This is a genomic window from Leptolyngbya sp. KIOST-1, assembly GCF_000763385.1.
Classification (GTDB): Bacteria; Cyanobacteriota; Cyanobacteriia; order Phormidesmidales; family Phormidesmidaceae; genus Nodosilinea.
The window spans coordinates 1,139,542-1,196,052 of record NZ_JQFA01000004.1; the positions used below are offsets into that span (position 1 = coordinate 1,139,542).

Below are 56,511 nucleotides of genomic sequence, written 5' to 3' on the forward strand. Positions count from 1 at the left end.
CTGAATCAAATTCAAATAGATTGCAAATAAAATAGAAATATCTGGAGATACAAATACAAGCAATTTAGTTGCAAACCTCCCCAACCTGCGGGCTGCCCTTAGAGCGCGCTGCCTCCAGAACACCCCCCACCCCTACCCCATCACGCCAGTCCCTCAGTAAAGACCGACCAGCAACTCCTCCGTAGCGGCCCGCAGGGCAGTGGCGGCTCCGGCACTCATGTCGCGGGGGGCGCAGATGCGGTTGCGCAGGTAGGCATAGGTCATGGCTCCGATCGCGGCGATCGCCACCGCCTGGGGCGTCGATGTCTCTGCCCCCCCGGTGGCACCGCCGATGACGGGTTCATCCCCTCGCAGCAAGTGGGCGGCCAGGTGGCGCAGGTGGGTATCGACAATGTCGCCCAGGGCCAGATCGGTGATGGCCAGGGCCTGTACCCCAGAATTTTTGAGGATGTCGGCGATCGCCGCCTCGCGGTTGTCGGCCAGTCGCTCCGCCGCCTCCGCCCGGTAGGCCAAGTCGGCGCTGTCTTCGGGGTGGAGGGGCAGGGGTTGCCCCGTGGGTTCCAGGCCAAAGCGACGGCGCAGCAGCAGCACATTAGTGGTGTCGTCGGAGCGCACCCGGTGGTAGGCAGGGCGGCGGCGCAGGGCCGTAAACCAGGCATTGAGGCGCGGGTAGCGGGGGTTGCCCCTGAGGCTGTAGCCCCGGTAGACTGGCCCGCACGCCGCCAGCGCCCGCCGTGCGGGTCTGGCCCTGGGCACCGTAGGGGGTTGACCAGTAGTCGCCGCCGCTGGGGGCGGTGACGCCGATGAGGATAATGCGATCGCGCAGCCGCTCCAGATTCACCTGCCCATTCAAAAGCTGCTGGAGAGTAACCGTCGCCGCGATCTGGTCGGGAGCCGCCAGGGCGCGGTAGTTGAGCAATAGCTGGTTGCCGCCGTTGTCGATCCGTTGCAGCCCACCCGTACGCTGGTTGAGCCGGGGAAACACCACATCGCCAATGTGCAAATTGCCCTGGGCTGTGAAGCCGGGCGATAGTCCAGCCTGGTTGAGGTAGTGAATGGCCACCAAGGCTGCAAACCCATAGGACGACTGACAGGGCGAAACCGGATCGGGGGTCAGCGTTAGCAGCTGCCGCCTGACCAGGCCGTCAGATTCTTCAACAAAGTCGCTGAAGCCGACCTGGGCGAGGGGTAGCTCTGGCGGCGGACTGATGCCGACCGAGCCTGCGATCGCATCCCGGCTTTTGCACAGCCCCACCAGATTGGGCTGCTCCAGCGCTGCCACCAGGGCCGGGTCGCTGGCCGGAAAGTCACGGTACAGGTCAAGGCCAACGATTCGGGGCTCACTGTTGGCCAGGATGGTCAGAGCCTGGTGCAGGGTCGCATCGGCCACCGAACCCCGTCGATTTGGGGCGGTTTGAGATTGAATGTCGTTTTCATCCACCGTCACCACCACCAGGCGAGGGTCAGGGGTCTCGGCTGGGCGCGATCGCATTAAGGCGTCGTAGGCCCACAGTTCGGCAGGTTGCAGAAGGCCGACCCAGCGCAGGGCTAAAACCGTGGCGGTGAGGGCCAGGGTTCTCCATACAGTTCGACGCTGGGCGGGTTTTAGTGGAGGCCGCGTCATCGGAGCGGGCTTCACGGGCTGACCCGCTAGCTGGGGCCAGGTGGGGGGCACCTCCGCCGGATTTTGCACAATCACCGGCAGCCAGGCGGCGCAGCTGCCCAGCTCACTCAGCCCATGGAGCTTTTCGCGGGCTTCGCGCACGGCGCTGTAGAGCGGTGTGCCCTGGGCGAATGCGGCTAGAAACCCTTTGAGGAATTGGTGGGCGATCGCATCGGGTACCGGCTCCCGCATCACAATGGTTTGGGGCAGGTGCAGATCGGCCAGATCCCAGGCCAGCCCCAGCCCGTCGCAGGAGTTCAAAATCGCTAGCTGTAAGCCATTAGTGATGGTGCGTTGCAGGGCGTATTTGAGCTGCTCAATGGTCAGTGATTCAGTGGGGTTGACCTGGATTTGTAATTACCTCCGCAAGCATCGCCACCGCATTGTCAATTATGACTATTATCAACGCGAGCAAATCTGCTCGATTGGCTCAGGGGCGGTTGAATCGGCTATCAAGCAAATCAGCCGCAGAGTCAAAATCTCAGGGGCCCAGTGGAATGAGGACAATGTTCCCCAGGTGCTGGCCCATCGTTGTGCTTATCTCAATGGAGCCATTGGGTTACAAAGGTGACATGCTCCCAACATAAGCTCTCATCCCTATGATTTTCTGAGAGGAAAGGATGAAGCGAGATTAGTTATTAATACATCACTATACGTTCTTGAACGAGTCGAAAAAACTAGGATTTTCTCCGAATGAAATATGTCGGCATTGATGGCGATGACGTAGGGGCAAGGCTTGAGCTTGGATTTCTGAAAAATAGAGAAGAAGATGTTAGACTGCTTAGCAAAGAAGTAGATAAGTCTATTTTGATTATGAGTGAAAATCTTCAGTCTTTAGGCATGGAAGTCATTTTCTTCTCGGGAGATAGTCTTTTGTGCAAAGGAGAAGACTTGGACACGAATATGTTGGTTGAATTGATTGAGTCTCAGTCAATTACATTCAATTTTTCGGCGGGCATTGGAAACACGTTAAGAGACACCTATCTTGCTTTAAAGTATGCAAAGACATCTGGGAAAAGCAGAGTCGTGATATTTGAAGATTCAGAATACAAAGTCTTGAAAATTAATTGAGTTTATTGATATTTTCGGAAGTATTGATGCGGTTTTCAGCCTGAATAAGATTTTTTCAATTCTCTATTTTCCCTCTCACCCACTGCCGAAATGATCGCATCGCCCGATTCCGCCCCTCCACCTGGCTCTGGGCCACATAGGTAGGAATTGCCGCTTGCAGCGACCAACCCGGAAACGTAGGGCTGTTGTCTACCTCCACATACTGGCCATCCAAAAGCTGATAAATCCGAATGGTTTTTCCGACCCGCCGCCAAAGCTCAGGTACGCCCAAAGCCGCATAGGTATCTGGATGCGTGCGGGAGGTAATATCCACCTCCAGAACCAGATCCGGCGGTGGGTCTACAGTCAAATCTAGCCGGTTTTTGCCGCGCACCGCTGCTTCATTTTGAATGTAAAAGCACTGATCAGGCTCAATACCCTTCAACATGGTGGCGTTCTTAAAGGTCGTTGAGCCTAGACTGCGAAACTCAATGTCGAGCTCTTCTAGCAACGCTTTTATCAAATCGCCAATGATTTCCTTGTCCGACTCATGTTCCGGCAATGGGGCCATAATCTCTAGCAAACCGTTGGCATAGGCAATGCGAGAGCCGCGCTGTTCCCCCAGTTCGGCCAAAATCGCCTCAAACTCATCCCAGCTCACATCGTGGAGCAGCAATCGCTGCCCTGGGGGCACATCTAGCTGGCGTAGCTGTAGAGTAACCATGGGCAGACATCACAAGAGTGAAAAAGGAAAAATGAAAAAAGTAGGGCATAGCCCGTGCGAAGCAGAACGACCTTCGAACTTACCTTAATCTTATCTCCCCCACTTCCCCTCACTCCCCTTCCCAAGGCAAACCCAGCTCAGTAGCTAGAGCCATCGCCCGCTCAAACGCCGCTCCCGCCTTTTCTCGATCGCCCATCGCCTCATACAGCAACCCCAAATATTTATAGGCCGATGCCTCCAGCGATCGCGCCCCTTGCTCTTGGAGGATGCTGATCCCAGCTTGCAGATTGGCCAGGGCAGCATCGTATTGACCCACCTTCGTCAAGGTTTCGCCCAGGTTCGCCAGGGTCAACCCCTCGCTTAACGGAGCGCCAATCTGCTGCGCAATCGCCAGGGTCTGCCCGTAGTGCTCTACCGCCTGCTCATACTGGCCCAGCTCACTCTCAGCATTGGCCAGGTTCAGGTTGCCCAGGGCGGCAGCTTCAGCTCGCTTTTCGCCAATCTGACGCGCGATCGCCAGATCCTGCCGGTGGTAAATCGCGGCCTGACTGTAGTCGTGTAACTCGTCGTAGACGTTGCCGATACTGCCCAGGGCTGCACCTTCCCCAGCGATATCGCCCATGGCTCTGACCAGAGCTAAGTTTTGCTCGTGATATTCCAGGGCCAGCTCGTAGTTGCCCATCTGCATGTAGGTATTGCCTAACCCCTGCAGGGCGCGGCTAACCCCTGGCCGATCGCCCAGGACTTTGGCTAGCTCCAAATGCTGCTGATGGTAATCGAGCGCGGCCTGAAACTGTCCCTGTCCGTGGTGAAGGTTACCCAGGTAGCCCAGTGCGTTGGCCTCACCCTGGCGATCGCCCACCTGTTGCGCGATCGCGATCGCTGCTTCGTAGCACTGCACCGCCTGAGAATTGTTACCCACAGCGCTGTAGGTGTTGCCCAAGTTGCTCAGCGTCTGCCCCTCGCGGGTGCGATCGCCCATCTCTCGCACAATCGCTAACTGCTGCTGCAACGCCTCAAATGCCTCGCCGTAGTCACCCAATGCGTGGGCCACCACCCCTAAATTGCCGAGGGCTAATCCCATTCCTAGCTGGTCACCAATGGCTTTGGCAAGCGTCATCTGCTGCCGGTAGCAGTCCGCTGCCTGGGGATATTGGCCAGTAACGCTGTAGACATTGCCCAGGTTCCCCAAAGCGTGCAAAGTGCTCTGGGAATGCGCCAGGCTTTGGGCGATCGCTAGATGCTGACGGTGGTAGGCCAGTGCCTGCTCAAAGTCGCCGGTAGCGAAACAGACGTTGCCCAGACCGCCAAAGGCATTGCCTTCGCCCATGCGATCGCCGATCTCCCGGGCAATTTGTCGCTGCTGATCAAAATAGTGGGTTGCCAGGTCATACTCCCCCAGGCTATAGCAGGCGCTGCCCAGTCCGCCCAGGGCGTTGCTCTCCCCCTGGCGATGGCCAATTTTCTGCGCTAGGGCCAGGTGTTGCTGGTGACAGGTCTTAGCCTGGACGTACTGGCTCAGGGCGTGGTAGCAACTGCCCATATTGCCCAGGGCCGATCCCTCCAGCTCCAGATCGCCCTCCGCACGGGCCAGGGCCAGATGTTGCCGATGGTACTCCAGTGCAGTCGCGTAGTCGCCCTGGGACTCGTAGATATTGCCCAGGCTGCCCAGGGCAATGCCCTCGCCACTGCGTAGGCCAGCTTCACGGGCAATGGTGAGCCATTGCTGTTGGTAGTCAATGGCGGCGGCGTAGTCGCCCTGGGCGTAACGAATTTCGCCCAGGTGGCTCAGCACCATACCTCGATCTACGGGGCCGCCGACGGTTTGGAAAATGGCCAGGCTGCGATCGCAATACTCCTGGGCCTGCCCATAGTTACCCTGGGCCTGGTGCACCGCCGCCAAAAATTGCAGCAAGCGCCCTTGCCACACCGGCTCTACACAGTCCACCAGCGCCTCATACAGCTCCCTTTGCTCTGGCAGGTAGCCCCATAGCTTGAGCTGGTAGTGCAGCTGCGCCTGGGTGGGGGTATCCAGTTCGTGCAGCATCAGGCTCAGCGCCCGCTGCCATTCTTCAATTTCGCAGAGGTGATGAAAGGCTTCCAGGTAGCCCTGCACCTGTTCTAGGTTTGAGCCCGTCGCGGGGGGTTGGTAGCGGGTCAGCCAGTTGACAATCGCCTGCCAGTGGGTGCGGCGGGTGCGGGGTTGCACGTGGCGAATGCGGGCCGGGTCAATGCCGAGGGCGGAGAGCACGTAGAAAGAGGGAAAAACGAAGAACGAAAATAAGATTAAGCTTTGGCGCGGTTGGAGAGAGTGACGAAAATAGCGATTAGTTCGTTGGCCTCATCTGTTAAGCTAGTCAACTTCTGAGGTGCTACGAGATTAGCATCGGCAAGCAGTTCTAGCCAGTACACAGACTCTTCTAGCTCTTGGAGTCCGCCACCTACTTTGCTGATGTACTCAGCTTTGGAGCGCGATCGCACAGCTTCTCGGTAATGTGCCCCTACGGAGGTACCACTCCGTAGAAGCTGTTTACCCAAAATCTGAGCCTCGGTGCTTTTCGGCAATGAGCCATAAAGCTTGATGATCCGTAGGGCAAATGTCTTCGTTCGCTGCCGCAAGTCTTCCGGTTGAGGATTTTGGCTAACGGGCATTTCTAACAGGTAGTTCAGCTTGCCTAGAGTACCCAGAGGGGAGAAAGAGAGAAAAAGGAAGAACGAATAACGAAAAGGTTTGGCCAACATGCTTGAAGTTGACAGAGGGTTTTCTCTTTTCGTTTTTCCCTCTTCGTTTTTTTTAGTTCCGTTTCCGTCCCCTTGCGGGGTAATGAGATTTGAACGCGCCAATCAGACTGGCCTAAACTTTGGCTTTTTTGGCAAGGTTTCCGTCCCCTTGCGGGGTAATGAGATTTGAACCTTCGACCCTCGCCGCTACCATCCTGCTGTTTGGCGTGTTTCCGTCCCCTTGCGGGGTAATGAGATTTGAACCTTCATCGACCAACAACACAGTGGTCGCAAAATTTACATTGTTTCCGTCCCCTTGCGGGGTAATGAGATTTGAACCTTCAGAAGGTATGAGCTGGAACGACGTCATGTTGTACGTTTCCGTCCCCTTGCGGGGTAATGAGATTTGAACCGCAGTAACCAACGCTCCCGAGCCTACTCCTGCTCGTTTCCGTCCCCTTGCGGGGTAATGAGATTTGAACACTACCACGACTACTGTGTTTGGCCTTGTTTCTGTGTTTCCGTCCCCTTGCGGGGTAATGAGATTTGAACGAGTGCTATTCGTGTGGGTGGCCTGCAGCAGAGGAGGGTTTCCGTCCCCTTGCGGGGTAATGAGATTTGAACTTGCCCTTGGGCATACCCGGTACCCAACCCAGGGGTTTCCGTCCCCTTGCGGGGTAATGAGATTTGAACCTGGGTCTACTTTCGGCAATATCTCGGGCTTTGCGTTTCCGTCCCCTTGCGGGGTAATGAGATTTGAACCCTACGGGTCAGACCACGCGCACGTGACAGGCTTGAAAATGTTTCCGTCCCCTTGCGGGGTAATGAGATTTGAACTGGAGTATATCCGGAATTACAATAAGGTTTGGACCCTGTTTCCGTCCCCTTGCGGGGTAATGAGATTTGAACAAGATGAAATCCCCGTAAATTTTGATGTAACCTCCTCGTTTCCGTCCCCTTGCGGGGTAATGAGATTTGAACCAATATAACACAGTGGTTATCGGAAACGAGCAGTATGAAGTTTCCGTCCCCTTGCGGGGTAATGAGATTTGAACGCTTTTAAATAAGCGTTATCAGGGAGCTCAATACCAGTTTCCGTCCCCTTGCGGGGTAATGAGATTTGAACACACAAATGTTGGTGAATTCACATCAGCTGTGATGGTTTCCGTCCCCTTGCGGGGTAATGAGATTTGAACGGGACAAAGACCAAAGCGTCCCCTGCCCCAACGGGTTTCCGTCCCCTTGCGGGGTAATGAGATTTGAACCACAATTCGGTATACCTTCAACGGTCAGCCAATTAGTTTCCGTCCCCTTGCGGGGTAATGAGATTTGAACAAAAGGTCAGGCCCAGTTTCAAACGCTCCTGGAAGTTTCCGTCCCCTTGCGGGGTAATGAGATTTGAACAGCACGTCAAGAACTGCAAGAAGCTCGCCAACAAGTTTCCGTCCCCTTGCGGGGTAATGAGATTTGAACGAGACACATGGATGATGCGACATGAGATTAGCTGGTTTCCGTCCCCTTGCGGGGTAATGAGATTTGAACAGGTGGTCCGGGCTACTGCCCGACCATCGGAACCTGTTTCCGTCCCCTTGCGGGGTAATGAGATTTGAACATTCGACGGTGAAGTATCCTCTTTTGAGGAACTGCAGAGCGTTTCCGTCCCCTTGCGGGGTAATGAGATTTGAACCTCAGAGGAGCTCGCAGAGAACGAGGTTGAGACTGAGGGTTTCCGTCCCCTTGCGGGGTAATGAGATTTGAACCCCCGGCCTCTAGAACCCTTACGGGACAAGGGTTCTAGATAGCCATTTTCGTGGGGGTCTAACGGAAGGTGAAATTATTGCGAATTGCTGTCAACAGACACCCTGAGAAATAGGCTGAAAGCCTTACAGGGTAAGTGATTCGCGGGGGTCAACGAAATAATGCGGTTTTCAAGGTTCGGCAGACCCTAACGAAAGAGTCAGCTATACAGCGATATTAGCCAAATAATTTGCCATTGCCAACAGAAACCAATCATTTCTCAATATTTTGACGATTGACGTGCATCAAAATGTCGCGGAGAACACCGCTTTTGCCGTGGCAGTTCAGCAACACGACCTCTCCGTTAAGCGCTCCTGAGGCTTGCAGGCTATAAATGGCGCGGGTTAGAGGGTGGCTCATGTAATCGGCAATGATGACGATCAGGGTGCAGCAGCTAAGCTTTTTCTTGAGTTTGCCCTTGCGGATGCTGGCCTCTCGCAGCGGCGGAATCGTGACCCAGTGTTTGAGCCCGTAATGGGTGGTGAGTTCTTTGATCACGCTCCGCCGGGTGGCGGGGTGCCCACCCACCAGACCTAGGACGATTAGAGATAAATCTGGCGTCGGGGCTTCTGGGGCGGCATGGAGCGCTGGACAGGGCACCACGCTTTGGAGTTGGACGGGGTTGCCATGGGCTTGAGCCAGGTAGCCCATGAGTTCTTGAAGCTGCTGTTCAAGTTCCCAGACCTGCAGTTGCAGGTCGTCGCGTTCGTCTTCGGCCTGCTTCTTGAGCGCTGCTAGGCCCCGTATTTCTAGATTGGCCAGTCGTTGATTTTCTGCGGACTCTTGCTGCATAAGGTTTTGCTCGGCTTGTAGGGTCGAGAGGTGTTTCATCAGTCGTCGTTTGTCTCGGCGGTCTTTGCCCGACACTCCGTCAATTAAGGGCTGCAGCCTGGCCTGCGACGCTAGATAGCCTTGCCCAAGCCAGTTGAGGATGAGGTTTAGCATAGGCTTACTCCAGAGGTTTGACCCAAACAGAAGCGTTGTCGGCTAACCGCTCCAGGGCGGCAAAAATGGTTCGATAGTGGCCAAATAGCTCTTGTCCGGCTTCAGTGTCTAAATACCCGCACCGAATAGCGACCTGCACCCAGGTCTGCATCTCTGCCGCCTCCGCTTGGGCATCGCTGAGCTTAGCCACAAAAGCCTTACGGTAGCGACGCTTGCCCCAGGCCTCGGCAATGCTGGCACACACCGATCGCGATGCCGTCAGCGACTGCCGGGTCAGCAGGTCTTTCTCTTCCTCCGGAAACCCTCGCGAGAGGCGGTAAATATCCATCGAGCAGTTGAATGCCAGTTGATAAACCTGAAGCTCTTGGTAGCTGTGAATGAAGTCGTGCATGGTGGTTGTCCCTTTAAAAGTGAAGATAGAAAAGGGAAAAACGAAAAGGAAAGAGAGGAAAATTCATCCTGCTGTTTACGAATTACGCCTTTCGTTCTTCGTTTTTCGTTTTTCCCTCTTTCCCATCAGGCCGTCGCCCGCCAAATCGCCCCCCGGCTCCCCTGCCGCCGCTTGGCCGTCGCCATCGCGCTCGCCATCAGCTGATCGAGGGCCACATAAATGCAGCGATAGCGGTCATACAAGCCTTGCCCCACGTCAGCCGTGAGATACCCAGCACCAGTAGCCGCTTCAATCCAAATTTGCATCTCGGCTGCCTCCAGCTGAGCCGTGCTGAGATGGCCGATCAAGGCTTCCAAATTGCGTCGTTTACCCCAGGCCGCAGCAATATTGGCGCGCACCGCCCGAGATGTCGATAGGAGCTTTGCCGCCAGGTACGTATCGAAACCCTGAGGAAATTGTTGGATCAGGCGATATAAATCAACCGAGCCTTCAAAGGCCAACTGATAGACCTGAAGGTCTCGAAAGCTGTGAACAAAGTTCTGCATGATGATTTCTCCGGTCAGACAATAAAGGCCACGTCGTCAACTTCTCGCTGGGGCTGTAGCCCCAGAACGAGCACTTTTTTGCGATAGCGAGGTGAAAGTGGATAAAAGCGCACCTGGTCTTCTTCGGGCTTGATGTAGCGGCTGAGCTTGCGTTGCAACATCTCCCGCTGATCGGGGGTCAGCACACACTCAAACACCGACTTCTGCACCCGCATGCCGTAGCCTTCGAGGATGTGCGCTACCTTGTTGCGGCGGCGATCGAGCACGATGTCGTAGGTGACGAGGTAGAACATTACTTCTCCATCCTCATGGGTCGATACACCGGCTGCTCACCCATCAAACAGGCCACATATTCCCAGACCTGCAACTCTAAACAGCGCCGATAGCTGACCTTGTAGCCCGTATGGGGATGGGTTACGCTCTGCTGCAGCTTCTCCTCCCAATGCTTGAGAAAGCGCTTCATCGCATCGGGGTGTAGGTAAACTCCGCCGCGTTCATCGGGGGGCGTAAAGTCGTCCGGCTTGAAAATGTTGGAGTTGATCAGGTAGGCCACCAAAGAATCCACCGCAATGGCGCGAAACTCTTCCACCAGGTCGCACACCAGGGAGGGCCGGTTGGCCTGGGGCTTGTGTAGATTGCCAAAATGGGTGTGCAAGCCCACCCCCTCGACCATGGCATGCACGTTCTGCGATAGCAGCGTGTAGCCCAGGCTCAGCAGGCTGTTGACTGGGTCGGTGGGCGGGCGGCGGGTGCGCTTCTCAAACTCAAATTTGCCCTTCAGCAGCGAGGCATAGGCCTGAAAATACTGGTTGGCCCCAGTGCCTTCGTAGCCCAGCATGGCCTCCACCGAATCGGCGGTGGGCACCGTTTCCATTAGCTCCGCCAGGGTGGCTATGGCCTGGGTCGCCCTCTCGGTCTTGCGCCGTCGGTTCAACCGCAGCAGCAAAATCCGCGAGTTGTGCAGCTTGCCGACAATGGTGCTGGCCGCCTGGGTGCGAATAAAGTCTGGGTCTTGAGACTTGTAAACCTGCTGGGTCAGATACTCCAGCTTGGCCTGCCCGGTGGTCTGCAAACGGCCAAAATAGCGGCCCTTATTCGACAGGTATAGCAGCGGAATGCGCCGTTGTAGAGCCAGCCGCACCGCCCCGTGCGACACGGTGCAGGCTCCAAATAACACCACATGGCTAATCTGGCTGGCAGGTACTGAGCAGCGCAGCTCCTGCTGATGAAATACTTGAAACTGCTGCTGCTTGACCCGTAAATAGGCTCCCTGGTCGGTCACGTACAGAGTGGTCATGCCGTCCCTCCAATATTCGTCAGTGGATGATTTCGCTATGGGCTGGGGACTTTTCACGATGCTGCACACCTTCGGCGGCCCCCACACCGCCTTGGCCGTTTTCTGCTTTTTGCTTGCTACCTTTTGCCTTTCTGGCGGTTCCACATCACCCCCTTGAAACCGATGCCCCAAAAACACAAACTCCTGATCAGGCGGAATGATCTGGGTCTTCTCGGGATGCAGGGTGAGGTAGAGGTCTTCAATCCAGTCCTGCATAAGGGCCAGGGATCGGCTGGCTTCGAGGTAGCTCTGGCACACGGCCACGCAGTCGTCGCCGTAGCGCACCAGGGTGATATCGGCCTCTAGGCAGCGGCAGTCAAAGTCGTTCAAATACAGGTTGGCCAGCGCCCCAGACAAAATGCTGCCCTGCAATACTCCCTGGTTGGGGCGATAGAAATGGCCATTGATCACCATCCCCGCCTTGAGCTGATGCTCAATCCACCGCACCCACAGGGGCGGCAAGCCTAGCTGATCGAGCTGGTGCAGCAGCACCGGCCAAGATAGAGTGTCAAAAAACTGCTGAATATCAACCTTAATCACCCAGGCCGGGGAGTGACGATAGCGCTCCATCACCCGATCGACAGCGGTATAGATCGAGAGGCCGGGGCGATAGGCAAAAGCCGCATCGCTAAAGGCATCCTCCAGCTTGGGATAGATGCTTTGCAGCAGATAGCGCTGCACAATCCGATCCTTCACCGTAGGGATGCCAATCAGGCGATTTCCCCCACTCTTTTTGGGCAGGTAAAAGCCCTTGGCTGGGCTGGCGACATAGCGCTCCTGCCGCATCTGCTGATGCAGCAGCCGAATTTGCTCCTGGGCAATGCCCCTAAACAAATCCACCGTCATGCCATCTACCCCAGCGGCCTGGCTGCCCCGTTCGACCAGGTGCCAGGCGGTGGCGAGTTGTTCTCGATAGAGGTTCATAGGAAGAAAGAAGAATGAAAAACGAAGAACGAAGAAGGTGATTGGGTTGGGCCAGTGGCCTCCTCTGGTTCACAGGGTCATCCTCGCAAGGGGGTATCTGAACTCAGCCCTGAGTTGGGACTGAGTTTGGGACTGAGTTCATGCCTGAAGAACGAAGAACGAAAAAAGAAGAACGGAGATTGGTGGGTTGCCGATTCCACAGAGCTAATAGCCAACAGGTCTGCCTATTGAGAGCACAGCCAAAAGGAAAGATAAAATTGAGCCACATCCGCCTTTTCCCTTTTCGTTCTTCGTTCTTCCCTTTTCCCTCTTTCCCCCATGCCCCGCTCCGTTGCTGTTCACCCCCATCACAGGCAAGCTGTGGCGATCGCCCTAGAGCGCAACGGCTTTCTCACCCAGGGCGATCTGGCGGCTCATTTGGAAATTGCGCTTTCTACGGTGAGCAACTTTTGCCGGGGGGTAAAGGTATCGATCGCCAAGTTTGAGGAGATTGCTGAAGCCCTGGGCTTGGAACCGAGAGAGCTGATTTTGGCTCCAGGAGAGACTCAGGCAGCTGCGTTGGCGAAGCCTCTCGGGACGAGAATCGCTGAGGGGTCAGCATCACCGATGACCTTCTATGCCTATGACAAGGGCTGGGTAGGTCGAGAGGCGCTGATAGCGGAGTTGACGGCTCAGGTGCAGGATCGCTGTCGTCTGCTGATGATCACAGGCATTGTTGGGGTGGGCAAAACGTCTCTGGCCGAGCGGCTTTCGCTGGAATTATCGGCATTCGGAGTGCCCCTGAGAGAGACCGTGGAGGCCCAGGAGCAGGTGCCCGACTTTGGCAGCTTTGCGGCGCGGATGCTGGAAAAGCTGGGGGAGGCCGTCACCCCAAGCGATCGCACCGACCGACCCCAGCTTTTGGCCCGCCTGGTGCAGGCGCTCCAGACCCGTCGCCAGCTACTGCTAATCGACTCTTTGGAAGAATGGCTCCAGGGCAACGAGCAGGAGGGCTGGAGCGAATTTAAGGATGAGGGGTTTTTGCAGTTTTTTCAGCAGGTGCTAGCCGCTGACAGCTTCCAGAGCCGCATCATTCTCACCTCGCAGGAGTTGCCGAGCCAGTTGCTGGCCCTTGGCACTCGCTACCGCAACCACTGGGCTACCCAACTACTCACGGGGCTATCAGCCTCCGAACAACTGGCCCTATTCGACAAGACCGGGCTAGCCGCATCCCTTGATGCTGAGGGATACACCTACCTGGCGCGCATGGGCCATGCCTACGAAGGACACCCCCTGGCCCTGCGGGTGATCGCTGGCGAGATCGGCAGTCGGCCCTACTTTGGCAATGTGGTGGCCTACTGGCAGCGCTACGGTCGAGAGATTGAGGCGGTGGAGGGTGCGATCGCCGCTGCTACCGCTGGCCAAGCCGTTGGTGCCGATGACCGCTGGCAGCTCGATCGCTTTACCCAAACCCTACGCCGCAACGTGCGCCAGCGCCTAGAACACACCTTTCAGCGCCTCCGCCAAGAGGCCAAATTTGCCTACATTTTGCTCTGCGAGGCAGCGGTCTACCGCTGTGCCGTACCCGAAGACTGGTGGCTCAGCCATCTAGACTACTGGGACTGCGCCCCAGAAAAAGCGTCACTGGCCTTGGATGCCCTGCGCGATCGCTTTTTGGTCGAAGATGCGATTGAGTCAGAGCGCTACACCCTGCGACAGCACAGCCTGATTCGCAGCGTTGCCCTGGAGCATTTCAAGCACCTGGATGAACTGGTCTAAAACTTTCCTTTTCGTTCTTTGCTTTTCGTTCTTCGCTCTTCCTCCATCCTGCTATATCCTGAGTCAGCCCTCAAAACGCCATTCCCATGAGTACAGTGTCTCTGGTTGACTTTGCTCTGCCGCTACTGGCCCAAGCTCCAACCCCCTCACCTACCGCTGAGGTCGAGCTGCTGAAAAGCCAGCTAGAGTTTGTCTTACAGTTGAACACCGTTTTCCTGGGCTTTTTGGCGCTGCTGGGTGGGTTGCTCACCTGGTTCTTCAAGAGCAATCTAGACGATGCCCGAGAAATGGCCACCCGTATGGTGCGCCAGGAGCTATCTGACCACATCGAACCGCTGATTCAAGCTGAGGCGCGCAACATTCAGCGCACCTTCCGCACCGAGCAAATTATCAGCAACACCGTGGTGGACTACTACGTCCCTGCCCCACCCAGTAAAGAGCCCTTGGAATACGCCCTGCTGACTGGACGGGGTTTCTCGGATGTGCGCCTGTGGCACCCAAATCAAAAACCTCAGGGGCGATTGGGCAGCGTTCTAGTGATTGATTTTGTCAACTGCGAAATTTTAGCAGTCCCCGAGATTGCTTCCCCCGACGCGGCGGTACGAGAGGACGGCTATAAAAAACGCGATGCTCTGGTTAACGAGTTAATCCAGGGGCTGATCGAGCTTAGGATTGGTCGCCCAATTTTAGTTGTCTATGTGCGCCCCGGCCAGGGACGCATTGGGGCAATCGACCTGCTTAGCCAAACCTTCCCAGAGGATGTGAAATACTACTCCTCAGCAAATACCCCAGTAGCCCTGATGGGGGCCGTGGTGGATTCAGCTTATGTGGCTTATAGCGATCGCCAAGTGGTCCCTTAAGCATGCCATCCAACAAATACAGTCACCTGTGTTGATAGGACAAAATAGTGGGCCACTACATCTCCACTTCGGTGGCCTTGTTGTTCACTGGGGACACCCTACCTCCTAGATCTCGCTGCATAGCTGCGATCGCCTTCTCCGAAAGCGGCTGTCCTTTCGCTACTTCCTTTTCTCCGAAAGCGGCTGTCCTTTCGCTACTTCCTTCGCCACCTCCGTTATCCGCCCCAAATACCCCTCTGGTCTTCCCAGCGCCACGGCTGTCCATGCCATCCCCAGAGTTGCCCCAACTCCGGGCGGCTCTGCTGCCACCCATTGCCGCCGCCCTCCGGATTGACCAGCATCTCATTCCAGTCCTTCCCCTGGTTCGGTGTCAGCCGCTCAATCCCCGGCACCTGCTGCGCCACCCGTCAGGCCATAGTCTCCCCCGCCCCATCCGCATCAAACCCCGCCGCCACCACCCCCCCACTCCGCAGCACCGTCTTCAGTGCCTCAACCGGCACCCCTCCAGAACCATCCGTTGAAAGGTAAATCGACACCCCCTCCGGCCCCCGCTGCGCCCGATCCAGCACCGCCAGCGACATCGCATCAATTGGCGACTCCACCAGCAGCACCCGGTTCACCGGCCCCTGCCCCGTGCCAATCCAAAACTATCCCTGGTCACGGGCCGAGCCTGGCGCTAACCCATGAAAGTGGTTGCTCTCTCCCCAGGTACCGCGCAAGCTGGCCCCCAAAACCTTCCCCCGCTGCCAGGATTGCGCTTGCAGGCTGTGGCGCACAAACGCAGCATTCTGGTACGCGCATCACCAGGGCGATCGCGCCCCACCCCCCAGCATCCGCTAACCAATCCATAAACAGCGGCCCGCTGATGCTATCGCTTATCCTCCGGTTCTTGCGGGGACACTTCGGGCTCTGCCTGGGCCTGAAGCTGAGCTTGGGCGGCTTCCGCGAACCCTTGCTGAACAATGTTTTTGGAGAAGATCTCAGCAAAACGCGATGGCCCTTTGGGCCGGTCCTGTGACCATCGGGCAGCCGCGACTCCCCACCCCGCGCAATCTGCACCGCCGTCTCCTTAAACTCGATGTGCCCCTCCCCCCGCACCCGAAATACCATCTCCGAGTCGATGAACATATCGCCGTTCTGGGTCAGGTAGTGGGTCAGGTACAGCTCATCCCCCTGCCGCTCCACCACCAGCGGTATAAACGACTCATTCTCGATCCGTAGATGAAACTCCTAGGAGGTCTTGACCTCCTGCTCAATTCCGGCATTCCTCAAAAACCGCAGAATCCACTTTTTAAGTTGGCCCATTGGGGGCACCAAGCCCTGCGCGACGAGGTCAAAATCGGCATCGAAGCTGCCGAAGGACTAAAGACAAACAACAAGACCATGGCGTCCTTGGCCTGGGTGGTGGATAGGCAATATATCCCACTCATCTGAGCTGTATATCAACCCGTAGCATCACGGGTTTTCCATCTAATCGAGTTAGGAAATATGGTCTATAAGCGATTTGAATGAAGCCAGAAAAAAGAATGATGAGTTAAGCCGCTGTATAAACCAGGATGTATCTCGGTTTACAGTCTCTATCTAAGGTTGATGAATAAATGAGCCTCAGATGAGTTGATGCAGGAAAAATATGCGCTACTTTCTAGGTTGGTCTCGAAAAAAAATTGCGTCGGGTTTGTTGGTAACCTCGGTTCTTTTTGTGGGAGCTTGCTCATCAGGTGAAGTGGGTTCTAACGGAGGTAGTTCGGGGTCAGGAAGCAATTCAGGGCAAGTCATTCGAATTGCCATTGGCACCCAAGATCAGGTCATTAATACAGCGGTTGGTGGGGCAACGGTGCGTGAGCTAGAACTGCTAGAGAAACATTTGCCCACCGATGGTAAATACGAAGGCGTTAGGTACGAAATTGAGTGGTCAAGCTACACCTCTGGTCCCCCAATTACCAACAAAATGCTGGCCAATCAGCTCGATATCGGTTTGATGGGCGACTTCCCAGCGGTAATTAATTTAATTAAGTTTCAGCAAGAAGCTAAAGATGCAAATTCAGTTTTTGTGGGTACTTTAGCCTACAGTCCTACGGGTGCTGGTAATGCGGTGGTAGTTCCTAAGGACAGCACTGCTACATCCCTGGCCGATCTCAAGGGCGGCACCGTTTCAGTTCCCTTTGGCTCAGCCGCCCATGGCATGTTGCTCAATGCACTGGCCGATGCTGGTCTTGATCCAGAAACCGATGTGGAGCTCATTAGTCAGGCTCCAGAGGTCGGTGGTGCGAGTTTGCGCACGGGTCAAATTGATGCCCATGCTGATTTTGTTCCCTTTGGTGAATTGTTCCCCTTTCGCGGTTTTGCGAGGAAGATTTTTGACGGAGCCCAAACTGGTGTGCCAACTCTCCACGGAATTGTGGTGCGAACAGATTTCGCCGAAGAACACCCTGAAATTGTGGTGGCTTATCTGAAAGCAATTTTAGAAGCGAACCAGATGTTTCGCGAAGATCCTGAAGGTATTTCGGCACAGATTCAAGAGTGGTCTGGGGTCGATAAAGAGGTAGTCTATATGTTTCTAGGTCCCTCTGGTCTTCAGCCCCTTAACCCTACCATTGGCGAGGTGCAAGTTAACTCGCTCAAAAACAGCATCGCCACATTGACCAAATTGGGCCGCCTCGACAATCCCGTAGACCCGGCAGAGGTGACTAACTGGATTGATGAAAGCTACTTGCTCCAGGCGATGGAGGAAATGGGATTAGACTACGATGAGGTGGTTGCTACAGCAGAGGGTTACCAAATTAGCGGCGAAGATGCCCTCACTGGCGAGGCCATAACTGATCCCAAACAAGCAGCCCAGTTTTGGGTCCAGGGAGAAGAGACGGTCAGAAGCTTTGCCTCTATTGGCAACATGGTCAAGGCCCTGGTTGAGCTTCAGGCCGAGGGGCAGGCGGCCAATGTGATGTTTGTCCATGACCACAACAACGGCTGGAAACTGTTTGCAGAAAACTCTTACTTTGTCAGCAATGGGGATCAGGTGGCCGCCTTTTTAATTGAGGCCGATGCTCAAACCTATGCCGCGTCTAACGGAGGACAGATTACTGCATTCAGAGGACTGCAAGATCTCTATGCAGCCCGCCTTCCCCTGTTGGCGGGTGCCCAGCGCTAACCACCTAGGGCTTAGCACTGGGCCGCTACAACAGCTATAGGGGCAGTAGATTCCTGGCGCCAATGACCTGTAAAGAGATTAGACACCTTTGGACGGCGTCACATAGTGGGGCGGCAATGTAGACGACAGCCGCCTCCATACCTCTTTTCAAGCTGGCTTAACCCATGGGTGCTCGCTAAATACATGCTTAAACAGCAGGTAGCGTGATGGGTAAAACAGGTTGCGCTACTGCATCTGAGGGGGTTTTGTGCAGGTCGTAGGGAACAGAATGGTTCGATCGCTTGCTCTACCGTAGCTTTCAACTTACACACTTTGCTGTCATTAAGAGGCAAACCATGACGGTTTCGGTTTCACGGGTAGGCTATCCGCACTGGCTTGGGCAGATAATCAATGTTCTAAATGTTTTGTTTCTGGCCAAGCGACCGGTACGAAGACTGCTGGCTCTGATCCTGTTTTTTAGTATTTGGCAGGTTCTATGTACGATCAACTTCAACATCTTTATTGATTTCCAATTTGTACCTTCTCCCGTTGAAGTGCTCAAGGCAACGCTAACTTTTTTCGCAAAAAACCCATGGGTTCATTTCCGTTCTAGTATTGTGCGGGTGCTGTGGGGTTATACAATCGCGGCGGGGCTGGGGATATTACTTGGGGTGCTGATTGGATGGTTCGCAGTGGTCGAAGATCTATTACTACCCCCCTTAGAACTATTGCGTCCGATTCCAGCGGTAGCCTGGATTCCTCTGGCCATTTTAATGTTTCCGACTGCGGAGAGCGGTATGGTTTTCATCACCTTTGTAGGAGCATTTTTCCCTGTTCTGATAAGTACAATCAAAGGCGTAGAAAGCACCCTCAGCGATACGGTACTGATTCGCGTAGGTCAGTGTCTGGGTGCAAAGCCCTGGCATATTTTCAAAGACATTGTGGTGCCGGGGGCGATGCCCAGCATCGCGAGCGGTTTGGTGATTGGCATGGGTAATGCTTGGTTTTGTCTCGTGACTGCCGAAATCCTGGCGGGTCGCTACGGCATTGGCTATATCACCTGGGAGTCCTACGTAACCTCGAACTATCCACCCATTGTGATGGGGATGCTGTTAATTGGTCTGATGGGAGCGTTTAGTTCCTGGGCAGTGAGCCGAGTCATGGAGATGTTAATGCCCTGGCGGGTGATTAAGAAACAGGGCAGTATTTAGGGGTTGGGTGAGTTTTGAATTCCGAGGTTTGAATTTTAATTCTCAATTTGTAAGGTGGGCACTGCCACCACTATTACTCAGTCACCAACCTTAACTCCTGATCAGCCAAGACTTTTTTGATGCAACTTAATTTAATGCTACTCAAGGGGATACATCAACGTGATGATGACGCAGCTAGAGCAACGACAGACCACTAAGGGAGCCGTTCAGGTCGAGGGGCTATCGGTTGCCTTTCGCCATCGAGGTCACGAAACCCTCGTCCTTGATTCAATTCAAATGGGGATTAAACCGGGAGAATTTGTCTGTTTGCTGGGCCCCTCAGGCTGTGGCAAATCGACGCTGCTAAATGTAATTGCTGGCTTTATTAGGCCTACAGCGGGCTATGTAATGCTTGATCAGGCACCCATTAGCCGTCCCGGGGCCGATCGCGGTTTTGTGTTTCAGCAGTACTCGCTGCTGCCTTGGAAGACGGCGTTTCAAAACATTGAGCTAGGTCTCAAAATCCGGGGTATGGCCAAGGGCGATCGCACTGAGCTCGTCCACGACTACCTCAACCGGGTGGGGCTCTACAAACACCGCAACAGCTACCCCCACCAAATGTCGGGGGGGATGCAGCAGCGGGCCAGCATTGTGCGGGCGCTGGTCAACTCGCCCTCGGTGCTGCTGATGGATGAGCCTTTTGCGGCCCTCGATGCCCAAACCCGCCACATGATGCAGGAGTTGCTGCTAGACATTTGGGATGACTTGAAAACGACGGTGATCTTTGTCACCCACGACATCGAGGAGGCGATCTTTTTGGGCGATCGCATCTGCATTATGGGTGTGCAACCGGGACATATCAAGGCCGAGCTGCCGATCGGGCTGCGCCGCCCCCGCCACTTTGACGACACTCTCTCGGCGGAGTTTGTCAATCTGCATCGCCAAGTCTTCGAGTGCATCCGCGAAGAGACGATGAAAAGCATGGAGGGCTGCCTGTAGGGGCAAACGCCGTTTGCCCTGCCCTATTGAGGATGAAGAGACAAATTCCAAGAGGGTGCATCGCTGCGCGGATGCACCCTGCGATTGGTAATAAAATTGGCATCAAAAAGATGCGATCGCCCGCTCCAAAAATTCTGGCTGCATCCAACGGTCGAGGTTAATTTGCCCAAGATGTTCTTGCCCTGCGATCTGTCCCAGCTGCTGGATATGCGCCTGGAGCCAGTCGGTGCGCAACTGCGTTTCGGGGAGGTAGACCACATTGGCCTGGTCGCTGGCGCTAGAGCGCAGGGTCTTAGTCACAATCGCCGCATCCATCTTCACCCAGCGACTGACCAGGGTGGTGGCCATGGGCTGAGTGGCATACCAATATTGGGCGGCCAGCAGCGATCGCAGGTAGGCCACGGCAATTTCGGGATATTGCTCGGCCAGGGCGGCGCGAATCACGACGCCGTGGAAGGTGGGCAAGCCATCGAGGTTTTCGTGCAGCAGGCGGCGAAACTGGCCCTTGTGCCTGGCAATTTCGTGGAAAGGGGCGAAGTAGGCGTAGCCATCCACCGGGGCCGAGCTGCGGCCCGAGCGCTGGGGGCCAGCGCTGTCGATGGAGGTTAGGGTGACATCGTTGAGAATTTGGCGGTGGTGGAGCGATCGCATCACCATACCGTGGGCGGCCGAGCCAAAGGGCACCGCAATCACCCGCCCCGCCAAATCGTCGATGCAATCAAGGGTCGAGTGCTGCGGCACGATGATGTCATTGCCGGTGCCGTCTAAATTGCTGGCCACAAAGCTGATCAGCCGAGTGCCCGCCGCCGGAGCGGTACTGTCCCCCGCTGCCGCACTGAGCAGCAGCGGGTAATCCCCCAGCACCCCAATGTCGATCTGCTGAGCCTCTAGCCCAGCCACAATCGGTGCCCCAGAATCGTAGTCAGCCCAGCGCAGCCGATACTGCACCCCGCTGTAGCGACCCTCGCGGGGCAAGAAATGCTCCAACAAACCCAGCCGCTGAATAATCAGCCCGGCCGTTACGGTTTGAATCGTGCGGTTTTGGGTGCCAATGGTGAGGTTGATCGTCTCGGTGCCGCTGGTACCACCAGAGCGCACCAAAAAGTTAGGAGCCTGGAACCGGGGCACTTTCTCTGGAGTTTCAGCTGATGGTGCCGTCAATGGGCTGGGGAAAGACGAACCTTTGGCAAGCAGACCCTGGGCAACGCCGGGCTGGCCCTGCACCATGGCCAAAAACTGGCGAATCGGCTCTAGACCTAGTCCACTCCGACTAGCGGGCTGCCCCGTTAGTCCCAGGGCACGGCCCAGGCGCTTGGCCATCAGCAAAAACAGTGGCGTGCCGAGGGCAAATTCTTCGAGGGGAATGCGACGCAGCAGCCCAGCCTCGCACTCCATTTGAAACTCAAAGTCAGAGACAAACCCCAGGTAGTGGCCCTGGAGTAGATAGGTGCGCATTAAACTGGCGGCATCGACAACTTCGAGTTGAGCAAAATCGGTTAAATTTAGCCCCAATTCTTGCATCCGCTTTTGCAGCATAATGCGACTGGGTACGCCCTCTGGGGGCAAGACCCAGGCATGGTCAGCTAGCTCTTTTAGGCTCAGCCAGGGCCGCTGAGCGAGCTGATGGCTGCTGGACACGATCAGCGAGTAGTGAACGGAGCCAATTGCTAGCCCCAACATTTCATCAAAAGTCGAAAAACTTAGATCTGAGACAGCAATATCGACCTCGCCAGTCTTAATGGCGCGATACAGCGGTTCAACGGCGTCAAACTGCAAACACTTGGTTTGTACATCGGGATAAATCCGGCGATATTTGTATAGTACCGATGGCAGCCAGTTGCTCAGCACGTCGGGCATGCAGCCAACTTTTAAGGTGCTAAATTTCCCCTGCTTAATTTCTTCAATTTCAGCCACCAGGCGGCTTTCTAAATCCACCAGACCGGGGCCTTCTTCGAGCAGGTATTCTCCTGCCTGAGTCAGCTCTATGCGCCGCCCTAAGCGCCTGAATAAAGGAGTTTCAAGCTCAGACTCTAGACATTTAATTTTGGCGCTGACCGCAGGCTGGGTTAAATTTAGGGTGTCTGCTGCTTCAGTAAAACTGAGACAGCGAGCGACTTCTAAAAATACTTTTAACTGGTAAATTTCCATGTCGCCTGGCTCACCTAAAATTGTTGTTTAGAAATAGACTAAATTTTGCAATCGCCCCTCATTCAATCATATTCTTTACTGAATCTGTTACAGGAAAAAGCAATGCCAAAACCTTGTCCAAAAATGCTTTTTGGGTATCCAATGGAGCCAACAGTTTTATCTCATTTAGTTTTTTGATGAGTGTATAGAAGGCTGTGATGGGCAAACCGTAGCTATTGCTACAAACTACATTGATTGACTTTGAGGATCTCCTTTAAGCTAGGGTGCGAAGGCCCAGAAGCCAAGGATTAGCTATCAATCTTTAAGCATTAGCTAATCCCCAACAATTTGATTCACTGCCGTTTAAACCGAGGACGTGGTTACGTGAACATTCAGTATCTTAAAACTGATTTTCTAGTTGTTGGCGGTGGTACCGCTGGCACGATGGCAGGCATTAAGGCCAAGCAGGCCAGCCCCGAGAGCGACGTGCTGATTTTAGAAAAAGCCAACATTCGCCGCAGCGGGGCGATCGCCATGGGCATGGACGGGGTCAACACCGCCGTCATCCCTGGCAACTCTACCCCCGAGCAGTACGTGCGCGAAATCACCATCGCCAACGATGGCATCGTCAACCAGAAAGCTGTTTACGAAACCGGCCGGTTGGGCTTCGAGGTGATTCAAGAGTTGGAGAGCTGGGGCGTCAAGTTTCAAAAAGACCACGAGGGCAACTACGACCTCAAGCAGGTGCACCGGGTGGGCAAGTACGTGCTGCCCATGCCCGAGGGCAAAGACCTGAAGAAAATTTTGGCCCGCCAGGTGAAGCGTCACAAGGTCAACGTCACCAACCGGGTGATGGCCACCCGCGTCATGGTGCAGAACGGTCGCGTCACCGGGGCCGTGGGTCTGGACGTACGCAACGGCAATATGGTGGTGATTCAGGCCAAAGCGGTGGTGCTGTGTACTGGAGCCTGCGGTCGTCTGGGGCTGCCCGCCTCGGGCTACCTCTACGGCACCTACGAAAACCCCACCAACGCGGGCGACGGCTATTCCATGGCCTACCACGCCGGGGCCGAGCTGACCAACATCGAGTGCTTCCAGATCAACCCGCTGATCAAAGACTACAACGGCCCCGCCTGCGCCTACGTGGCCAGCCCCTTTGGCGCTTACACCGCCAACGCCGAGGGCCACCGCTTCATCAACTGCGACTACTGGAGCGGCCAGATGATGCTGGAGGTCTACAAAGAGCTGCACTCGGGCAAAGGTCCGGTACACCTGAAGATGTACCACCTCGACGACGACACCATCAACGAAATCGAAACCATTCTGTGGGACAACGAGCGCCCCAGCCGGGGCCGCTTCCACGCCGGGCGGGGCGAAAGCTACCGCACCCACGGCGTCGAGATGAATATTTCTGAAATTGGCCTGTGCAGCGGCCACAGCGCCTCGGGCGTCTGGGTGAATGAGCGAGCTGAAACGACAGTCCCCGGCCTCTACGCCGCGGGCGACATGGCCAGCGTGCCCCACAACTACATGATCGGAGCCTTCGTCTACGGCCGGATTGCTGGTGAAAACGCCATGGACTACGTGCGCGACCTGGAGCATGTGGAACCTGACGCCGACTTTCTCGCCGCCGAGCAGACCCGCATCTACGCCCCGCTCCAGCAGCCCGACGGCGTGCCCCACACCCAGATTGAGTACAAACTACGCCGCCTGGTGAACGACTACCTGCAGCCGCCCAAGTCGCCCAACAACATGGATATCGGCCTGCAAAAATTCGTCGCCTACGAAGAAACCCTCGGCCTGATGGGTGCCCGCGACCCCCACGAGCTGATGCGCTGCATGGAGGTGCACTTCATCCGTGACTGCGCCGAAATGGCCGCCCGCGCCTCCCTGTTCCGCAAAGAGACCCGCTGGGGCCTCTACCACTACCGCCTCGACTACCCCGAAAAGAACAACGAAGAGTGGTTCTGCCACGTCAACCTGAAGAAGGGTGAAACCGGCCACATGGAGCTGTTTAAGCGCCCGGTTGAGCCATACATCGTCGATGTCGATCTGGTGGAAGAAGTCTACGACGTCGCGGTTCGGTAGGGTGGGCACCGCCCACCCTCCGCCTGTGCTGCACCCATACCCCCGTAGGTTGGGTGAAACGAAGTGCAACCCAACGCCAATTCCCGCTGTTGGGTTCTGCTAGCGCTCCACCCAACCTACACTTCGACTTCAAATCTTTGTCTCCTGAAGACCTGGGCTAAAGAACATATCTGGTGAGGGCGCACCACCGTGCGCCCCTACGAAACCCTAATCCCTGACAATTGATTTAACGAAAAATTATGGCCTTAACTACCCAACGCGTCGACGTACCCGTCATTGTCGATGAATCGAAGTGCCTCGAAAAATGCAACGCCTGCATTGAGGTCTGCCCCCTGGACGTGCTGGTGAAAAACCCTGAAACCGGCAAAGCCTATATGAAGTACGACGAGTGCTGGTTCTGCCTGCCCTGCGAGAAGGAATGCCCGACGGGGGCGATTACGGTGCAGATTCCGTTCTTGCTGAGATAAGGGGGCGCGGTAAACGGTAAGCGGTGGACGGTGTAAGAAAAAGCCATAACCGCAGACCGCAAACTGTATACCGTAAACCCCTCCCCTCCCCTGCCGTCGTTAAGGAAACTCGCTTTATGTACACCGCCGATATGGATCCCGAAGTAGCCCAGTGGGTTGAGATGCTGCGATCGCCCGATCTAGACAACCGCCTAGTCGCTGTCAAAACCCTGCAACACCTGGGCGATGAGGATGCGATCGAACCCTTAATTGGGGCGCTTTACGACGAAAACCCCACCGTACAGGAGATCGCCATCACCACCCTGTGGGAGTTTGCTAACCCGGTGGCCATCAACCCGCTGATCGAGTGCCTCAGTTCGCCCCACGAGAACGTGCGCAGCGAAGCGCTGTCCGCCCTGAAGGAGCTAGTCTCCACCAATGACCTGATGCGGCTGCTGGATGTGTTGCAGGTGGGCAATGTTCACGCTCAGCTCAACGCCCTGGTGCTGCTGCGCAAAATCCACGATGCTCAGGCGCTGCCGTTTATTCTGCCCTTCTTTGAGGCGGAGAACCCCGAGCTGCGGGAGGCGGCGGTGATTACCCTGCGCTACCTGAACCAGGTGGTACGCTGCGAACCGGCCCTAGCCCTGGCCAAGGATCCGGTGGAGGCGGTGCGGCGGGCGACGGCGCTCACCCTGGGCCACCTCAGCGATGCGGCGGTGGTGCCGTTGCTCTGCGACCTGCTAGCTAGCGACCCTGACTGGCAAGTGCGGCGCAATGCGGCCCAGTCGCTGGATATTCTGGCTGACCCGGCGGCCGTTCCGGCCCTGGTAGCGGCTATGAATGACCCCGAATGGCAGGTGCGTAAGTTCACCGCTCGGGCGTTGCAGAAAACCCCGGACGTGCAGGCTTTGCCGGTGCTGATCAAGGCTCTGGCCGACGAATACTCCGACGTACGCCGCGATGCGGCCACCGCCCTGGGCAAACTGGCCGACGCCAACGCCCTGCCCGCCCTGCAACAGACCCTCAACGACCCCGACATGGACGTGCGAATTTTTTCCCAGCGCGCGATCGATGCCATCCAGAAGTCTCAGCCAGAAACCTCCCATGTCTAGCCATTCCTCTCCGTTCCACCGCGCCAGTACCGATCGCGCCAGTGCGGCCCCCGCCGAAGTAGCTCCCAGTGCTGAAGCGATCGCCCGCAAAGCCGAGGTCATCGCCCAGCTCAAAACCCTGCGCGAGCCCACCCTGGGCAATGACCTGGTTAGCCTGGGCATGGTGCGCAATCTGCAAGTGGTCGATGACTACGTCTACCTGCGGCTCTACGTGGGGCGTCATCAGCTGGGCCTGCAAGACCAGGTGCAAGCCACCCTGGGGCAATTGCCCTGGTGCAAAAAAGCCTACGCCCAGCTCTGCACCATTCCTGGGGTGCGCACCACCTTGGCGGTGTCGAGCGGCAAGGGCGGCGTCGGCAAATCGACCACCGCCGTGAATCTGGCGGCGGCCCTGGCCCAAACCGGGGCCAGAGTGGGGCTACTGGATGCCGACATCTACGGTCCTAACCTGCCTCAAATGCTGGGGTTAGGCCATTCGGACGTGCGGGTGATCGACACCCCCGAGGGCCAGCGGTTTGTGCCCCTAGAGGCCCACGGCATCAAGCTGATGTCGGTGGGGCTGCTGGCTGAGGGCGACCACCCCCTGGCCTGGCGCGGGCCGGTGCTGCACAAAATTCTCACCCAGTTTCTCCATGAGGTGGTCTGGGGCGAGCTGGACTACCTGCTGATCGACCTGCCCCCCGGCACAGGCGACGCCCAGATCACCATCGTGCAGGAGAGCCCAATCTGCGGCGTGGTAATGGTGACGACCCCCCAGCAGGTGGCCGTCTCCGACGTGCGCCGCAGCGTCCATATGTTTCGCCAGGTGGGGGTACCCGTGCTGGGCCTGGTCGAAAATATGAGCTACCTGCTCTGCGGCCACTGCGGCGAACCTACGCCCATCTTCGGCAGCGGCGGTGGTGCCCAGATCGCCACCGAACTCTCGGTGCCCCTGTGGGGCCAGGTGCCCATCGATCCCCGCATCTGCGAACAGGGCGATGCGGGCGTGCCCCTGCCGCTGAAGCTGCCCGACGCCCCCCTAAGCCAGATTTTTGGCCAGATTGCCCTGGGGTTGAATGCGACCTTTGGGGTGGCGACGGTGGCGGAAGTGGCGATGGTTTTTTGACAACCTACCATGGGGCAGGGAAAACGCCGTTTACCCCTACGACCTATCTACCCACCCATCTACTCATCCACCTCTTTCGGATCCCCACCGATAACCTCACTCCTGACTTAACCCGTCAACTGGGGATCCTTTTCTACTATTTGTACTGGCAGGATACGCGCCCATGGGCATTGAGATCTGGCTAATAAGTCTGGGGGTGGTGGCGATCGCAGGCTTTACCCGAGGCTTCTCTGGTTTTGGCTCGGGGTTAATTCTGGCTCCGGCCCTGAGTTTACTGTTCGACCCACAGTTGGTCGTCGCCACCGTTGTGCTGCTAGAAATGGCGGCTGGGGCTGGATTGGTACTCGAAGCCGTTCAAAAAACCCGGTGGAAAGAGGTCTTGCCCCTGGTGCTTAGCGCCATAGTGATGGTGCCGGTGGGGGCACATTTTTTGGCCCTGCTAGAGCCAACCCTGATGCGGCGCATTATTGGCGGGCTGATTTTGGGCTTTGTGCTGCTACTGCTGACCGGCAAAGGCCGCTATACTCGCCCCCACCTGGCCTTTGCGTCTGGAGTCGGTGCTCTGAGCGGTTTTTTAACTGGCCTGGCCGGCATTGGTGGCCCGCCCATTGTGCTCTACCAAATGTCGAGCAGCAACCCCGCCGCTGCTAACCGGGCCAACTTCATCGTATTTTTCGCGTTAACTCAGCTTGTGGCCCTGGGAGCTTATTGGGTCAGTGGCATGATGTCGGCAGCGGTGGGTCTGCTGTTCCTTCGCTTTGTACCCGCGTTTGCCGGGGGCCTCTTGCTGGGGCAGCTGTGCTTTAAGCGGGTTGATGAAATACTTTTTCGCCGCTTTGTCATGGGTCTTTTGCTCACGGTGGCGGTACTGGCGCTGGTGGCCTGATACCAAATAAACGGTTTTTACCTATGAAACTATCGTCTAAGCCTGAGCCTGGGGTGTCTTGTCTGGGCCTGGTCACTGCTGATTGGAAAACTCAATGCCTGTCGATTGGGCCAGGTCTGCTACTGACTACCCTGATTGCTGGAATGGCCCTGGGGTTAGATCGGCTGACTGATCTCCATACCCTCAATCCACTGCTGCTTGCCGTGCTCTTGGGCATCGGCTGGCGACAGTGGGGAGCTGTCCCTGCGACCTATCGCCCCGGCATCAAATTTGCGATGAAGCGGGTGCTGCGCCTGGCAGTAATCTTGCTCGGTTTGCGGCTAAGTCTGGCGGAAGTGGTGGCAGTGGGGCCAGGGGGGCTGGGTCTGGTGACTGTGGGCACAGTCAGCACCTTTTACCTGACCTGCTGGTTAGGCAAGCGGTTGGGCGTTAACCCCCGTTTGACCCAACTGATTGCGGCGGGTACTTCGATCTGTGGGGCTTCAGCAGTCGTGGCCACCAATGCCGTAGTAGAAGGTTCTGAGGAGGATATGACCTACGCGATCGCCACCATTACCGGCTTTGGCACCCTGGCTATGCTGATCTACCCCCTGGTGGGTACGCTGCTACAGCTGAGCCCCCAAGCCTTTGGCATCTGGTGCGGTGCCTCGGTGCATGAGGTAGCCCAGGTGATTGCCACCGCCTTTCAAAACGGCGATCTCAGTGGTGAGATCGCCACTATTACTAAACTATCGCGGGTGCTGCTAATAGTACCTATTATTGTCGGTCTGGGCTGGCAAACCAATCGCCTTGGCCAACCAGGACAACCCTCTCGGCCCGTTGCCGTTCCCTGGTTTGTTCTATTCTTTTGTGTTTTGGTAGTGGTTAATAGTCTAGATCTGATGGCACCAGCCCTCAAGGTCATAGTTCTCAACAGCAATCAGTTTCTGCTGTGCCTATCTTTGGCCGCCATGGGGCTAGAAACCAACCTTACCAGCCTGAACCAGCTAGGCCCCAAACCAATATACTTGGCCGGACTATCCTGGTTGTTTTTAGCTTTGTTCAGCTTGGTGATGATTTTTCAAATCAACTGATCAATACTCTGGTCTATTGGGAGAAGTTTGATGAGTCATGGAAGGCCTTTGATGTGCTGCAGGACATCGACCCGGACTACCGCATCGATCTGCTTAGGTTTCAGCCCAAGTGGCTCACGGTAGATCAGCTGTGGCAAATTGAGCAGCATCTGGTGGAGTAATGACCAATCAGGACGATACTGCGTTGGGGTCCGCCGTTCGGTGGACGCCCAGATATCGCGCTTGTGCTGGGGGCCATATGGGAAACAGGTCAATCTGATCGGCAAATCGCTAGTAAGTCTGTGTGCAGGTGCAGAACTCCGCCAGCGTCTAATACTTCCCTAATCGTCGTTCAATCATTCACTACGTTCCCATACCCCTGGTGCAAGTCGGTATCCGCCTCGACTGCCCCACCTGGAGCGCCTGGATTGCCTGCACCTGGGCCCCCGTCCCTCGGGCATACTGCTCAATCGTGGGGGGGCCACCCCCTGCAAATCTTGCTGAAACCGGGCATACCGCCCCTGGTGCAGCAGTGCCGCCACAGCCTCCCTCGATTCCCCCGCTCCCAGTGCCACCGCCGTCACCTTCTGATCAAGCTGAATTGCGGTCAGATCGCTGCTCACATAGTCCCGGTAGAGGTCGGGGTAGCTCTAGATTTTCCCCGTCACAGAGCAGGCGTATTCCAGATACCGCTGCTGCTGAAGGCTGTCCACTGTCTTCTGAGCGTACTGGAGCAGCTTGAGCAGGGCCTCTTTCTTCTCCGCGTCAGACAATCCCAAAATCTGCTGTTGAGTAAATGGCCCTTGGGCCAGCAGTTGAATCACCTATCGGGGAGCCTTACCAGTCTGTAGCGCGGACCTAGCCACCTCCTGATCCAATCCCTGGGCAGACGTTGGGTTGTCGCTGTAACGGGTGTAGAGGGTCTCGTAGTCCTTAGCATCCTTGAGCGAAGCCTCCGCCAGTGCCAGGTACTGCTGGCACATCAACCATCTGCCTCGGAATAATTGCCGGAGTGTCGGTAGTGGCTTAAGAACTGACCTCAGGAACCATTTGTAAATTAGCTACCTTCAGGAGGCAGTCTTAACCGAATCCAACTCTTGGGTTTGAATGACTCTAGAGTATGGGCCTTCGCCTGATAGATGCAGCCATGTCTAATCTTGTCCATCAATAGCCGAAGTAACCCAATTTATTGGCCATTGGGGGAATATTGGGGGAATCGTCCAAAGAAAAGCCTGAAACCCTTGCACAGCAAGCATCTGTTGAGGACTGAAAATCCTCGTGTCGGCGGTTCAAGTCCGCCTCCTGGCATACATTGTAGCGATTGCCCCGTGCAAGCACACAGGGCAATTGTTACATTGTTTCTCCAATGGAGAGGGTTATAAAATTGTTGAGGCCGTAGGAACGGATAAAGAAACCCACCAGCGGCAACTGGTGGGAGAGTTAAATCGAATTAGAGAAGCATTTACTTCTTCTTGCGTTTCTCGCGCTGAGACAGCGCTGATCCAGCAGCAGACCGCTCTGCCTTGCTGGATTTTTTGTCCCTAAGGACTTTCGATGCATTTGAAGCCGCTTGGCGGCCTGTCACCTTTTTAGCCACAGGAATTTTCTCCTTAATAAACTTGGCTACGAACTGACCACGATACCTTTGAGCCATTTCGCTGGGTTGTCGTGGTTGTCCTGATCCGTACCGGGATCAGGCGACCGCCTACGCGAACGTAGCTGGTCTTAGTCTGAACGCGACTTGAATAGTCATCGTTAGTGCTCCTAAAGAAAGAACGAGTTGCCTGCCTTGTAGCAGACGCTGCCATTGCAGCCTAACGTTCTCCAAATGGAGCATATTGGAGAACTCACTACTTCAAAACAAGTATTTAGAATTATTACGTTTTTGAGCACAGTTGTTCCAGTGCTACAATAGTAAGGTTTAAAGATAGCCGTAAGAGTGTGTGAGGCTTTATGGCTAGGCGAGATATTGGGCTTAATGGTTTTACCCGACAAGAAACCCTAAAACTGACTCAGTGCACTTCAAGTCGGCTGTCTTACCTTGAAAAAGTGGGGCTTGTTATCCCTGAGCGGATAGGTATCAGCAGAAAGCCAGTCGTTATATTTTCCTGGGAGCAACTGCTTGAGATAAAGGCGATTAAGAATCTCAGGGAAGATAATGTGTCGCTTCAAACTGTCAGAAAGATAGTTGAGTTTTTGAATCAATCTGGCTACGATGACTGCCTCAAGGATAAGAAGCTAGTTGTGGTCGATAACGAAGTATTTTGGGTCAGATCGGATATGACCGATCTAGGACAGCACATTGCGGCATTGACTGTTGCTAGCAAGACAGGCCAGGCAGGTCAGTTTGCATTAATTGTGATTCCTGCCCTTGTAGATATCGTCAATGAGATCTGGGAAACGGCTCAGAATTCAAACGTAATTGATTTTGAAAGCTTTAAGGTTAGGGCTAAAGCGAAGCCAGCTTGACTTCTATGGGCACAAGTTCTTTTCGGATCATTGAAACTTTTAATACACATGTACCAGCGAAATCTCCTGGCATAGTTGCGTGGGACGGCAACCATTCACTACGCCCTAGGGAGGCTCAGAACCTGTATGACCGGGGTTAAGTCGGTTCCCATTCTCCAATGGGGCTGGGGCTGCACTACAGCAGACTTCGAGGTTTTGCCTGTGTGCCAGTTGGGGGAATTAGGTCGTTTTTGGTCCAGGACAGCCGCTGGACAGGCACCAGCGCTAAGATGATCGACAAGCACTACGGGGCTACCAATTTCACAAATTTGAGGCCCCCCTAATCTCACCTAATGTGCTCCCTCGTCCAGCTCTAGTTAAAATTGGAATCTTCCCGTTCGGATCCGAGCTTAAGCCTCTCATAGTTCAGCGCACCGATGACAGCTACCGTCACCCTTGATATTCCAGAGCATATTCACCAGCGACTGGTAAATACTGCTGAGGCAACGCAGCGCCCTCTGAACGAAATTATCCTCAGGGCACTGCAAATTGGTAGCCCACCCCCTTGGGATGATGTGCCACCGGAGTTTCAATCTGCATTAGCTGCCCTAGATCGGCTGGATGATGATGCGCTGTGGAGGGTTGCCCGTAGCCAACGATCTGAAGCCGAACTAGAGCGGTACGACGAACTGCTGGATCGCAATCAGAACGACAGTCTGACAGCGGCTGACCAAAACGAGCTAACCGCTCTGAGGAAAGGGGCAGAGCAATTTATGCTCTGCAAGGCCCAAGCAGCGGTTTTGCTGCGCTGGCGCGGGCATTCGATTTTGCCAGAAGCTTGATGGCCAGCTATATTTCTGTAGACCTGCGAAATCGGGTTCGAGCGTGCGATCGCGATCGTTGCTGCTATTGCAAAACCAGCGAGGCCCTGAGCGGCATTCGGATGGCCTTTGATCACATCCACCCCCCGCTCAAAAGGTGGCGAAACCTGCTTTGAAAATGTTTGCTTGGCCTGTCGATCCTGCAATGAATTCAAGGGCGATTCGACAACAGGCCAAGATTTACTTACCCAGCAAACCGAGCCACTTTTCAATCCCAGGCTTCAGGACTGGCACCAGCATTTTGCCTGGAGCGACGACGGCACTAGAGTCGAAGGCATTTCCACTGTAGGACGGGCTACGGTTTTGGCTTTGCAGATGAATAACGGAGCCATCCTAGCAGCCAGAAAACGCTGGGTTTCAGTGGGCTGGCATCCACCTAAAGATTGAGCCTGATACATCTTCTTGCCTTGCAAGGTTACAGAAGGGAATGTGAAAAATCGTTCTCTTTCCTGGCTTTTAACGCTTGTGCTGAAAATATCCCAAGTTCTTCGTGACACTTTGTATTGAAGCTGATCAAGGGCTGATGCTTCGATTTAGGATCAGGTGTATCAGGATGCTGCGCCCCTCTCGGGGGCTTCGCGGAGAGGCCACTTGGATAGAGTTGTCAATCAGCAGGAGTTCAGCCAAATGCTTTCTGGGCAAGCTCCGGACGGGCGATCGCTGATGGGGAAAGTGGTTGACCCAAAAAAGCGGCGGGCGGCAACAGATTTTACGTTTAGTGCGCCCAAAAGCGCCAGCATTGCGGCTCTGGTGCAGCAGGACGAAGCAGGCCGCCCGGTGGGCATCACGGTAGAGCATTACAGCCAAACTGTGACCACTCCGGCTATAGAAGTCAGTTTGCCCGGTGAGCCAATGCAAGCAGCGGCAACGCCATAGCCACAGCGCGATTATACTCTCATGTGGTGGTTTTACCCATGCGGGGGATGTTAACGCCAATACGTTAGTGAAGCTATCCGCAGGAAGCGCGACACCTTCCCACTCACTCAAAAATCGTTGCCGCCGTCAGCCCAAATTCTGGCACAACCGTAGATTGCAGCGGTTCTGCCCCGCTGTAAACCCGGTCTTCGTACTGCCCATTCACCCACAGACACAGCGTCACCTGCCGAGTTTCTGGGTCAACAATCCAGTATTCTGCAATACCGCGCGCCGCATATTCCGTGTGTTTGTAGCGGTAGTCTCGTTCGCGATTGGCCTGGCCGGGGCTGACCACCTCCACCACCAGGGCCGGGGGCGGCATATCGCGGGTGATCGTGGCACGGGTCGCCCCCGCTACGGCGGCCTTCGACGCTTCGGTATGCACCAGCAAGTCTGGGATGCGGCCCGTGGCGCGGCGTCCGGTGACTTCAATCTCTGTATCTTTGTGGGCCAAGAGGGCGATGGATATATGCTTCGCCAGTTCAAACAGCAGCTTTCGGCCAATGTCGTTGTTTTCTTCTGATTCTGGGGGCATTTCCACCAGCACTCCATTTACCAACTCGTAGCGGGTATCGGTACCATCGTCGTGGCGCAGATAGTCCTCAAAGGTCAAAAGCTGGGTTTCTGTCGAGAGGGCTTGGTTCATCGGTACGTGCTCCCGTTGATTAGTAAGGCCCAAACATGGCGTTGGCCGGGTGGTTAGCATCATCGCTACAGCAAAAATCGCTGAAGTGCTGCAAAAACTCGACCTTGGTCAGCCAGCCATCGCCATCGGTGTCGAGGGCTGGAAATACCAGGGGCGCGTAGACCGGCGACTCATTAAAGGCGGCCAGCAGCTGCCCCCATTCCTCCTGGTTAACTTTGCCGTCTTCGTCCTGGTCAAAGACATCGAAGATGGTTTCCATCAGGCTGAGAATGTCGTCTGCGCGGGGCTCGGTATCAGATAGGCTGTCGTCGTAATAGGCCAGCCATTCGTCGCGGGAAACTTGATGGTTGTGGGCGGTGTCGGCTTTTTTCTCTAGCCCCTGCCATTTTCGCATGAGCTTGTCTTGCAAGATTAGGCAGCGGGGCGATCGCAGCGACCAGTTGCGCAGGGTAGAGAGCTTTTTGAACATCAGCTCGAAGTCTTTTTTGACCAGCACTCCGGTGTAGTCAGAGTCGTACATGCTAAAAAGCTTGGTCAATTTGCGCTGTTGCAAGTCGGTTAACATACCTGTCCTTCCCTCTACCCTGCCAATGCCGCTACAGTCATAGCCTATAGCACTTTCACCTACAAGTACCCCGCCGCTTGCATCGTAAACAAGCGGGCGTAGCGACCATCCTGATTGAGCAGGTCCTCATGGCTGCCCTGCTCGATCAGTCTGCCGTTGGCCAGCACGATGATGTTGTCGGCCCGCCGCACGGTCGAAAAGCGGTGGGAAATTAGAATCGCCATCTGGTTTTGGGTGGCCTCGCGGAATTGTTCAAACAGGCGGGTCTCGGCCTCGGCATCCATGGCGGAGGTGGGCTCGTCGAGCACCAGAATGTCGGCCTGGGTACGCATAAAAGCGCGGGAGAGGGCGATCTTCTGCCACTGGCCGCCGGAAAGTTCCTGGCCGCCAAAGAACCATTTACCCAACTGGGTGTCGTAGCCCTCCGGCAGGCTCTCGATGAACTCGGTGGCGGTGCCCTTGGCAGCGGCGGTCTGCCAGCGCTGGGCATCCTCAAAGTCGGAGACATCGCCGACACCGATGTTTTCCCCCACCTTGAACTGGTAGCGGACAAAGTCTTGGAAAATTACGCCGATGCGCCGCTGCAGCACCTCGCTGTCCCACTCCTGCAGGTCGCGCCCGTCCAGCAGAATGCGGCCCGTGCTGGGGCTGTACAGCCGGGTGAGCAGCTTGATTAGCGTCGTTTTGCCGGAGCCATTTTCCCCCACGATCGCCAGCTTTTGCCCCGGCTTGAGGTGAAAGGAGACCCCCTCCAGCGCCAGGCGATCGCTGCCGGGATAGGTAAATGACACCCCCTCAAACCTGAGCCCGTCGCCGGGGTCCAGACCGCGCACCGCTGTCCCCGTCTCGGCGGGCACCGGCTGTTCCAAAAACTCGTAGAGGTTGGCCAGGTACAGCCCGTCTTCGTACATGCCGCCGATCGCCGTCAGGGAGCCGGCAAAGGTAGTCTGCCCCTGGCGAAACACCGTCAGGTACATAGTCAGTTCGCCCAGGGAAATGCGACCCGCGATCGCCTCCAGTACAATCCAGCCGTAGGCCAGGTAAAACGACGCCGTACTCAGTAGCCCCAGCCCGTAGCTCCAGCCGCTGCGGCGCACCGTCAGGCTGCGGTCTTCGGCGTAGAGCCGGTGAAAAATATCCTCGTAGCGCTGCATCAGCAGCGGCCCCAGGCCAAACAGCTTCACCTCCTTGGCAAAGTCCTCTCGGGCCAGCAGTGCCTCCAGGTAGACCTGCTGGCGGGTTTCGGGCGATCGCCACTTAAACAGGCGAAAGGCTTCCCCGGCAAACTGGGTCTCGGCAATAAAGGCGGGCAGGGTGGCCACGGCCAGCAGCGCCACCGCCCAGCCCGAAAATTGCAGCAGCAGCCCGCCAAAGGTGACCAGCGACAGCCCATCTTGCACAATGCCAAAGGTGCGCGTGACCATGCTCAGCGGTCGCTGGGAGGCCTCCCGCCGCGCCTGGGTCAGCTTGTCGTAGAACTCAGAATCTTCAAAGTAGGTCAGGGGCAGGGTCTGGGCCTTTTCCAGGATCATCACGTTGACCCGCTGGCCCAGCAGCACCCGCAGCAGCGACTGGCACAGCCCCAGCCCCTGGCGCGCCCCCGCCAACGCCGCCACCAGCCCCGCCTCCAGGGCCAGGTACAGCAGCGCCATCTGCCGATCCGCCGCCAGCCCCGACTGGGCCGCCACCACGACTGCATCGACGATTAGCTTGCCCACGTAGGCGATCGCCGCCGGGAGTAGCCCCGCCACCAGTGTCAGCAGTCCCAGGGCCACCGTTAACCGCCAGTCAGTTTGCCACACCAGCTGAATTGCCCGCTGCCCATAGCGGTACATCCCCAGCGATTCGCCCAAATTGCGCCATGACGCCTTTTTCTTGGGGGGCGCAACCCGTTTTACCCGGTACTCACTCATTTTTCTACGATAGCGTTTGGTGAGTGGGTGAGTGGGTGAGTGGGTGAGTGTGGAGGTGAAGGTGTTACTGCATGATTGGGGTAGGGACTTGCCCTGAAAACAACGGCCTATTTTGAGCAAAAACTGCTGGAGAGACCTGAAATTCGGCGCGAATGGTGCGCTCTGGTTCTGCGGAATCCAAACAAAACAGTAGCTCAGCCCAATTGCCAAGGCTGCTTACGTTTCAAATTTTGGGTGGCTAAGGCAATGGCGGTACACCTATCCTGGTCGCAACAGCGACGGTGTCGTCCACAGAGGCAGCCTCGCCCCTTGGGTGCTCCGGCTGCACGCCGGTCAGGTACTCGGGGTGATTTAGCTCCCGCACTTTGAGCACAATTAAATACTCGTAAAACGCTTGGAGAGTACACCAGGCCAGCCCCGCCCGCCCGTCGCGCCAGCCGCCCAGGATAAACATCATATAGAGCCAGCGGGCCAGGGGCCGCAGGGGCAGCCGCAGCGAGAGATCTTTGAGGGCACGGCGGCGCTCGACTTCAGATTTGCCCCAAAGGAGGGCTTGCCAGTCCACCCTGCCGCTTTGCAACTGGCGCAGGGTTTCTGCCGCCTCGTCGGTGGAGTAGCGGTTGTGCTTGTCGATCCAGCGGCTGAGGCCTTTGCTGCAGGTGTAGTGGGGGTAGGTCTCGCGCAAAAAGTCGGTGGGGCCATCCACGACCTCGCGCTCAGTGTGGCCGTAGTCGTCAAACCACACCCTGTCCCGGCGCAGCAGCCTCAGCTGGTAGCGGGGAAACTGGGTGCTGCGGCGAATCCAGCGGCCCATGAACATGACTCGTTCGGCCACGTAATAGCCCACCCGGTCGCCCTGGGCGATCGCCGCCAGGCACTCGGCAAATAGCTCCGGCGTCATGCGCTCGTCGGCTTCGAGAATGTAGGCCCAGTCGTGGCGGCAGGGCAGGTTTTGCAGCATCCAAGTGCGCTGCTGGCCGTGGCTGGCGAAGGGGTGCTCGACAAAACGCACCGGATACTGGGTGGCGATCGCGCGGGTGCGATCGCTGCTGCAGGAGTCCACCACAATCACGTCATCGGAGAGCAGGGCCGACTCTATGCAGGCCGCGATATCCCGCTCTTCGTTGTGGGTCAGGATAAAAATAGTGAACATAGGCGCGACACATCCCAGCGGTAGACAGGAACTCTCCCTGCTCTAGGGAACCCAACTCGGGTCTTTAAACTGAAATTTACCCAACCCCGCGATCGTCAACCATTGTGTCAGCAGATCTTTACGCAGCCCTTACGGCCGCTCAGTCCCTCTCAAATTCATGTCTCGATTCAGCCACGCCCAAGCATCGTGGAAAAAAAAGGCAGCCATCGGCTGCCCTCTCGTGAGTGAGTAAGATTGATCCGTTGCTCAGTCGGTTAGCCTGCCTGTGCGGGTAGCCGTGACGGCTATCGTGCTCTAGGCAGGGCCAGGGGCTGTCATCAATCAGCTGCCAAACGCCCAGTAGTTAAGGGTCGCAACCCCTAGCCTGTCGTTTGGATGGGGCGTGGCAAAGCTTGATATACCGAGCTTTGGGCCACAATTGATGACATACTCTGGGGGACAGCGGTTTAGTCAATCGCGTCCTTCAGGGCGTCCTTGACGTCCTCTTTAGCGTGGGTGGCCTGGGCCTGGGCCTGCTTGGCCTCACCCTCGGCCTTGCCCCTGGTGTCGCCCGTCAGTTCAGCGGCAGCAGCCTGCATTTTGCCCTCAATGTTCTGGGCGGTAGCTTTAGCGCGATCTTCGATAGCCATAGGAAAAAGTCCTTAAACGCAAATCCTCCCCTACCGTAGGGCTAGACCCATCTATCGAGCACCTGCAGTGAGACCTAAGCCGGGCTCTGCTTTTGGGTAGAGATTCAGGTGGGGATATCCGCCTTGGGGGTGACCGCAAACCCGGCTCAATCCCGCGTTACACTGTTAAAAACCCGTAATTTGGGCGTCTTCGGTCCTATGAGTTTAGAGATTAAAGCCGTGCAGGCACCGTATGGCGATGCAATGTACCGCACGCCACCCCCAGACCTACCGTCGCTGCTGCTGAAGGAGCGGATTGTCTATCTGGGTCTGCCCCTGTTCTCGGGGGATGATATCAAGCAGCAGGTGGGCATCGACGTCACCGAGCTGATCATCGCCCAGCTGCTCTTCTTGCAGTTTGACGACCCCGACAAGCCCATTTTCTTCTACATCAACTCCACCGGCACCTCCTGGTACGACGGCAACATGATCGGCTACGACACCGAAGCCTTTGCCATCTGCGACACCATGAACTACATCAAGCCCCCGGTGCACACCATTTGCATCGGTCAGGCCATGGGGTCGGCGGCGGTGATTCTGGCGGCGGGTACCAAGGGTTACCGGGCCAGTTTGCCCCACGCCCGCATCGTGCTCAACCAGCCCCGCAGTGGGGCCCAGGGCCAGGCCACCGACATCGAGATTCGGGCTAAGGAAGTGCTCGACAACAAGCGATCGATGATGGACATCCTCGCCAAGAGCACCGGCAAGAGCCTGGAGCAGGTGATGCGCGACTCCGATCGCATGTTCTACATGAACCCCGAAGAAGCCAAGGAGTACGGCATTATTGACCGCGTGTTGGCCAGCCGCAAAGAGCTGCCAGCCCCTGCCGGAGCTGGGGTCTAGGGTTGACTCCAGGGGGCGCGATCGCCCCTGGTCCTGGCTCACCTGGTTCTGCCGTTTTCGTTTCAGGCAGGTTTCGTTTTTAGGTTATTCGTTTTAGGTAAAAGAGCACTATGCCCATCGGTACTCCCAAAGTCCCCTATCGTCTCCCCGGTAGCCAGTACTCCCAGTGGGTCGATATTTATACTCGCCTCAACCAGGAGCGAATTATCTTTCTCGGTCAGGAGGTGACCGACAGTCTGGCCAACTCCATTGTGGCGGCCATGCTGTACCTCGACTCCGATGACAACAGCAAGCCCATCTACCTCTACATCAACTCCCCCGGCGGGTCGGTGACGGCGGGAATGGCCATCTACGACACCATGCAGTACATCAAGTCTGATGTGGTCACCATCTGCCTCGGCCTGGCCGCCTCTATGGGGGCGTTTTTGCTGGCGGCGGGCAGCAAGGGCAAGCGGGTGGCCCTGCCCCATTCGCGGATTATGATTCACCAGCCCATGGGCGGTACCGGACGGCAGCGCCTCCAGGCCAGCGACATTGCGATCGAGGCCAAGGAGATTCTGCGGGTGCGTCAAGAACTCAACGAAATGATGTCTCGCCACACCGGGCGTTCGATTGAACAAATTCAAAAGGACACCGACCGCGACTACTTCATGTCGGCCGAGGAGGCCGTGGCCTACGGTCTAATCGACCGGGTGATTGAGGAGCGCACCCAGGAACTGGCGACCTCGGTGCCCTCGACCATCTAATTCGCTGCGCCATTTTCGTCCACAGTTGGCAGAATAGGGGCAGCACACGTACCTCTTGCTTAGAGTTGGCGAAATATGGCGCTGGCGCACTACTACCGCATCTTGGGTCTGAGAACCGGGGCCAGCTTTGGCGATGTCAAGCTGGCCTATCGCAATTTGGCCCGCCTCTACCACCCCGACACCAACCCGGGCGACCAGCTAGCCAAGGAAAAGTTTATTCAGGTCACCCAGGCCTACCAGGCCCTGGTGAATGCGCTGCCGCCCGAACCCGTCAAGGCCAGGCCCGCGCCCTCCCCCAGCCCGACTCCCGCCCCCCCAGCCGCTCCGCCCGTGTCACCCCCCGCTCCCCCGGTTCAGGCGGTGGAACCGGAGCAGCAGATCGAGCTGACGGTCAGCCCTACGCCAGGGGGCTCGGAGGCCGACCAGCAGCTCAAGGTGAACAGCTTCAAGCAGCTGCGATCGCTGCTCCAGGGGCAGCGCTTTCCCCGCGCGGTAGCCCTGGTGGAGGGGCTGGTGCAGCGCTTTCCCGAAGACCCAGAAATTCGCCAGTGGCACGCCATTACCTACTACCGCTGGGGTCATGACCTGCTCAACAATGGCAACTTCAAAAAGGCCGAAGCCTGCCTGAAGAAGGCTCGCCGGGTAGACCCCCAAAACCGCTCGCTGCGGCAGGCGCTGCACCACGACTTTCAGCGCCTCGAGTATCTGCGGCAGCGGCCCCTGGCCCAGGCCCAGTAGGGTCTGCCGCTACCTCTCTAACGCTTGAATAATGCTCTCAAACCACTGCTCAAATCGAGCGGCCAGGGCGTCGAGGGAATAGTCAGTTTCGGCCTGGCGGCGGCAGGCCTGGCGATCTAGCTGGTCAATCCGGGCGATCGCCGTTGCCAGCCCCGGCACGTCGTCTGGCGGCACCAGCCAGCCCGTCACTCCCGGCTGCACAATTTCGGCGGGGCCGCCCCGCGCGTAGGCAATTACCGGCACGCCGCAGGCCAGCGCCTCGATCGCCACGTTGCCAAAGGCCTCTACCCAGCGGGGCGTCATTACCAGGGCGCGGCATTGGCGCAGCACCTGCTGGAGTTCGGCGGTGGGCAAAAAGCCCAGGTAGCAGTCGGCGGCCTCAGGGAAGCGATCGCAGAGCCGCTGCCAGTAGTTGGCATCCTCCAGCTTGCCCAAAATTTTGAGCGGCACCTGGGCCATAGCGGCGGCTTCCAGGGCGTCCTCTAGCCCTTTTTCGGGAGAAATACGCCCCATCCAGGCGAGGGCCTCCCCAGGGGAAGCGCAAAAGTCGTACTGGGCTAAATCGATGGCGCTGCCCAGAATTACAAAGGTGTTGGCCACCCCAAAGGTGTCGGCCTGGGTGCGGGTGTAGGCCCCCAGCCGCCCTGGAAACTGCCGCGCCACCTGACGAATGGCCTCATCCATCGCCTCGCTGAGGGACCCCATGGTGACAAAGTGAGCCACCGGCGTGTCAAAGAACTCGCTCAGGTAGAAGGGCAGCCAGTCGTAGGCCAGGTTGACGATCAAATCAAACTCGCCCTGGTGCTGCCGGGCGTAGCGCCACAGGTTGCCCAGCACGCTGTCCCCAGGCAGCGTGATCGGGGTGTTGCGCCCCTGGGTGTGGGCCGTGGGCTGGAGCTGCCCGGCGACTTCCACTACGGGCACACCGGCCAGAGCAGACCCCTCCGGAGCCGCCACCGTGACCCGGTGCCCTCGCGCCCTTAGCCCCTGGCACAGGTTCTGCAAGGTCAGCTCCACGCCGCCCCCCAGGCCAGACCCCAGCGGCCCGACGGGAGTTGAGATCAGGAGTAGGCGACGGGTCGTGGGCATGGGCGTGGGCTGGTGTAGAAGGGCGGCGTGGGCGAAGGGCAGATCAGCCGGTCAAATCGAGGTCAGCTGGGCGGAATGCGATGGCTTTCTGGGGTCGGTTGCGAGCGATCGCCATCGTAGGTCGATTCCAGAACGGCGGGTTCGCTGGGGTAGGGAGCTGTAGGAATGCGGTTGAGCTGGGCTAAGGCCCACTGGGCCGTTTCCTGCACGCCGGGGTCCGCGTCCTGCGCCGCATGGGTCAGCATAGCGCTCAGCTGCACCACCGTATCGGTGATCCGGGTCAGATCGCGGATGGCGTTTTTGCGGACCTCGGGGCTGGAGTCCTGCAGCCCCAGGGCGAGGGCGCGGTGCATGGGCTTGAGGCTGCGGCTGCTGATTTCAGCCAGGGCCGCCAGAATCAGGCTTTTCTCCTGGGAATCGGCCTCCAGAAGCCGGTTGATCAGGGGCTGAATCGCATTGGAATGCCCCCGCTGGCCCAGTTCCCAAATGGCCTGACGACGCACTGAGCCATCGGCGCTGACCAGGTCCTGCACCAGCGAATCGACAATGTCTCCGGTGCTGAGGCGGGTGGTCGCCTCCAGGGGCAGATCGGCCCTGGCCGAAGCGGTGGGCTGGGGATCGGGTGAAGCGGAGCGATCGCCGCCGTCGGTTGTGCCCAGGTCGCTAGGGGCAGGGGCCCCATGCTGTGGCAGCGAGCCCACGGCTGGCGATCGCGTTTTGCCTTTCCCCAGCCACCGCCAACCCCCCAGGCAGCCAACCAGGGCCAGGCCCCCCAGCAGCCACCAGCTCAGACGCCCTGCTTGGCTGGGGACAGCCTCTGGGTTGGCGTCAGTCAGCTCAGGGGCATCCTCAGCAGGCTCAGGGGTAGATGCGGGGGTTTCCTCGGGGGCCGCTGCCGCCGTGGGCAACAGCACGGGGGGCTCGGGGGTGGTCGTGTCTACCGGGGTGAGCAGTTGAGGCGTGCTCATGCGCTCCCAGGTCGCCTGGTCGAGAGCTCCCGTAGCGGGTAGCCCGGCTCTGGTTTGAAAGGCCGCGATCGCAGCCTCCATCGCCTCCCCATAGCGCCCGTCCACCGGTCCCTGGTAAAGGCCCAGCAGCCGCATCTGCCGCTGGAGCATTGTCACCTCGTTGCCCTCGGCACCGGGTACCAGCAGCAAGGGGTTCGGTGCGGCGGTATCCGACTGAACGGGGACAGGGGCCTGGGCCAGCAAATCTGCGGTCAGGATGCCCTGGTTTGGCCAGGGGCTGCTCCACGACCAGGCCGGAGACACTTTCCCCGTCCAGGCCGACAGCCCCACAGTCAGGGCCAGGGCCAATGCACGACTGCCGCTGCGGCCACGCCGACTTGGTGGCAATAGGGTTCTAATGTTCATAACGGCCCATAGCTGGCGGCGAAGATTACCCAGTGCAGATGCCCCTAAAGTAACTTACCCCGCTGGGGATGACCCACGCACCCAGTCACGCCTTAGTCCGTCTCCACCGAAGAGGCCCCCGTCCCGTAGTTCAGCATCCACTGCCGCAGTTTTTGGGTCAGGCCATCCCGCTGGTTGATCAGGTAAATGCTGATCAGGGTAAAGCTCACCCCCAGCCACTGCAGCGAACTCAGGGTTTCGGCCAAAAACAGGTTGCCAAACAGCAGCGCAAATACCGGGGTCAAAAAGGTGAGGGCGCTGAGGCTGGTGAGGTTGCCCTGGGCGGCCAGAAAGAAGAAGATCCCGTAGGCCAGGGCGCTGCCAAACAGGGTCGAGTAGGCGATCGCGCCCCAGTCAAACCCGGTCAGCCCCTGCCAGGGCTGCACTTCCCCCAGAGCCGAGAGGCCGAATAGCGGCAGGCCGCCCAGCACCATGTGCCAGCCCGTCGCCACTACCGGGTCGGCGTGACGGCACACGTAGCGAATCAAAATCGTGCCCGTCGCCATCGACAGCGCCGCCAGCAGCATCAGCCACTCGCCCCCCTGAAGCAGGGTATTGAGGGCCGTGCCCCCGGTTAGCCAGGTAATGTCGCCCTGAAAAAGAGAAAAAATCCACTCGTCGGGCAGGCCCAGCAGACTGATGCCCGCGATCCCCCAGAGCAGGCCAAGCCAGCCCAGGGCACCGATGTGCTCGCCAAACAGGCCCCGCGCCATGACCGCCACCGCCAGGGGCTGGGAGTCGATCATCACCGAGCCCAGACCGGCCCCGGTGCGCTGCAGCCCCGCCGCCAGAAAGCCCTGAAAAAGGGTGCCATCGACCAGGGCAAAGAGCGCTATCCACAGCCAGCCCCGCCGGCTGATGGCCTGGGTTCGTCCCAGGCAAAGGCTGGCCAGCAGCACCACCGCCCCAGCCGGCACCAGACGCATCCCGGCCATGAAGAAGGGAGTGGTGTGGGGCATGGCCCCCTTCATCGCTACCATGGCGGTGCCCCACAAAAAGAACGGGGCAATCAGCACAATCGGGTTACGGGTGGCGGTGGAGGGGGGAGCAGAATCCATAGGGGGAGGGAAAGGAGGGTAAAGCGTTGACCTGGGGCCGTGGTTAAGCTGTCTTCCAAAGGGCGATCGCGGCGATCAGGCGTTGACCAAAGTTTTCTTTAAGGAATGTTAACGCAGTTTGGGCCTGGGTGCGGTCAGTTCCCCCCGCGCCAGGGGCAGCGCAAAACGCCCCTGGCGCGGGCCGGGGTGGTTTTGGCTACAATTGAAAGCTAGCCTCAAGTCCCCCAGGGGTTGGCTACTGTTTACTCTTCACTTCGTTTGGTTGGTTTTTACCCCTATGGTTTGGCCGTTTCCGCCCCGTTTTCGCAAGTCCATTGCCCGCATTGAGGTCACCGGCGTAATTGCCGCCGCCACCCGCAAGCGCGTGCTCGAAGCGCTCAAAGAGATTGAAGAAAAGCGCTTTCCAGCGCTGCTGCTGCGCATCGACAGCCCCGGCGGCACCGTAGGCGACTCCCAGGAGATCTACACCGCCCTGCAGCGGCTCAAGGACAAGCTCAAAATTGTCGCCAGCTTTGGCAATATCTCCGCCTCGGGTGGGGTCTACATCGGCATGGGGGCCGACCAGATCATGGCCAACCCCGGCACCATTACCGGCAGCATTGGCGTCATCTTACGGGGCAATAACCTGGAGCGCCTGCTCGACCGGGTGGGGGTGTCGTTTAAGGTGATCAAGTCTGGCCCCTACAAGGATATTCTGGCCTTCGATCGCGAGCTGACCGACTCCGAAAAAGGCATTCTGCAGGAGCTGATCGACGTCAGCTACGGGCAGTTTGTCAAAACCGTGGCCGAGGCCCGCCGCCTCAGCGAAGACACTGTTCGCAGCTTTGCCGACGGGCGCATTTTTACCGGCGAACAGGCCCTGCAGCTGGGGGTGGTCGATCGCCTGGGCAGTGAAGACGAGGCCCGTCGCTGGGCCGCTGAACTGGTGGGCCTCGACCCCGAAAAAACCGAGTGCATCACCTTTGAGGAGAAAAAACCGCTGCTGAAGCGGCTGGTGCCCGGCAACAGCAATGTCGGGCTGGTCGATGCTGCTGGCCTGCCCTACCCCCAACTGGCCGTGCCCGCCCTCAACGCCACCCTGGAGTGGCTGGAGTTTGAGCGCTCCACCAGCGGCCTGCCCCTGTGGCTGTATCGCCCCTAAGGGGCGTGCTTGACTAACCCTAAGGGGCGTGCTTGATCAACCCTGAGGGGCGTAGGGTGATCAACCCTGAGGGGCGTGCTTGATTAACCCTTAGGTGTGCCGCTGAATCAACCCCCAGGGCAGGGGGCAGATCTCTGGCCTGGTAGGATTAAGCGGTAAAATGCAGTCAATTCTCTGCCCTAGCCATTCGTAGCGATGCTGCTGGGGCTTTGAAGAATGACCTTTGGAGGTTTCAGCGTGGACTGGCGAGTGTGGGCAATTCGAGGAGCAGTGACGGTACCAGAAAACACCGAGGGGGCGATGCGGGAGGCGGTGACTGAACTGATCGATGCCCTCGAAGAGCGAAACCAACTGGACCCCAGCTGCATCATCAGCGCCACCTTTTCGGTCACCCGCGACCTGGATGCGGTGTTCCCCGCCGCGATCGCCCGCCAGCGCCCCCAGTGGGACAACGTCGCCCTGCTGGATGTCCAGCACATGCATGTGGAGGGCAGCCTGCCCTGCTGCATTCGCATTCTCATGCACGTACAGCTTCCCGCCCTCCACGACAAAATTCACCACGTCTACCTGCGCGGTGCCCGTGATCTGCGCCCCGACCTGGTCGTAACCGGTTAAACAGCCGTTAGGGGCACAGCTGGCTGTGCCCCTAACGGAATGTAGGCCCGACCCAGAATCAGTGCCGCTTCAGGCGAATGCCCAAAAACAAGTCGTAGAGAAACCCGAAGAAATCTTTCATCTGGAGCAGCCCCAGAGACTGGGGCGACCCTTTTTCGTCGAGCAACGGCTGCATCACTTCGTAGGTGGGCTTGTACTTGTACCAGGGCACCGAGGGCCACAGGTGGTGCACCAGGTGGTAGTTCTGGCCCATGATCAGCAGGTTGAGAATGGGGCTGGGGTAGACCCGGGCATTCTTCCAGCGATCGCGCTCCTGAAAGGGCCGATGGGGCAGGTAGTCAAAAAACAAACCCAGGGCAATGCCCACCACCAGGGCGGGCGAAAACCAGTAGTTGAAGATATAGCCCAGAAAGTCAAAGCGCCAGGCCGTAAAGACCAGCAGACCCACGGCAAAGCGGCCCAAAAACCACTCCAGCAGCTCCAAGTTGCGCCAGAGGCGACGCTTAAAGAAATAGATTTCGTGGTAGAAAAAACGGGCCGCAATCAGCCACAGTGGTCCGCCTGTGGAGACAAAATGGTCGGGATCGTTTTCGGGATCGTTGACGTGAGCGTGGTGCTGTAGATGCACCCGCGTGAAGACCGGAAACGAAAACCCCAAGATTAGGGCGCTACCGTGCCCCAGCAGGGCATTGATAGTCCGATTGCGGTGAGCCGAGTTGTGGCTGGCGTCGTGAATCACTGTCCCTGACAGGTGCAGAGATAGCACATTCATCAAAAAGACGCACCAGCTGGCCCAGTGCCAACAAAAATAGCCCACCGTAGACAGACTAATCAGTCCAACGGAGGCTACAAACATGAGAGTATTGGGACTCAGCCCACCCTCCGTTTTCAGGAGGTCGGGGGGGACCGTTCTTCGAATCGTCAGGGGCTCAGCTGCCGCCGACATGTTGCATCGCTCCTACACCAGTGTTTTCGGTAGTATACGTTACGACGCAGTAATAATAAAGTTTTGTGACACCAGCTCAGGCTTCCGGGTTCCAGCAGCAGGAGGCAGGACCAAAAGAGCGATACCTGTCCGCCTTTTTTGTTCTGTGGCGCATCCTCCGTAAAAACGCTGAGATTCTTGCTGGTTTTGGGGTTAAGCGTTAAGCCCCTCGGCATTCGTGCTACTATCCCTGTGCTTTACAGCTACCAGCCTGCGGGGTCAACCGGGGGTTTTCAGGGTAGCGTTTTACTCTCAGTAGAGGTCGTCTATGCCCCTGCGCAACTCTGTTCGCCGCACCAAAATTGTGGCCACCATCGGCCCCGCTACCCAAGATGCCGACGTGCTTCGGGCGCTGATCGAAGCTGGGGCCACCACCCTGCGGCTCAACTTTTCCCACGGCAGCCACGACGACCACCAGCGCAGCATTCGCCTGATTCGCCAAATTTCCTTTGAACTCAACCAGCCCGTGGGCATTTTGCAAGATCTCCAGGGACCCAAAATTCGCCTTGGCCGGTTTGAGCACGGCTCGATTGTGTTGGCCAAGGGCGACCCCTTCGTGCTCACCAGCGAAATTATTGTGGGCAATCAGGAGCGGGCCTGCGTCACCTACGACAAGCTGGCCCAGGAGGTCCCGGCAGGGGCCACCATTTTGCTCGACGATGGCAAGGTGGAAATGCGGGTGGAGTCGGTTGACCTGGAGAGTCTGGAACTGCACTGCCGGGTGGTGGTGGGCGGCACCCTATCCAACAACAAAGGGGTCAACTTCCCGGGGGTGTACCTGTCGGTGAAGGCGCTGACCGAGAAGGACCGGGAAGACCTGCTGTTTGGCCTCAACCAGGGGGTGGACTGGGTCGCGCTCAGCTTTGTGCGCAACCCCCAGGATGTGCTGGAGATCAAGGAGATCATCAGCGCCGCCGGGAAGAACGTGCCGGTGATTGTCAAGATTGAGAAGCACGAGGCGATCGAGCAGATGGAGGCCATTTTGTCCCTGTCAGACGGGGTGATGGTGGCCCGGGGCGATCTGGGGGTCGAACTGCCCGCTGAAGAGGTGCCCATTCTGCAAAAGCGGCTGATCGCCATGTCCAACTCCCTGGGTATTCCGGTCATTACCGCCACCCAGATGCTCGACAGCATGGTGTCGAACCCGCGCCCCACTCGGGCCGAGGTGTCAGACATCGCCAATGCCATTCTCGACGGCACCGATGCCGTGATGCTCTCCAACGAGACGGCGGTGGGCAAGTTTCCGGTGGAGGCGGTGGCCACCATGGCCAGGGTGGCGGTTTGTACCGAGCAGGAGGGGCTGACCCTGGGCGATCGCCGCACGAGCGGGGCGCGCTCCATCCCCAACGCCATCAGTCAGGCGGTGGGCCGCATTGCCTCCCAACTGGACGCAGCCGCTATCATGACCCTGACCAAATCTGGAGCCACGGCCCGCAACGTGTCGAAGTACCGCCCTGAAACGCCCATTTTGGCGGTCACCCCCCACGTGCACGTGGCCCGGCAGCTGCAGCTGGTGTGGGGAGTACGGCCCCTGCTGGTGCTCGATCTACCCTCCAGCACCCAGACCTTTCAGGCAGCCATGGGTGTCGCCCAGGAAAAGCACCTGCTCAACGATGGCGACCTGGTAGTGCTGACGGCGGGCACCCTGCAGGGGGTCTCCGGGTCCACCGACCTGATCAAGGTCGATGTGGTGACGGCGGTGCTGGGCCGCGGCGTGGGGGTGGGCGAAGCCTCGGTGAGTGGCCGGGCGCGGGTGGCCCACACCAGCCTGGAGGTCAACGATTTTAACGACGGCGAAATTTTAGTGGTCCCCCATACCAGTGCCGACTTCGTCGATGTGATTCGCAGGGCCGGGGGCATTGTCACCGAGGACGACAGCCCCACCAGCCACGCCGCGGTGATTGGGCTCCGGCTGGGGGTGCCGGTGATTGTAGGAGTCAAGAATGCCACCGGCATCATCCGCGACGGCAGCATCCTTACCCTCGATACCCGCCGCGGGCTGATCTACTCTGGGGCCCTGGGGCCGGTCAAAAATGAGCCGGCCATGAGCCTGTAGAGCCTTTACCCTGGGCGGCAGGGATAGGGGCAAAAATCAGGGTTCCATAACAAAAGGTTTTGGTGCCATGACACCAAAACCTTTTGTTATCGTGAATTAAAGCGGGGAGCGCTAAAATAGCGGCCCCAACTTAACCTACTTATAAAGCTCAGTAGACAGGCGAACTGCCAGAATACCAGGCAACAAAGCTAGGGCCAGGGCGATGAAAATCTGGGTTTCTGAAAGGGGCATAAAAATACTCCTCGACGCTGGGTGAATAGTGCTTAGTCCCAAGACACTGGGTCTAGACAGATTGTTAACTAAGACGGGATCTTTCGCGAGGCTGGTGGGCGCAACTGTTACAGAGCTTAACGGCAACCCAGGCCGGCAGCGCTGGGTGGTCTGGGGTAAAGAACACACACACTTTTTGTTATCGTGAATTAAAGCGGGGAGCGCTAAAATAGCGGCCCCAACTTAACCTACTTATAAAGCTCAGTAGACAGGCGAACTGCCAGAATACCAGGCAACAAAGCTAGGGCCAGGGCGATGAAAATCTGGGTTTCTGAAAGGGGCATAAAAATACTCCTCGACGCTGGGTGAATAGTGCTTAGTCCCAAGACACTGGGTCTAGACAGATTGTTAACTAAGACGGGATCTTTCGCGAGGCTGGTGGGCGCAACTGTTACAGAGCTTAACGGCAACCCAGGCCGGCAGCGCTGGGTGGTCTGGGGTAAAGATTGACTCTGACGAACTGCTAGGCTGAGGGGCCATGGCCACAGCTGTCTCAATTCTTTCGGTGGGCTAGCGATGCTTGATATGGATACAACTCAACCGGTGCGCGGTGACTTTGACCGACAGCTACTGCGGGTGCAGCGCGACCTGCTGCGGATGGGAGCACTGGTTGAAAACTCCTGTGTACTGGCTCGGGAGGCGCTGTGCGATCGCAACCTGGATGCCGCCCAGCGGCTGCATCGCCACGACAAGCAGATCGACCAGTTCTATCGCCAGATCGAGCTGGACTGCATGCACCTGTTTACCCTCCAGGCGCAGCCCGAACCCGAGGATCTGCGGCGAATTGGAGCGTTTATGCAGATGGTGCGCGACCTCGAGCGCATTGGCGACTATGCCGAAGACCTGGGCGAAGTGGCGATCAAGCTCTTTCCCTACCCGGTGCAACCGCTGATGGGGCGGGTGCAAACCATGCTCGATCGCTGTCGCTCGATGGTGGCGATGTGCCTGCTGGCCCTGTCTGATCTGGATGTCGAAAGCGGCCTAGAGATTAAGCAAAAAGACGACGCGATCGACAGCGACTACGACGAACTCTACGCCCTGCTGGCCCACCAGAGTAACCTGGTGGGGTCGGTGGAACCCACGGTGCTGCTGGTGCTGGCCATTCGCTACATGGAGCGCATTGCCGACCACGCCACCAATATTGGCAAGCGGGTTGCGTACATTGTGACCGGCGAGCGCACTTAGGGACGCAGGGTGTCGGGTGCCAGGTGTCAGGTGTCAGCTCACGACCCAAAACCCGATACCCGGTACCCAAAACCCGATACCTGACACCTAATACCCCTTCACAAAACGTTGCCTGACATTGACAAAAAGATTTGACAGCGGTCCATTTCCTGAGAAACTGTAGGGGTAGCCTATTCCCCGTCGCTCCTGTTCCCCGTCGCTAAAGGGGCCTGGCCCTCGCTGCGGGCCTGGTCTGGGGTTTTGGTTACCATCGGCCAGGTTCATCTGTGGCGGTAGCGGTTACACTTGGGCGTTGGTGGTTTCTGTCGGCTGGTTTTTGGCTTCAGCATGGGTCATCAATCGCGGCTCTGGCCGCTGAAACTAGGGCAGGGCCAGCAGTCGAGGTCAATTTCAGCTACGGCGTCAATCCCGATTTTGCTGCCTCGTTGCCACAGGCCGCTGGCTAGGGCTTTCCTTTCGCTCTAAACCGGGAAGCTAAGCCGGGTCGATGCCCCGCCCAGGGCAATCAGTCATGAATAGTTTTAGGAATCAGTCGCTACATGGAACTCTCGATCGCGGCCCTACTGGCCAGCTTCGCCAAAGATAAAACCCACACCCTCAAAGGGCTGGAGAAAAAGCTCCACTGCAACGACGACGCCAGCCAGCGCGATCTGCAAATTGCCGTCGATGCCCTGGAGCGGCTGGGGGTGCTGGTCAAGGAGCGGGGCAAGTACCGCCGCAACCTGGCCGAGGACGTGATTGAGGGCAAGCTGCGCTGCTCCAGCAAGGGCTTTTGCTTTGCCATTCAAGACGAAGAAGGGGCCGACGATATCTACGTGCGCGAAAGCCAGCTGAATACGGCCTGGAACGGCGATCGCGTGCTGGTCAAGGTGACTAAAGAGGGCAGCCGCCGCCGTAGCCCCGAGGGCGAGGTGCAGCTGATTTTGGAGCGGGCCAATGCTTCGGTGCTGGCCCGGGTCAAGCAAGAGGCTGAGGAGTACCGGGCCGTACCCCTCGACGATCGCCTGCTGTTTGAGCTATCTCTGGTGGCCAACGGGGGCGACCTGGCCGAGGCCGTTGACCAGCTGGCCCACGTCGAGATTGTCCGCTATCCCCTGGGTCAGCATGCGCCCCTGGGGCGGGTGGCCCAGATCTTGGGCAGCGATGCTGAAGCCGCCGCCGACATCGATATTGTCTACTGCAAGCACGATCTGCCCCGCCGCTTCTCGGAGGCGGTGCTGAACGCAGCCCAGGAGTTGCCTACCCGCGTTCGCAAGGCCGACACCAAAGAGCGCGTGGATCTGCGCGAGACGCTTACCGTCGCGATCGATGGCCCAAATGCCCAGGTGATTGACGATGCCCTCAGCCTGGAGCGCACCAAATCGGGCCAGTGGCGGCTGGGCATTCACATTGCCGACATTGCTCACTACGTACCGGCCCACTCGGCGATCGATCAGGAAGCCTGCAAACGCGGCACCTCGGTGTACCTGGGCGACGAAGTGATCCCGATGCTGCCGCCGCCGCTGTCTGGACCCCTGGGATCGCTGCTGGCGGGCAAAGATCGCCTCGCCATTTCTGTGCTGGCCACCCTCGACGATACAGGCGCGGTGCTGGAGTACGAGGTGCAGCCGACGATTGTAGCGGTAGACCACCAAATTTCCTACCAGGAGGCCCAGGCAATCCTGGAGCGCGACAACGCTGAGCTGATCCAGAGCCTGGGCATCAAACCCAAGGCCCTGAAGTCGCTGGAGCCCATCCACGACCTGATGGACAACCTGCTCTACCTGAGCCAGGCGATCAAGCGGCAGCGGCTGCACCGGGGCTCCTTTGAGCTGAACCTGCCCGAGTACGACTTCCCCGCCGACGCCGGTGAGCCCCTGGCCCACTACCGATCGCCCAAGTTCCAGTACGACGACGAGGGGCTGCTGGGGGTGATGGTGACGGCCACCAGCCTGCCCTCGCGGCAGGTGGTGACGGAGTGCATGCTGCTGGCCAACCAGCTGATTGCCCAGCAGCTCAAAGCGTTGGGTATACCCGCTATCTACCGCCTGCACCGCGCCCCGGATGCCAGCGATGTGCAGGAACTGGTGAAGCTGGCTGAAAACATGGAGATTCAGCTCACCTTGGACGACGAGGCCGCGCCCCAACCCAAGGACTACCAGCGCTTTGTGGAGCAGTTTGCCGCTTCGGAAGCCGAGAAGATTCTCACCTACCTGCTGCTGGAGACGATTCAGCCCGCCTTCTACAGCACCCATGCCGATCTGCACTTTGGGCTGGCCCTCACCGATGGCTATACCCACTTCACCTCACCGTCGCGGCGCTACGCCGATCTGCTGGTGCATCGCATTCTCCACGCGGTGTTTGAGTCGGGCCGCGATCGCCGCTCCACCCGCTCCAAAGACCAGGTCAACCTGCGCCACAGTTCCTGCCACGGTCAGGTCAACTGGAATGTGCTGCCCCCCGACATTCAGCACGAGCTGGAGGACGACCTGCCCCGCATCGCCATCCACCTGACCGAGCGCGAGCGCCTGGCCCAGGAGGCCGAGTCCGACCTGGAGGGGCTGAAAAAAGCTGAATTTATGCGATCGCACACGGGCGAAGTATTCCACGGGCTGATTACCGGCGTTCAGTCCTACGGCTTCTTTGTCGAGATCGAAGAGCTGCTGGTCGAGGGGCTAGTTCACGTCAGCTCCCTCAAGGACGACTGGTACGAGTACCGTGCCCGCCAGCAGAAACTCGTGGGGCGCAAAAACCGCCAGCAGTATCGCCTAGGCGACAAAGTCGATGTCCAGGTCAAGAGCGTGGACTACTACCGCCAGCAAATTGATCTCGTCGCTGTCGGCGGTGGTAGCCAGGCCCCCGAGGACGAAGACGCTAACGGCTATAGCGAGGATGACAACGGGGAGCCGATCGATAGGGATGATAGCGGACGGGATGAGAGTGAGTAGGGGATGGGTAGATGAGTAGGTGGGTAGGTGGGTGGCGTTGGCCCTAATTTCGTAGCCTCGCTAGGATTAAAACGGGTACGCGGGTGGTTCGGATAAGCCATGCCCTGGTCAGACATAACCACCCATCCACCCATCCACCCACTCACACACCCACAATGTCCCTATCCCCTACCTTCCCCACCGCCCGTCCCCTGATTCTGGGCGTGACTGGAGCCTCGGGGCTGATCTACGCTGTGCACACCCTCAGGCACGTGCTCAGGGCCGATGGGGTGGTCGACCTGGTGGCGTCTAAGGCATCGCAGATGGTGTGGCAGGCAGAGTCGGGTATCCACATGCCCCTCGACCCTGAGAAGCAGGAGCAGTTCTGGCGCAACCAGGCGGGGGTGCCCACGGCAGGCAAGCTGCGCTGCCACCCCTGGGGCGATGTGGGGGCCACCATTGCCAGCGGGTCGTACCGGGCGGCGGGGATGGTGGTGATCCCGTGCAGTATGAGCACCGTGGGGCGCCTGGCGGCGGGGCTCAGCTCTGACCTGCTGGAGCGGGCCGCCGATGTGCAGATGAAGGAAGGCCGCAAGCTGGTGGTGGTGCCGCGAGAGACTCCCTTCAGCCTGATTCACCTGCGCAACCTGACCACCCTGGCCGAAGCCGGAGCGCGCATTGTGCCCGCCATCCCGGCCTGGTATCACCAGCCCCAGACTATCGATGACCTGATCGATTTTGTGGTGGCCCGCGCCCTCGACCAGCTGGATATCGACTGTGTACCGCTCACCCGCTGGCAGGGGCATTTATCGGCGGATTAACGCCACCTCCGCCAGGCACGATAGGATGGGCAAGATGGCGTTGTAGGGCTAGATATGGCTACCGTACGTCTGATTGTGGTGGTGCTGGCGGTGGGATTTGTGGTGCTGCTGGGGGCGCAAAATCTGGCCCCGGCGCTGCCGCTGGTGTTCTTTGGCGGCAGCACCCAGGCGCTACCCCTGGGGGTTTGGCTGGTGGCGGCGGTGCTGCTGGGGGCCCTGACCACCCTGGTGTTCACGGCCCTGCTGGGGTCGGTGGGCGGTGCCAACCGCAGTCGTTCGGCGGCTTACAAGTATCGGCCCCAGTCCTTCTACGAACCAACCGGAACGCCCGGACCCAGCCCGGCCGCCAGCCGAGCCGCCAGCGATCGCCCCGACCCATCCCCCTACACCAATCCCGCTTCCAGGGCCGCAAGCGGGCGATCCCCAACTACCCCCAGCGATCGCAGCCGGGATGGCTCAGCCGACGACGACCCCAGCTGGCGAGCCTGGACAGATCTCAGCTCCCCCAGCCAGTGGAATGACTGGGAATCCCTCAGCCGCGCCCCCCGGCCCGAAACCGCCGTCACCGGGAGTCCGGCCCCAGGCACCGCCTCGGGCATCGTCGATAGCGTTACCACCTGGTTTAGCAGCAGCAAGCAGCGCGCCAAACAGCAGCAGCGGGTCAACGAGTCCATGCGCGAGCTGGACGACGACTGGGGCAACCTCGAAAATCAACCCTACAGAACCCCAGGGGTCAGTCCGGTGCAGGATAGCCTGGACGACATCACCCAGGGTTGGGACGAACCCCACAGCTCTAGGCCCCACAACCCTGGGTTTGAAGCTGCCCAGGCTCCCCGGCGCGTCTACCGAGACGGATCGCTGTACTCCTATAGCTACCGCGACGAAGTGGATGCCCCACCCCCCAGGGGCCAGGTCGACAACATCTACGCCCCGCCCGACGACGTCTCTGATTTTGGGCGCGGTCCAGACTCCGACTACGGGGGCAGGGGAGCTGAGTATGCCTCAGAGACCGTCTACGGGTTCTCCCCCGACGCCGCCTACGACGAAACCTATGGTGCCGACCCCGATGGCGATGACTCCCCCCTCGGTGCCCCTGAACTGGCCGAAGACGGCGTAGTCGATGCCGACTACCGGGTAATTGTGCCCCCCTACAGCCCCGCCGCCGAAGCTGCCGCCACGTCAGACTGGGGCAACTCCAGCGCCGACCCCACCGATAGCCCGGACGATGACGACGACTGGAACGCCGCCGACGATGCCCTCACCCCCTAACCCCATCCACCCGCCCCCTCTCCTACCCATCCACCCGCCCACCCCCTTTCTCCCCCAACCATGACCCTGACCACCCGCCTCAACGGCCTCAACCTCTACCTGATCGGCATGATGGGTGCTGGCAAAAGCAGCACCGGGGCCGCCCTGGCCCAGGCCCTGGGCTATCAGTTTTTCGACACCGATGCCGTGGTTGAGGCCGCTGCCGGACAGACCATTGCCGATCTGTTTGCCACCCAGGGCGAGGCCGCCTTTCGGCAGCTAGAGACCCAGGCGCTGGCGGAGCTGGCGGCCTACCGTCGCCTGGTGATCGCCACTGGGGGCGGCATTGTCACCCAGCAGCACAACTGGAGCTACCTGCACCACGGCATCGTGGTGTGGCTGGATGCGTCTCCAGCGGTGCTACGGCAGCGCCTGGCTGGGGATGCGGGCCGCCCGCTGCTGCAGGGGCAGGACTGGGAGACAAAACTGGCCACGCTGCTGGCCGAGCGACAGTCGCTCTACGGCCAGGCGGACGTGCGGGTGACGGTGGAAGCTGGGGAGAGCGTAGAGGCGATCGCCGCCCGCACCCTGGAGCTTGTGGCCGCTAGAATTTGCCCCGAGGTCGAGGCTGGGGCTGATTCCGCCGTGCTCAATTGATACACTACTGGCAGCTTAGTTTCTACCACTCCTTATCGGTGGCACCATGGTCGAGTCTGCTTCACAACTGGGTAACGTCAACGAGACCGAAGCAACACGGGTTCGCATTCTCAGCGAGGCCCTGCCCTACATACAGCAGTTCCGGGGTCGCACGGTGGTTGTTAAATACGGCGGCGCGGCGATGAAGGACGGCAGCCTCAAGGCCGATGTCATTCGCGACATTGTGTTTATGGCCTGCGTGGGTATTCGACCGGTGGTGGTGCATGGCGGCGGCCCTGAAATTAACATCTGGCTGGGCAAGCTGGGCATAGAACCCCAGTTCAAGGACGGTCTGCGGGTGACCGACGCCCCCACAATGGACGTGGTGGAAATGGTGCTGGTGGGCCGGGTCAATAAAGAACTGGTGTCGCTGATTAACCAGGCCGGGGGGAAGGCCGTAGGCCTGTGCGGCAAGGACGGCAACCTGATCACGGCCCGGCCCCAGGGCTCTGCCGATGTGGGCTTTGTGGGCGAAGTCAGCGGCATTGACTCGGGGATTCTCAAAACCCTGGTGGAGGCGGGCTACATTCCCATTGTGTCGAGCGTGGCCAGCGACGAAACGGGGCAGGCCTACAATATCAATGCCGATACGGTAGCTGGGGAGATCGCCGCTGCCCTGGGTGCCGAAAAGCTGATTCTGCTCACCGATACCAAGGGTATTTTG

General features: G+C 58.1%; 54 protein-coding genes, 1 pseudogene and 1 CRISPR repeat array (1 of these 56 only partly in view). Of the genes and pseudogenes, 29 read left to right on the top strand and 26 right to left on the bottom strand.

Annotated features, from left to right (window positions below):
• Positions 1-153 precede the first annotated feature (153 nt).
• Positions 154-615, bottom strand: coding sequence for a hypothetical protein (locus NF78_RS31980; protein WP_052050838.1), 462 nt, complete (start codon positions 613-615; stop codon positions 154-156).
• Complete coding sequence (locus NF78_RS22065; protein WP_318655514.1) at positions 593-2,014, bottom strand: CHASE2 domain-containing protein; 1,422 nt, start codon at positions 2,012-2,014, stop codon at positions 593-595. Before NF78_RS22065 ends, NF78_RS31980 begins: the two co-directional genes overlap by 23 nt.
• Before the next feature lies 1 nt (position 2,015).
• On the opposite strand from NF78_RS22065, the pseudogene NF78_RS31460 reads away from it, so the two are divergent.
• Both NF78_RS31460 and NF78_RS22070 read left to right on the top strand, forming a co-directional pair.
• A pseudogene (locus NF78_RS31460) lies at positions 2,016-2,234 on the top strand (ISKra4 family transposase); the annotation flags it as partial.
• Positions 2,235-2,356: 122 nt separating this feature from the next.
• Complete coding sequence (locus tag NF78_RS22070; protein ID WP_035991680.1) at positions 2,357-2,734, top strand: mCpol domain-containing protein; 378 nt, start codon at positions 2,357-2,359, stop codon at positions 2,732-2,734.
• Positions 2,735-2,789: 55 nt separating this feature from the next.
• Here the strand turns inward: NF78_RS22070 and NF78_RS22075 are convergent, their stop codons facing one another.
• From NF78_RS22075 to cas1, 8 genes are all read right to left on the bottom strand, one after another.
• Positions 2,790-3,437 (bottom strand): Uma2 family endonuclease, encoded by a 648-nt coding sequence (locus NF78_RS22075; protein WP_035991683.1) that lies wholly within the window; start codon positions 3,435-3,437, stop codon positions 2,790-2,792.
• A 109-nt stretch (positions 3,438-3,546) separates the two neighbouring features.
• Positions 3,547-5,688: a tetratricopeptide repeat protein gene (locus NF78_RS22080; protein WP_052050840.1), complete on the bottom strand. Its 2,142-nt coding sequence runs from the start codon at positions 5,686-5,688 to the stop codon at positions 3,547-3,549.
• 35 nt (positions 5,689-5,723) lie between these two features.
• Complete coding sequence (locus tag NF78_RS22085) at positions 5,724-6,179, bottom strand: four helix bundle protein (protein ID WP_263970681.1); 456 nt, start codon at positions 6,177-6,179, stop codon at positions 5,724-5,726.
• A 60-nt stretch (positions 6,180-6,239) separates the two neighbouring features.
• Positions 6,240-7,918: a CRISPR direct-repeat array (repeat unit 35 nt; unit sequence GTTTCCGTCCCCTTGCGGGGTAATGAGATTTGAAC).
• Positions 7,919-8,168: 250 nt separating this feature from the next.
• Positions 8,169-8,900, bottom strand: coding sequence for a hypothetical protein (locus tag NF78_RS22090; RefSeq protein WP_035991685.1), 732 nt, complete (start codon positions 8,898-8,900; stop codon positions 8,169-8,171).
• 4 nt (positions 8,901-8,904) lie between these two features.
• The gene (locus tag NF78_RS22095) at positions 8,905-9,291 is read right to left on the bottom strand and encodes a four helix bundle protein (RefSeq protein WP_035991686.1); all 387 of its coding nucleotides are present in this window, start codon (positions 9,289-9,291) and stop codon (positions 8,905-8,907) included.
• A 125-nt stretch (positions 9,292-9,416) separates the two neighbouring features.
• Positions 9,417-9,836: a four helix bundle protein gene (locus NF78_RS22100; RefSeq protein ID WP_035991687.1), complete on the bottom strand. Its 420-nt coding sequence runs from the start codon at positions 9,834-9,836 to the stop codon at positions 9,417-9,419.
• Positions 9,837-9,850: 14 nt separating this feature from the next.
• Positions 9,851-10,129, bottom strand: a complete 279-nt coding sequence (gene cas2 / locus NF78_RS22105; protein ID WP_035991688.1) for a CRISPR-associated endonuclease Cas2 — start codon at positions 10,127-10,129, stop codon at positions 9,851-9,853.
• Complete coding sequence (gene cas1 / locus NF78_RS22110) at positions 10,129-12,096, bottom strand: CRISPR-associated endonuclease Cas1 (RefSeq protein ID WP_035991689.1); 1,968 nt, start codon at positions 12,094-12,096, stop codon at positions 10,129-10,131. The genes cas2 and cas1 overlap by 1 nt, the downstream gene beginning before the upstream one ends.
• A 318-nt stretch (positions 12,097-12,414) precedes the next feature.
• Here cas1 and NF78_RS22115 point away from each other — a divergent pair, with 318 nt between their 5' ends.
• A complete protein-coding gene (locus tag NF78_RS22115) occupies positions 12,415-13,854 on the top strand; it encodes an AAA family ATPase (protein WP_081972836.1) in 1,440 nt (479 codons plus the stop codon).
• Positions 13,855-13,940: 86 nt separating this feature from the next.
• Positions 13,941-14,714: a hypothetical protein gene (locus tag NF78_RS22120; RefSeq protein WP_035991690.1), complete on the top strand. Its 774-nt coding sequence runs from the start codon at positions 13,941-13,943 to the stop codon at positions 14,712-14,714.
• A 215-nt stretch (positions 14,715-14,929) separates the two neighbouring features.
• Here NF78_RS22120 and NF78_RS31465 read toward each other — a convergent pair whose 3' ends face one another.
• The 3 genes from NF78_RS31465 to NF78_RS33570 are packed head-to-tail and all read right to left on the bottom strand — an operon-like array spanning position 14,930 to position 15,902.
• Complete coding sequence (locus NF78_RS31465) at positions 14,930-15,118, bottom strand: hypothetical protein (RefSeq protein WP_156119922.1); 189 nt, start codon at positions 15,116-15,118, stop codon at positions 14,930-14,932.
• A gap of 3 nt (positions 15,119-15,121) precedes the next feature.
• A complete protein-coding gene (locus tag NF78_RS22130) occupies positions 15,122-15,334 on the bottom strand; it encodes a toprim domain-containing protein (RefSeq protein ID WP_035991692.1) in 213 nt (70 codons plus the stop codon).
• Between the two features lie 37 nt (positions 15,335-15,371).
• Positions 15,372-15,902: a DUF6908 domain-containing protein gene (locus NF78_RS33570; protein ID WP_035991693.1), complete on the bottom strand. Its 531-nt coding sequence runs from the start codon at positions 15,900-15,902 to the stop codon at positions 15,372-15,374.
• Between the two features lie 33 nt (positions 15,903-15,935).
• On the opposite strand from NF78_RS33570, the gene NF78_RS22140 reads away from it, so the two are divergent.
• The 4 genes from NF78_RS22140 (at position 15,936) to NF78_RS22155 (ending at position 20,030) form a co-directional block, all read left to right on the top strand.
• Complete coding sequence (locus tag NF78_RS22140) at positions 15,936-16,148, top strand: hypothetical protein (protein WP_035991694.1); 213 nt, start codon at positions 15,936-15,938, stop codon at positions 16,146-16,148.
• A 196-nt stretch (positions 16,149-16,344) separates the two neighbouring features.
• The gene (locus NF78_RS22145; protein ID WP_035991695.1) at positions 16,345-17,862 is read left to right on the top strand and encodes an ABC transporter substrate-binding protein; all 1,518 of its coding nucleotides are present in this window, start codon (positions 16,345-16,347) and stop codon (positions 17,860-17,862) included.
• Positions 17,863-18,197: 335 nt separating this feature from the next.
• Positions 18,198-19,052, top strand: coding sequence for an ABC transporter permease (locus NF78_RS22150; protein WP_081972838.1), 855 nt, complete (start codon positions 18,198-18,200; stop codon positions 19,050-19,052).
• A 165-nt stretch (positions 19,053-19,217) separates the two neighbouring features.
• A complete protein-coding gene (locus NF78_RS22155; RefSeq protein WP_263970708.1) occupies positions 19,218-20,030 on the top strand; it encodes an ABC transporter ATP-binding protein in 813 nt (270 codons plus the stop codon).
• 102 nt (positions 20,031-20,132) lie between these two features.
• Here NF78_RS22155 and NF78_RS22160 read toward each other — a convergent pair whose 3' ends face one another.
• Complete coding sequence (locus NF78_RS22160; RefSeq protein WP_035991697.1) at positions 20,133-22,178, bottom strand: LysR family transcriptional regulator; 2,046 nt, start codon at positions 22,176-22,178, stop codon at positions 20,133-20,135.
• Positions 22,179-22,541: 363 nt separating this feature from the next.
• Here NF78_RS22160 and NF78_RS22165 point away from each other — a divergent pair, with 363 nt between their 5' ends.
• From NF78_RS22165 to NF78_RS22190, 6 genes are all read left to right on the top strand, one after another.
• On the top strand, positions 22,542-24,245 hold the full coding sequence (locus NF78_RS22165; RefSeq protein ID WP_035991698.1) for a fumarate reductase/succinate dehydrogenase flavoprotein subunit: 1,704 nt from the start codon (positions 22,542-22,544) through the stop codon (positions 24,243-24,245).
• A gap of 239 nt (positions 24,246-24,484) precedes the next feature.
• Entirely contained in the window at positions 24,485-24,712 is a 228-nt protein-coding gene (locus NF78_RS22170) for a ferredoxin family protein (protein ID WP_017301328.1), read from the top strand.
• A gap of 116 nt (positions 24,713-24,828) precedes the next feature.
• On the top strand, positions 24,829-25,806 hold the full coding sequence (locus NF78_RS22175) for a HEAT repeat domain-containing protein (protein WP_035991699.1): 978 nt from the start codon (positions 24,829-24,831) through the stop codon (positions 25,804-25,806).
• Positions 25,799-26,911: an Mrp/NBP35 family ATP-binding protein gene (locus NF78_RS22180; protein ID WP_035991700.1), complete on the top strand. Its 1,113-nt coding sequence runs from the start codon at positions 25,799-25,801 to the stop codon at positions 26,909-26,911. The genes NF78_RS22175 and NF78_RS22180 overlap by 8 nt, the downstream gene beginning before the upstream one ends.
• Positions 26,912-27,074: 163 nt before the next feature.
• Positions 27,075-27,797 (top strand): sulfite exporter TauE/SafE family protein, encoded by a 723-nt coding sequence (locus NF78_RS22185; RefSeq protein ID WP_035991702.1) that lies wholly within the window; start codon positions 27,075-27,077, stop codon positions 27,795-27,797.
• Between the two features lie 23 nt (positions 27,798-27,820).
• A complete protein-coding gene (locus tag NF78_RS22190) occupies positions 27,821-28,870 on the top strand; it encodes a YeiH family protein (protein ID WP_035991704.1) in 1,050 nt (349 codons plus the stop codon).
• Positions 28,871-29,499: 629 nt separating this feature from the next.
• On the opposite strand, the gene NF78_RS31475 is transcribed toward NF78_RS22190, so the two are convergent.
• Positions 29,500-29,673 (bottom strand): hypothetical protein, encoded by a 174-nt coding sequence (locus tag NF78_RS31475; protein WP_156119924.1) that lies wholly within the window; start codon positions 29,671-29,673, stop codon positions 29,500-29,502.
• Positions 29,674-30,802: 1,129 nt separating this feature from the next.
• Here NF78_RS31475 and NF78_RS22200 point away from each other — a divergent pair.
• The 3 genes from NF78_RS22200 to NF78_RS22215 all read left to right on the top strand — a co-directional run bounded on the left by NF78_RS22200 (position 30,803) and on the right by NF78_RS22215 (position 33,054).
• Entirely contained in the window at positions 30,803-31,318 is a 516-nt protein-coding gene (locus NF78_RS22200) for a MerR family transcriptional regulator (protein WP_035991708.1), read from the top strand.
• 416 nt (positions 31,319-31,734) lie between these two features.
• Positions 31,735-32,139 (top strand): hypothetical protein, encoded by a 405-nt coding sequence (locus NF78_RS22205; RefSeq protein WP_035991710.1) that lies wholly within the window; start codon positions 31,735-31,737, stop codon positions 32,137-32,139.
• A gap of 582 nt (positions 32,140-32,721) precedes the next feature.
• The gene (locus tag NF78_RS22215; protein WP_081972840.1) at positions 32,722-33,054 is read left to right on the top strand and encodes a relaxase domain-containing protein; all 333 of its coding nucleotides are present in this window, start codon (positions 32,722-32,724) and stop codon (positions 33,052-33,054) included.
• Positions 33,055-33,157: 103 nt separating this feature from the next.
• Here NF78_RS22215 and NF78_RS22220 read toward each other — a convergent pair whose 3' ends face one another.
• From NF78_RS22220 to NF78_RS22240, 5 genes are all read right to left on the bottom strand, one after another.
• Positions 33,158-33,739, bottom strand: a complete 582-nt coding sequence (locus NF78_RS22220; protein ID WP_035991714.1) for a Uma2 family endonuclease — start codon at positions 33,737-33,739, stop codon at positions 33,158-33,160.
• A 19-nt stretch (positions 33,740-33,758) separates the two neighbouring features.
• The gene (locus NF78_RS22225) at positions 33,759-34,277 is read right to left on the bottom strand and encodes an EF-hand domain-containing protein (RefSeq protein ID WP_225885397.1); all 519 of its coding nucleotides are present in this window, start codon (positions 34,275-34,277) and stop codon (positions 33,759-33,761) included.
• Between the two features lie 86 nt (positions 34,278-34,363).
• Complete coding sequence (locus NF78_RS22230; RefSeq protein ID WP_052050842.1) at positions 34,364-36,217, bottom strand: ABC transporter ATP-binding protein; 1,854 nt, start codon at positions 36,215-36,217, stop codon at positions 34,364-34,366.
• Positions 36,218-36,455: 238 nt separating this feature from the next.
• The gene (locus NF78_RS22235; RefSeq protein ID WP_035991721.1) at positions 36,456-37,370 is read right to left on the bottom strand and encodes a glycosyltransferase family 2 protein; all 915 of its coding nucleotides are present in this window, start codon (positions 37,368-37,370) and stop codon (positions 36,456-36,458) included.
• Between the two features lie 446 nt (positions 37,371-37,816).
• Entirely contained in the window at positions 37,817-37,999 is a 183-nt protein-coding gene (locus NF78_RS22240) for a CsbD family protein (RefSeq protein ID WP_035991723.1), read from the bottom strand.
• Positions 38,000-38,197: 198 nt separating this feature from the next.
• Here NF78_RS22240 and NF78_RS22245 point away from each other — a divergent pair, with 198 nt between their 5' ends.
• From NF78_RS22245 to NF78_RS22255, 3 genes are all read left to right on the top strand, one after another.
• A complete protein-coding gene (locus NF78_RS22245) occupies positions 38,198-38,881 on the top strand; it encodes an ATP-dependent Clp protease proteolytic subunit (RefSeq protein WP_035991725.1) in 684 nt (227 codons plus the stop codon).
• Positions 38,882-38,991: 110 nt separating this feature from the next.
• Positions 38,992-39,627: an ATP-dependent Clp protease proteolytic subunit gene (locus tag NF78_RS22250; protein WP_035991727.1), complete on the top strand. Its 636-nt coding sequence runs from the start codon at positions 38,992-38,994 to the stop codon at positions 39,625-39,627.
• A 75-nt stretch (positions 39,628-39,702) separates the two neighbouring features.
• Positions 39,703-40,365 carry a J domain-containing protein gene (locus NF78_RS22255; RefSeq protein WP_035991728.1) on the top strand — a complete coding sequence of 221 codons (663 nt, stop codon included), beginning with the start codon at positions 39,703-39,705 and terminating at the stop codon, positions 40,363-40,365.
• Positions 40,366-40,374: 9 nt separating this feature from the next.
• Here the strand turns inward: NF78_RS22255 and NF78_RS22260 are convergent, their stop codons facing one another.
• The 3 genes from NF78_RS22260 to NF78_RS22270 form a co-directional block, all read right to left on the bottom strand.
• Entirely contained in the window at positions 40,375-41,454 is a 1,080-nt protein-coding gene (locus tag NF78_RS22260; RefSeq protein ID WP_035991730.1) for a glycosyltransferase family 4 protein, read from the bottom strand.
• Positions 41,455-41,516: 62 nt separating this feature from the next.
• Positions 41,517-42,827, bottom strand: coding sequence for a peptidoglycan-binding protein (locus tag NF78_RS22265; protein WP_081972842.1), 1,311 nt, complete (start codon positions 42,825-42,827; stop codon positions 41,517-41,519).
• A 92-nt stretch (positions 42,828-42,919) separates the two neighbouring features.
• Positions 42,920-43,924: a DMT family transporter gene (locus NF78_RS22270; protein WP_035991732.1), complete on the bottom strand. Its 1,005-nt coding sequence runs from the start codon at positions 43,922-43,924 to the stop codon at positions 42,920-42,922.
• A 277-nt stretch (positions 43,925-44,201) separates the two neighbouring features.
• On the opposite strand from NF78_RS22270, the gene sppA reads away from it, so the two are divergent.
• Positions 44,202-45,065 carry a signal peptide peptidase SppA gene (sppA, locus tag NF78_RS22275; RefSeq protein ID WP_035991734.1) on the top strand — a complete coding sequence of 288 codons (864 nt, stop codon included), beginning with the start codon at positions 44,202-44,204 and terminating at the stop codon, positions 45,063-45,065.
• 216 nt (positions 45,066-45,281) lie between these two features.
• Positions 45,282-45,680, top strand: coding sequence for a chorismate mutase (aroH, locus tag NF78_RS22280; protein ID WP_318655500.1), 399 nt, complete (start codon positions 45,282-45,284; stop codon positions 45,678-45,680).
• 58 nt (positions 45,681-45,738) lie between these two features.
• Here aroH and crtR read toward each other — a convergent pair whose 3' ends face one another.
• Positions 45,739-46,626, bottom strand: coding sequence for a beta-carotene hydroxylase (crtR, locus tag NF78_RS22285; protein WP_035991735.1), 888 nt, complete (start codon positions 46,624-46,626; stop codon positions 45,739-45,741).
• Positions 46,627-46,933: 307 nt separating this feature from the next.
• Between crtR and pyk the strand changes: the two genes are divergently transcribed.
• Positions 46,934-48,721, top strand: a complete 1,788-nt coding sequence (pyk, locus tag NF78_RS22290; RefSeq protein ID WP_035991737.1) for a pyruvate kinase — start codon at positions 46,934-46,936, stop codon at positions 48,719-48,721.
• A 135-nt stretch (positions 48,722-48,856) separates the two neighbouring features.
• Here the strand turns inward: pyk and psaM (NF78_RS29950) are convergent, their stop codons facing one another.
• Together psaM (NF78_RS29950) and psaM (NF78_RS29955) are read right to left on the bottom strand one after the other, a co-directional pair.
• Positions 48,857-48,952, bottom strand: coding sequence for a photosystem I reaction center subunit XII (gene psaM, locus NF78_RS29950; RefSeq protein WP_072016224.1), 96 nt, complete (start codon positions 48,950-48,952; stop codon positions 48,857-48,859).
• 227 nt (positions 48,953-49,179) lie between these two features.
• Positions 49,180-49,275, bottom strand: a complete 96-nt coding sequence (gene psaM / locus NF78_RS29955) for a photosystem I reaction center subunit XII (protein ID WP_072016224.1) — start codon at positions 49,273-49,275, stop codon at positions 49,180-49,182.
• Positions 49,276-49,516: 241 nt separating this feature from the next.
• Here psaM (NF78_RS29955) and phoU point away from each other — a divergent pair, with 241 nt between their 5' ends.
• The 6 genes from phoU to argB form a co-directional block, all read left to right on the top strand.
• Positions 49,517-50,176 carry a phosphate signaling complex protein PhoU gene (gene phoU / locus NF78_RS22295; protein ID WP_081972844.1) on the top strand — a complete coding sequence of 220 codons (660 nt, stop codon included), beginning with the start codon at positions 49,517-49,519 and terminating at the stop codon, positions 50,174-50,176.
• Between the two features lie 539 nt (positions 50,177-50,715).
• Positions 50,716-53,103: a ribonuclease R family protein gene (locus NF78_RS22300; protein ID WP_035991741.1), complete on the top strand. Its 2,388-nt coding sequence runs from the start codon at positions 50,716-50,718 to the stop codon at positions 53,101-53,103.
• Between the two features lie 155 nt (positions 53,104-53,258).
• Positions 53,259-53,903 (top strand): flavin prenyltransferase UbiX, encoded by a 645-nt coding sequence (locus NF78_RS22305; RefSeq protein WP_035991743.1) that lies wholly within the window; start codon positions 53,259-53,261, stop codon positions 53,901-53,903.
• Positions 53,904-53,957: 54 nt separating this feature from the next.
• A complete protein-coding gene (locus NF78_RS22310; RefSeq protein WP_035991745.1) occupies positions 53,958-55,172 on the top strand; it encodes a hypothetical protein in 1,215 nt (404 codons plus the stop codon).
• A 60-nt stretch (positions 55,173-55,232) separates the two neighbouring features.
• Entirely contained in the window at positions 55,233-55,808 is a 576-nt protein-coding gene (locus tag NF78_RS22315) for a shikimate kinase (RefSeq protein ID WP_035991747.1), read from the top strand.
• A 46-nt stretch (positions 55,809-55,854) separates the two neighbouring features.
• Positions 55,855-56,511, top strand: the 5' portion of a protein-coding gene (argB, locus tag NF78_RS22320) for an acetylglutamate kinase (RefSeq protein ID WP_035991748.1). 246 nt of this gene lie beyond the right edge of the window; only the first 657 of its 903 coding nucleotides appear in the window; its start codon is at positions 55,855-55,857; the stop codon falls past the right edge of the window.

Coding starts and splice junctions, on each gene's coding strand:
- NF78_RS22180 (WP_035991700.1), top strand. CDS start 25,799: ATGTCTAGCCATTCCTCTCCGTTCCACCGCGCCAGTACCGATCGCGCC.
- NF78_RS22265 (WP_081972842.1), bottom strand. CDS start 42,827: ATGAACATTAGAACCCTATTGCCACCAAGTCGGCGTGGCCGCAGCGGC.
- aroH (WP_318655500.1), top strand. CDS start 45,282: ATGACCTTTGGAGGTTTCAGCGTGGACTGGCGAGTGTGGGCAATTCGA.
- NF78_RS22145 (WP_035991695.1), top strand. CDS start 16,345: ATGCGCTACTTTCTAGGTTGGTCTCGAAAAAAAATTGCGTCGGGTTTG.
- NF78_RS22305 (WP_035991743.1), top strand. CDS start 53,259: ATGTCCCTATCCCCTACCTTCCCCACCGCCCGTCCCCTGATTCTGGGC.
- NF78_RS22185 (WP_035991702.1), top strand. CDS start 27,075: ATGGGCATTGAGATCTGGCTAATAAGTCTGGGGGTGGTGGCGATCGCA.
- NF78_RS22085 (WP_263970681.1), bottom strand. CDS start 6,179: ATGTTGGCCAAACCTTTTCGTTATTCGTTCTTCCTTTTTCTCTCTTTC.
- NF78_RS22315 (WP_035991747.1), top strand. CDS start 55,233: ATGACCCTGACCACCCGCCTCAACGGCCTCAACCTCTACCTGATCGGC.
- phoU (WP_081972844.1), top strand. CDS start 49,517: ATGGATACAACTCAACCGGTGCGCGGTGACTTTGACCGACAGCTACTG.
- NF78_RS22190 (WP_035991704.1), top strand. CDS start 27,821: ATGAAACTATCGTCTAAGCCTGAGCCTGGGGTGTCTTGTCTGGGCCTG.
- NF78_RS22075 (WP_035991683.1), bottom strand. CDS start 3,437: ATGGTTACTCTACAGCTACGCCAGCTAGATGTGCCCCCAGGGCAGCGA.
- NF78_RS22205 (WP_035991710.1), top strand. CDS start 31,735: ATGACAGCTACCGTCACCCTTGATATTCCAGAGCATATTCACCAGCGA.
- NF78_RS22260 (WP_035991730.1), bottom strand. CDS start 41,454: ATGCCCACGACCCGTCGCCTACTCCTGATCTCAACTCCCGTCGGGCCG.
- psaM (WP_072016224.1), bottom strand. CDS start 48,952: ATGCCCCTTTCAGAAACCCAGATTTTCATCGCCCTGGCCCTAGCTTTG.
- pyk (WP_035991737.1), top strand. CDS start 46,934: ATGCCCCTGCGCAACTCTGTTCGCCGCACCAAAATTGTGGCCACCATC.
- cas2 (WP_035991688.1), bottom strand. CDS start 10,129: ATGTTCTACCTCGTCACCTACGACATCGTGCTCGATCGCCGCCGCAAC.
- NF78_RS22220 (WP_035991714.1), bottom strand. CDS start 33,739: ATGAACCAAGCCCTCTCGACAGAAACCCAGCTTTTGACCTTTGAGGAC.
- NF78_RS22240 (WP_035991723.1), bottom strand. CDS start 37,999: ATGGCTATCGAAGATCGCGCTAAAGCTACCGCCCAGAACATTGAGGGC.
- NF78_RS22095 (WP_035991686.1), bottom strand. CDS start 9,291: ATGCACGACTTCATTCACAGCTACCAAGAGCTTCAGGTTTATCAACTG.
- NF78_RS22250 (WP_035991727.1), top strand. CDS start 38,992: ATGCCCATCGGTACTCCCAAAGTCCCCTATCGTCTCCCCGGTAGCCAG.
- NF78_RS22160 (WP_035991697.1), bottom strand. CDS start 22,178: ATGGAAATTTACCAGTTAAAAGTATTTTTAGAAGTCGCTCGCTGTCTC.
- NF78_RS22175 (WP_035991699.1), top strand. CDS start 24,829: ATGTACACCGCCGATATGGATCCCGAAGTAGCCCAGTGGGTTGAGATG.
- sppA (WP_035991734.1), top strand. CDS start 44,202: ATGGTTTGGCCGTTTCCGCCCCGTTTTCGCAAGTCCATTGCCCGCATT.
- NF78_RS22155 (WP_263970708.1), top strand. CDS start 19,218: ATGACGCAGCTAGAGCAACGACAGACCACTAAGGGAGCCGTTCAGGTC.
- NF78_RS22090 (WP_035991685.1), bottom strand. CDS start 8,900: ATGCTAAACCTCATCCTCAACTGGCTTGGGCAAGGCTATCTAGCGTCG.
- NF78_RS22310 (WP_035991745.1), top strand. CDS start 53,958: ATGGCTACCGTACGTCTGATTGTGGTGGTGCTGGCGGTGGGATTTGTG.
- NF78_RS22150 (WP_081972838.1), top strand. CDS start 18,198: ATGACGGTTTCGGTTTCACGGGTAGGCTATCCGCACTGGCTTGGGCAG.
- NF78_RS22170 (WP_017301328.1), top strand. CDS start 24,485: ATGGCCTTAACTACCCAACGCGTCGACGTACCCGTCATTGTCGATGAA.
- NF78_RS22235 (WP_035991721.1), bottom strand. CDS start 37,370: ATGTTCACTATTTTTATCCTGACCCACAACGAAGAGCGGGATATCGCG.
- crtR (WP_035991735.1), bottom strand. CDS start 46,626: ATGTCGGCGGCAGCTGAGCCCCTGACGATTCGAAGAACGGTCCCCCCC.
- NF78_RS22200 (WP_035991708.1), top strand. CDS start 30,803: ATGGCTAGGCGAGATATTGGGCTTAATGGTTTTACCCGACAAGAAACC.
- NF78_RS22255 (WP_035991728.1), top strand. CDS start 39,703: ATGGCGCTGGCGCACTACTACCGCATCTTGGGTCTGAGAACCGGGGCC.
- NF78_RS22270 (WP_035991732.1), bottom strand. CDS start 43,924: ATGGATTCTGCTCCCCCCTCCACCGCCACCCGTAACCCGATTGTGCTG.
- NF78_RS22115 (WP_081972836.1), top strand. CDS start 12,415: ATGCCCCGCTCCGTTGCTGTTCACCCCCATCACAGGCAAGCTGTGGCG.
- NF78_RS22070 (WP_035991680.1), top strand. CDS start 2,357: ATGAAATATGTCGGCATTGATGGCGATGACGTAGGGGCAAGGCTTGAG.
- NF78_RS22100 (WP_035991687.1), bottom strand. CDS start 9,836: ATGCAGAACTTTGTTCACAGCTTTCGAGACCTTCAGGTCTATCAGTTG.
- NF78_RS22230 (WP_052050842.1), bottom strand. CDS start 36,217: ATGAGTGAGTACCGGGTAAAACGGGTTGCGCCCCCCAAGAAAAAGGCG.
- NF78_RS22245 (WP_035991725.1), top strand. CDS start 38,198: ATGAGTTTAGAGATTAAAGCCGTGCAGGCACCGTATGGCGATGCAATG.
- NF78_RS22140 (WP_035991694.1), top strand. CDS start 15,936: ATGAAACTCCTAGGAGGTCTTGACCTCCTGCTCAATTCCGGCATTCCT.
- psaM (WP_072016224.1), bottom strand. CDS start 49,275: ATGCCCCTTTCAGAAACCCAGATTTTCATCGCCCTGGCCCTAGCTTTG.
- NF78_RS22300 (WP_035991741.1), top strand. CDS start 50,716: ATGGAACTCTCGATCGCGGCCCTACTGGCCAGCTTCGCCAAAGATAAA.
- NF78_RS22120 (WP_035991690.1), top strand. CDS start 13,941: ATGAGTACAGTGTCTCTGGTTGACTTTGCTCTGCCGCTACTGGCCCAA.
- cas1 (WP_035991689.1), bottom strand. CDS start 12,096: ATGAACCTCTATCGAGAACAACTCGCCACCGCCTGGCACCTGGTCGAA.